The 57,671-nt window shown below is 36.3% G+C and carries 54 protein-coding genes, 1 tRNA gene and 1 other RNA gene (1 of these 56 running past the window's edge); 35 read left to right on the top strand and 21 right to left on the bottom strand.

The features are described 5' to 3' along the window. Together K4422_RS02945 and K4422_RS02940 are read left to right on the top strand one after the other, a co-directional pair. A protein-coding gene (locus K4422_RS02945; protein WP_230709081.1) for a PTS sugar transporter subunit IIA crosses the window boundary here: on the top strand, nucleotides 1-113 show its 3' end. It extends 283 nt beyond the left edge of the window; only the last 113 of its 396 coding nucleotides appear in the window; its start codon lies beyond the left edge, outside the window; it ends in the stop codon at nucleotides 111-113. Between the two features lie 7 nt (nucleotides 114-120). Beyond that, nucleotides 121-1,242 carry a glycoside hydrolase family 172 protein gene (locus K4422_RS02940; RefSeq protein WP_230709506.1) on the top strand — a complete coding sequence of 374 codons (1,122 nt, stop codon included), beginning with the start codon at nucleotides 121-123 and terminating at the stop codon, nucleotides 1,240-1,242. Nucleotides 1,243-1,598: 356 nt separating this feature from the next. Here the strand turns inward: K4422_RS02940 and K4422_RS02935 are convergent, their stop codons facing one another. Then, a complete protein-coding gene (locus K4422_RS02935) occupies nucleotides 1,599-2,144 on the bottom strand; it encodes a TetR/AcrR family transcriptional regulator (protein WP_230709078.1) in 546 nt (181 codons plus the stop codon). Between the two features lie 129 nt (nucleotides 2,145-2,273). On the opposite strand from K4422_RS02935, the gene K4422_RS02930 reads away from it, so the two are divergent. Beyond that, a complete protein-coding gene (locus K4422_RS02930) occupies nucleotides 2,274-3,122 on the top strand; it encodes a hypothetical protein (RefSeq protein WP_230709075.1) in 849 nt (282 codons plus the stop codon). Nucleotides 3,123-3,333: 211 nt separating this feature from the next. Here K4422_RS02930 and K4422_RS02925 read toward each other — a convergent pair whose 3' ends face one another. Then, a complete protein-coding gene (locus K4422_RS02925) occupies nucleotides 3,334-3,939 on the bottom strand; it encodes a TetR/AcrR family transcriptional regulator (RefSeq protein WP_230709073.1) in 606 nt (201 codons plus the stop codon). A gap of 146 nt (nucleotides 3,940-4,085) precedes the next feature. Here K4422_RS02925 and K4422_RS02920 point away from each other — a divergent pair, with 146 nt between their 5' ends. The 5 genes from K4422_RS02920 to K4422_RS02900 all read left to right on the top strand — a co-directional run bounded on the left by K4422_RS02920 (nucleotide 4,086) and on the right by K4422_RS02900 (nucleotide 8,903). Further along, the gene (locus K4422_RS02920; RefSeq protein ID WP_230709070.1) at nucleotides 4,086-4,994 is read left to right on the top strand and encodes an ABC transporter ATP-binding protein; all 909 of its coding nucleotides are present in this window, start codon (nucleotides 4,086-4,088) and stop codon (nucleotides 4,992-4,994) included. A gap of 15 nt (nucleotides 4,995-5,009) precedes the next feature. Further along, nucleotides 5,010-5,891 (top strand): ABC transporter ATP-binding protein, encoded by an 882-nt coding sequence (locus K4422_RS02915; protein ID WP_230709067.1) that lies wholly within the window; start codon nucleotides 5,010-5,012, stop codon nucleotides 5,889-5,891. 12 nt (nucleotides 5,892-5,903) lie between these two features. Further along, the gene (locus tag K4422_RS02910; protein WP_230709064.1) at nucleotides 5,904-7,289 is read left to right on the top strand and encodes an ABC-2 transporter permease; all 1,386 of its coding nucleotides are present in this window, start codon (nucleotides 5,904-5,906) and stop codon (nucleotides 7,287-7,289) included. A 181-nt stretch (nucleotides 7,290-7,470) separates the two neighbouring features. Beyond that, on the top strand, nucleotides 7,471-8,223 hold the full coding sequence (locus K4422_RS02905) for a hypothetical protein (RefSeq protein WP_230709061.1): 753 nt from the start codon (nucleotides 7,471-7,473) through the stop codon (nucleotides 8,221-8,223). Nucleotides 8,224-8,240: 17 nt separating this feature from the next. Then, on the top strand, nucleotides 8,241-8,903 hold the full coding sequence (locus K4422_RS02900; RefSeq protein ID WP_230709060.1) for a transmembrane-type terpene cyclase: 663 nt from the start codon (nucleotides 8,241-8,243) through the stop codon (nucleotides 8,901-8,903). Nucleotides 8,904-9,013: 110 nt separating this feature from the next. On the opposite strand, the gene ssrA is transcribed toward K4422_RS02900, so the two are convergent. Both ssrA and K4422_RS02890 read right to left on the bottom strand, forming a co-directional pair. Beyond that, nucleotides 9,014-9,377: a transfer-messenger RNA gene (ssrA, locus tag K4422_RS02895) on the bottom strand. A gap of 71 nt (nucleotides 9,378-9,448) precedes the next feature. Further along, nucleotides 9,449-10,228: a Cof-type HAD-IIB family hydrolase gene (locus K4422_RS02890; RefSeq protein ID WP_268990977.1), complete on the bottom strand. Its 780-nt coding sequence runs from the start codon at nucleotides 10,226-10,228 to the stop codon at nucleotides 9,449-9,451. A 380-nt stretch (nucleotides 10,229-10,608) separates the two neighbouring features. Here K4422_RS02890 and K4422_RS02885 point away from each other — a divergent pair, with 380 nt between their 5' ends. The 3 genes from K4422_RS02885 to K4422_RS02875 are packed head-to-tail and all read left to right on the top strand — an operon-like array spanning nucleotide 10,609 to nucleotide 13,139. After that, on the top strand, nucleotides 10,609-10,950 hold the full coding sequence (locus K4422_RS02885; protein WP_230709058.1) for an SdpI family protein: 342 nt from the start codon (nucleotides 10,609-10,611) through the stop codon (nucleotides 10,948-10,950). A gap of 9 nt (nucleotides 10,951-10,959) precedes the next feature. Then, the gene (locus K4422_RS02880) at nucleotides 10,960-11,676 is read left to right on the top strand and encodes a response regulator transcription factor (protein WP_206904686.1); all 717 of its coding nucleotides are present in this window, start codon (nucleotides 10,960-10,962) and stop codon (nucleotides 11,674-11,676) included. Next, complete coding sequence (locus tag K4422_RS02875) at nucleotides 11,676-13,139, top strand: sensor histidine kinase (RefSeq protein ID WP_230709057.1); 1,464 nt, start codon at nucleotides 11,676-11,678, stop codon at nucleotides 13,137-13,139. The genes K4422_RS02880 and K4422_RS02875 overlap by 1 nt, the downstream gene beginning before the upstream one ends. 191 nt (nucleotides 13,140-13,330) lie before the next feature. On the opposite strand, the gene K4422_RS02870 is transcribed toward K4422_RS02875, so the two are convergent. The 3 genes from K4422_RS02870 to K4422_RS02860 form a co-directional block, all read right to left on the bottom strand. Then, a complete protein-coding gene (locus K4422_RS02870; protein ID WP_230709056.1) occupies nucleotides 13,331-13,816 on the bottom strand; it encodes a hypothetical protein in 486 nt (161 codons plus the stop codon). A 95-nt stretch (nucleotides 13,817-13,911) separates the two neighbouring features. Beyond that, nucleotides 13,912-14,643: a hypothetical protein gene (locus K4422_RS02865; RefSeq protein WP_206904680.1), complete on the bottom strand. Its 732-nt coding sequence runs from the start codon at nucleotides 14,641-14,643 to the stop codon at nucleotides 13,912-13,914. A 106-nt stretch (nucleotides 14,644-14,749) separates the two neighbouring features. Continuing rightward, nucleotides 14,750-16,861: an LTA synthase family protein gene (locus K4422_RS02860; RefSeq protein WP_230709055.1), complete on the bottom strand. Its 2,112-nt coding sequence runs from the start codon at nucleotides 16,859-16,861 to the stop codon at nucleotides 14,750-14,752. Between the two features lie 209 nt (nucleotides 16,862-17,070). On the opposite strand from K4422_RS02860, the gene K4422_RS02855 reads away from it, so the two are divergent. Genes K4422_RS02855 through ybaK form a run of 3 tightly spaced genes read left to right on the top strand, consistent with a single transcriptional unit; the run spans nucleotide 17,071 to nucleotide 19,541 of the window. Beyond that, a complete protein-coding gene (locus tag K4422_RS02855) occupies nucleotides 17,071-18,240 on the top strand; it encodes a class I SAM-dependent rRNA methyltransferase (RefSeq protein WP_230709054.1) in 1,170 nt (389 codons plus the stop codon). Nucleotides 18,241-18,293: 53 nt separating this feature from the next. Further along, entirely contained in the window at nucleotides 18,294-19,049 is a 756-nt protein-coding gene (gene aroD, locus K4422_RS02850; protein WP_206904673.1) for a type I 3-dehydroquinate dehydratase, read from the top strand. A gap of 6 nt (nucleotides 19,050-19,055) precedes the next feature. Further along, nucleotides 19,056-19,541 (top strand): Cys-tRNA(Pro) deacylase, encoded by a 486-nt coding sequence (ybaK, locus tag K4422_RS02845; protein ID WP_230709052.1) that lies wholly within the window; start codon nucleotides 19,056-19,058, stop codon nucleotides 19,539-19,541. Nucleotides 19,542-19,802: 261 nt separating this feature from the next. Here the strand turns inward: ybaK and K4422_RS02840 are convergent, their stop codons facing one another. Then, nucleotides 19,803-21,065, bottom strand: coding sequence for an NAD(P)/FAD-dependent oxidoreductase (locus tag K4422_RS02840; protein ID WP_230709049.1), 1,263 nt, complete (start codon nucleotides 21,063-21,065; stop codon nucleotides 19,803-19,805). Between the two features lie 124 nt (nucleotides 21,066-21,189). Between K4422_RS02840 and gdhA the strand changes: the two genes are divergently transcribed. Beyond that, nucleotides 21,190-22,539, top strand: coding sequence for an NADP-specific glutamate dehydrogenase (gdhA, locus tag K4422_RS02835; RefSeq protein ID WP_230709048.1), 1,350 nt, complete (start codon nucleotides 21,190-21,192; stop codon nucleotides 22,537-22,539). Nucleotides 22,540-22,656: 117 nt separating this feature from the next. After that, complete coding sequence (locus K4422_RS02830; protein WP_230709045.1) at nucleotides 22,657-24,003, top strand: glucose-6-phosphate isomerase; 1,347 nt, start codon at nucleotides 22,657-22,659, stop codon at nucleotides 24,001-24,003. 81 nt (nucleotides 24,004-24,084) lie between these two features. Here the strand turns inward: K4422_RS02830 and K4422_RS02825 are convergent, their stop codons facing one another. Continuing rightward, nucleotides 24,085-24,342 (bottom strand): heavy metal-binding domain-containing protein, encoded by a 258-nt coding sequence (locus K4422_RS02825; RefSeq protein WP_206904649.1) that lies wholly within the window; start codon nucleotides 24,340-24,342, stop codon nucleotides 24,085-24,087. Nucleotides 24,343-24,811: 469 nt separating this feature from the next. Between K4422_RS02825 and K4422_RS02820 the strand changes: the two genes are divergently transcribed. Then, nucleotides 24,812-25,189: a YxeA family protein gene (locus K4422_RS02820; protein ID WP_230709043.1), complete on the top strand. Its 378-nt coding sequence runs from the start codon at nucleotides 24,812-24,814 to the stop codon at nucleotides 25,187-25,189. A 146-nt stretch (nucleotides 25,190-25,335) separates the two neighbouring features. On the opposite strand, the gene K4422_RS02815 is transcribed toward K4422_RS02820, so the two are convergent. Both K4422_RS02815 and K4422_RS02810 read right to left on the bottom strand, forming a co-directional pair. Beyond that, a complete protein-coding gene (locus tag K4422_RS02815) occupies nucleotides 25,336-25,605 on the bottom strand; it encodes a hypothetical protein (RefSeq protein WP_016171648.1) in 270 nt (89 codons plus the stop codon). Between the two features lie 295 nt (nucleotides 25,606-25,900). Then, complete coding sequence (locus K4422_RS02810) at nucleotides 25,901-26,572, bottom strand: MIP/aquaporin family protein (protein ID WP_206904644.1); 672 nt, start codon at nucleotides 26,570-26,572, stop codon at nucleotides 25,901-25,903. A 503-nt stretch (nucleotides 26,573-27,075) separates the two neighbouring features. Between K4422_RS02810 and K4422_RS02805 the strand changes: the two genes are divergently transcribed. Beyond that, a complete protein-coding gene (locus tag K4422_RS02805; RefSeq protein WP_206904641.1) occupies nucleotides 27,076-27,282 on the top strand; it encodes a hypothetical protein in 207 nt (68 codons plus the stop codon). A gap of 204 nt (nucleotides 27,283-27,486) precedes the next feature. Here K4422_RS02805 and K4422_RS02800 read toward each other — a convergent pair whose 3' ends face one another. After that, entirely contained in the window at nucleotides 27,487-29,289 is a 1,803-nt protein-coding gene (locus tag K4422_RS02800) for a glycerophosphoryl diester phosphodiesterase membrane domain-containing protein (protein ID WP_230709505.1), read from the bottom strand. 124 nt (nucleotides 29,290-29,413) lie between these two features. Then, nucleotides 29,414-30,010: a TVP38/TMEM64 family protein gene (locus tag K4422_RS02795; protein ID WP_206904635.1), complete on the bottom strand. Its 597-nt coding sequence runs from the start codon at nucleotides 30,008-30,010 to the stop codon at nucleotides 29,414-29,416. A gap of 305 nt (nucleotides 30,011-30,315) precedes the next feature. Between K4422_RS02795 and K4422_RS02790 the strand changes: the two genes are divergently transcribed. Both K4422_RS02790 and K4422_RS02785 read left to right on the top strand, forming a co-directional pair. Then, the gene (locus K4422_RS02790; protein ID WP_230709041.1) at nucleotides 30,316-31,674 is read left to right on the top strand and encodes an Nramp family divalent metal transporter; all 1,359 of its coding nucleotides are present in this window, start codon (nucleotides 30,316-30,318) and stop codon (nucleotides 31,672-31,674) included. A gap of 14 nt (nucleotides 31,675-31,688) precedes the next feature. Next, nucleotides 31,689-32,120: a universal stress protein gene (locus tag K4422_RS02785; protein ID WP_230709039.1), complete on the top strand. Its 432-nt coding sequence runs from the start codon at nucleotides 31,689-31,691 to the stop codon at nucleotides 32,118-32,120. A 116-nt stretch (nucleotides 32,121-32,236) separates the two neighbouring features. Here K4422_RS02785 and K4422_RS02780 read toward each other — a convergent pair whose 3' ends face one another. Continuing rightward, nucleotides 32,237-32,686, bottom strand: a complete 450-nt coding sequence (locus K4422_RS02780) for a threonine/serine exporter family protein (RefSeq protein WP_230709036.1) — start codon at nucleotides 32,684-32,686, stop codon at nucleotides 32,237-32,239. Continuing rightward, the gene (locus K4422_RS02775) at nucleotides 32,683-33,438 is read right to left on the bottom strand and encodes a threonine/serine exporter family protein (RefSeq protein ID WP_230709034.1); all 756 of its coding nucleotides are present in this window, start codon (nucleotides 33,436-33,438) and stop codon (nucleotides 32,683-32,685) included. Before K4422_RS02775 ends, K4422_RS02780 begins: the two co-directional genes overlap by 4 nt. 406 nt (nucleotides 33,439-33,844) lie before the next feature. Here K4422_RS02775 and K4422_RS02770 point away from each other — a divergent pair, with 406 nt between their 5' ends. The 5 genes from K4422_RS02770 (at nucleotide 33,845) to asnB (ending at nucleotide 38,379) form a co-directional block, all read left to right on the top strand. Beyond that, nucleotides 33,845-34,423: a TetR/AcrR family transcriptional regulator gene (locus K4422_RS02770; RefSeq protein WP_206904619.1), complete on the top strand. Its 579-nt coding sequence runs from the start codon at nucleotides 33,845-33,847 to the stop codon at nucleotides 34,421-34,423. 184 nt (nucleotides 34,424-34,607) lie between these two features. Then, nucleotides 34,608-34,695 (top strand) — tRNA-Ser (locus K4422_RS02765). Nucleotides 34,696-35,133: 438 nt separating this feature from the next. Then, on the top strand, nucleotides 35,134-35,622 hold the full coding sequence (locus K4422_RS02760) for a hypothetical protein (protein WP_230709031.1): 489 nt from the start codon (nucleotides 35,134-35,136) through the stop codon (nucleotides 35,620-35,622). A gap of 180 nt (nucleotides 35,623-35,802) precedes the next feature. Continuing rightward, nucleotides 35,803-36,279, top strand: a complete 477-nt coding sequence (locus K4422_RS02755; RefSeq protein WP_230709029.1) for a pyridoxamine 5'-phosphate oxidase family protein — start codon at nucleotides 35,803-35,805, stop codon at nucleotides 36,277-36,279. Between the two features lie 204 nt (nucleotides 36,280-36,483). Continuing rightward, nucleotides 36,484-38,379 carry an asparagine synthase (glutamine-hydrolyzing) gene (gene asnB, locus K4422_RS02750; RefSeq protein WP_230709502.1) on the top strand — a complete coding sequence of 632 codons (1,896 nt, stop codon included), beginning with the start codon at nucleotides 36,484-36,486 and terminating at the stop codon, nucleotides 38,377-38,379. Between the two features lie 190 nt (nucleotides 38,380-38,569). Here the strand turns inward: asnB and K4422_RS02745 are convergent, their stop codons facing one another. The 5 genes from K4422_RS02745 to K4422_RS02725 all read right to left on the bottom strand — a co-directional run bounded on the left by K4422_RS02745 (nucleotide 38,570) and on the right by K4422_RS02725 (nucleotide 42,096). After that, entirely contained in the window at nucleotides 38,570-39,208 is a 639-nt protein-coding gene (locus K4422_RS02745; protein WP_230709027.1) for an NAD(P)H-hydrate epimerase, read from the bottom strand. Nucleotides 39,209-39,279: 71 nt separating this feature from the next. Next, nucleotides 39,280-40,044 (bottom strand): ABC transporter permease, encoded by a 765-nt coding sequence (locus K4422_RS02740; RefSeq protein WP_206904605.1) that lies wholly within the window; start codon nucleotides 40,042-40,044, stop codon nucleotides 39,280-39,282. After that, nucleotides 40,041-40,946, bottom strand: a complete 906-nt coding sequence (locus K4422_RS02735) for an ABC transporter ATP-binding protein (RefSeq protein ID WP_230709025.1) — start codon at nucleotides 40,944-40,946, stop codon at nucleotides 40,041-40,043. Before K4422_RS02735 ends, K4422_RS02740 begins: the two co-directional genes overlap by 4 nt. Continuing rightward, complete coding sequence (locus tag K4422_RS02730) at nucleotides 40,947-41,150, bottom strand: PLD nuclease N-terminal domain-containing protein (protein WP_206904599.1); 204 nt, start codon at nucleotides 41,148-41,150, stop codon at nucleotides 40,947-40,949. It abuts the gene before it with no gap. Nucleotides 41,151-41,292: 142 nt separating this feature from the next. Continuing rightward, entirely contained in the window at nucleotides 41,293-42,096 is an 804-nt protein-coding gene (locus K4422_RS02725; protein ID WP_206904596.1) for a Cof-type HAD-IIB family hydrolase, read from the bottom strand. A 284-nt stretch (nucleotides 42,097-42,380) separates the two neighbouring features. Here K4422_RS02725 and K4422_RS02720 point away from each other — a divergent pair, with 284 nt between their 5' ends. Then, nucleotides 42,381-43,820: an NCS2 family permease gene (locus K4422_RS02720; protein WP_206904595.1), complete on the top strand. Its 1,440-nt coding sequence runs from the start codon at nucleotides 42,381-42,383 to the stop codon at nucleotides 43,818-43,820. Nucleotides 43,821-44,034: 214 nt separating this feature from the next. Next, nucleotides 44,035-45,231, top strand: a complete 1,197-nt coding sequence (locus K4422_RS02715) for a multidrug efflux MFS transporter (protein ID WP_206904593.1) — start codon at nucleotides 44,035-44,037, stop codon at nucleotides 45,229-45,231. Nucleotides 45,232-45,453: 222 nt separating this feature from the next. On the opposite strand, the gene K4422_RS02710 is transcribed toward K4422_RS02715, so the two are convergent. Further along, nucleotides 45,454-45,633, bottom strand: a complete 180-nt coding sequence (locus tag K4422_RS02710) for a YjzD family protein (protein ID WP_206904591.1) — start codon at nucleotides 45,631-45,633, stop codon at nucleotides 45,454-45,456. A gap of 97 nt (nucleotides 45,634-45,730) precedes the next feature. On the opposite strand from K4422_RS02710, the gene dnaE reads away from it, so the two are divergent. From dnaE to K4422_RS02670, 8 genes are all read left to right on the top strand, one after another. Beyond that, a complete protein-coding gene (dnaE, locus tag K4422_RS02705) occupies nucleotides 45,731-49,039 on the top strand; it encodes a DNA polymerase III subunit alpha (protein ID WP_230709022.1) in 3,309 nt (1,102 codons plus the stop codon). 158 nt (nucleotides 49,040-49,197) lie between these two features. Next, on the top strand, nucleotides 49,198-50,160 hold the full coding sequence (gene pfkA, locus K4422_RS02700) for a 6-phosphofructokinase (RefSeq protein WP_173103274.1): 963 nt from the start codon (nucleotides 49,198-49,200) through the stop codon (nucleotides 50,158-50,160). A 69-nt stretch (nucleotides 50,161-50,229) separates the two neighbouring features. Then, nucleotides 50,230-52,014, top strand: a complete 1,785-nt coding sequence (gene pyk, locus K4422_RS02695; RefSeq protein ID WP_206904587.1) for a pyruvate kinase — start codon at nucleotides 50,230-50,232, stop codon at nucleotides 52,012-52,014. 140 nt (nucleotides 52,015-52,154) lie between these two features. After that, nucleotides 52,155-52,715, top strand: coding sequence for a YceD family protein (locus K4422_RS02690; RefSeq protein ID WP_206904580.1), 561 nt, complete (start codon nucleotides 52,155-52,157; stop codon nucleotides 52,713-52,715). A gap of 60 nt (nucleotides 52,716-52,775) precedes the next feature. Beyond that, nucleotides 52,776-52,955: a 50S ribosomal protein L32 gene (gene rpmF / locus K4422_RS02685; protein WP_010753256.1), complete on the top strand. Its 180-nt coding sequence runs from the start codon at nucleotides 52,776-52,778 to the stop codon at nucleotides 52,953-52,955. A 234-nt stretch (nucleotides 52,956-53,189) separates the two neighbouring features. Then, complete coding sequence (gndA, locus tag K4422_RS02680; protein WP_206904577.1) at nucleotides 53,190-54,611, top strand: NADP-dependent phosphogluconate dehydrogenase; 1,422 nt, start codon at nucleotides 53,190-53,192, stop codon at nucleotides 54,609-54,611. 266 nt (nucleotides 54,612-54,877) lie between these two features. Beyond that, complete coding sequence (locus K4422_RS02675; protein WP_016171674.1) at nucleotides 54,878-55,564, top strand: response regulator transcription factor; 687 nt, start codon at nucleotides 54,878-54,880, stop codon at nucleotides 55,562-55,564. Beyond that, nucleotides 55,561-57,048, top strand: a complete 1,488-nt coding sequence (locus tag K4422_RS02670; RefSeq protein ID WP_206904574.1) for a HAMP domain-containing sensor histidine kinase — start codon at nucleotides 55,561-55,563, stop codon at nucleotides 57,046-57,048. Before K4422_RS02675 ends, K4422_RS02670 begins: the two co-directional genes overlap by 4 nt. Nucleotides 57,049-57,671 lie beyond the last annotated feature (623 nt).

Raw genomic sequence — 57,671 nt, 5'->3', positions numbered from 1 at the left:
TACTACAATTAGATGCGCCTGAATTAGATTTGCCAGCTTTAGTCGAAGAATCAAAACAGCAAATTCAATATATGAATAAAACGTATACTCAAATTGATGATGAGGATGAGTGAAAAAATGATGGAACAGTTAAAACCAATTTGGATGCATCAAGGGGAAGAAAGTCGAACGATTACTCCAGAAAATAAAAGCGGAGAAAAGGGAAAAGCTGCTATGACGGCTAGTCATTTAGGTATAGGGCGTAAAGGTACACCGTCTGTTCCGATTAATCCAGGCGAGACGATTGTTTTGGCAGAATTAGATGGACCGGGAATTTTACGTCATTTTTGGATGACGGTAACCGATAAAACTACTGCGGGGAGTTTTGTTTTACGTGATTTAATTTTACGAATGTATTGGGATGATGAAACAGAACCTTCTGTAGAGTGCCCATTGGGAGATTTTTTTTGTAATGGTTTTGGGACTCGCTGTGACGTGAACTCACTACCGATTGTTGTTAATCCGACGTCAGGAATGAATTGTTACTTTGAAATGCCTTTTCGAAAAAAAGCTAAAATCACACTAACAAGTGAACATCCTGAATTTATTAAACATATTTTTTATACGTTTAATTTTGCTTTGATGGCTATCCCAGAAGAAGCTATGTACTTTCACGCTAAATGGAATAGGGAGCGTATTACCCAAAAAGGTGTTGATTATACGCTAATTGATAACGTAAAGGGCAAGGGCTATTATATTGGTACCTATCTTGCACTTTGTGCTTTGGAACGTTATTGGTGGGGAGAAGGTGAATTCAAATTTTATATTGACGGGGATAAAGAGTTTCCAACTATCACGTCAACTGGAGCGGAAGATTATTTTGGTGGTGCATGGGCCTTTCACAAAAAAGACTTTGGTGAATTACCACATGCACAATGCTTTAATACGATGTATATGGGCTATCCGTTCCAATCAAAAAGAGATCACACACGAGATTTTTTTAGTGCCGGTAAACCTAACCCGAATCCTGTTCACGGTTTTGGTGATGATGCATTGCCGATGCATGGTTTGTATCGTTGGCATTTGCCAGATCCAATTGCGTTTCATAAAGATTTACGGGTAACTTTTCAAGATTTAGGAAATGACGATATTAAATTATATGAACGTGAAGATGATATTTCAACAGTCGCTTATTGGTATCAAACTGAGCCGCATCAGGTTTTTGCACCTTTATTAGTACGAGAAGAACGATTACCAAGATAGTATTTTTGCTACGAAAAAAACTATCGGATAAAAAAGTTAATACCTCCAATTTATCTCTCCACTACTTTATATTAGTGGGGATTTTTTTATTAAACTAAAAGTTTAAAGTTAATTACTATTATTAGAAAAGCTAATTTGTTGCCACTTTATTTATAGCCCCTTTTGACGATGCCGTTTGTAACTTTATTAAAGAATATTTATGTTTGATTAGAATAATAAAGATGTGACAATTTTGTTAACTTCTTATATTGGAGTTGCAATCATCTATACAAACCATGCTTAAAAGGAGTTGATCTTCTTTTGAGCATGGTTTTTTTTGAAGGGCTTATACATATCTTTTATCTTTACCTGTGATATCAGGAGAAGTATGTGATTATTTTTGCTAAGCCGTCTCTGATTTCTTTTTTTGAGGGGACGCGCTGTTTCTCCAAGATAAAATCAAAGTTACTTAAGGCTAGATTTGTAATGATATACTGACCAAAATCTTCTGTTTTAAAGTGTAAAATTTTTGAATAAGTTTGATTAAATAAGTTGCGGAGCTTTGCATCAAAGCTATTCATACCAAAATTTAATTGACGCAAATGTTGAATTTCAACTTGATTTTCCATAAGGTAATCTACCAGTGCATCGTTGAAATAGGCGTAGCTATCAAAATATGTTGCATTAAGCTGTTGTGGCATGCTTTTTTGGATCACGTTTTTTATAAAAGCAAGATGCTGATTAATTATTTTTTCTGCAAGTTGATAGGTATTTTCATAATGGGCATAAAAAGTTGTACGATCAATTTTACTTGATTTAGCAAGTTTAGAGACAGAGATTTGCTCAAAAGGGATTTGAGTTAAAAGTTTTATAAATTGTATTTGTAACATTTCGTCTGTTCGTTCAAAACGTAAATCAGCCATGTTCCTCCACCTTTCTTATTTTATTCTACAGGGTGTTGTATTAATCTACAATTGAAAGATCTTAGTTGTAGATATCTTATTACCAACGGATTAGTATGAACTCATCAAATGAAAGTTGAGGTTTAGAAGATGAGTGATTATAAAATTACCTTTACGGTGGATGGTCGAGTTGTTCCTGAAAAAGAAATATTAGAAATGGAACTGAGTCGATATCACCATGTATTTCGAATTTTTGATAAAAAGAATATCCCGGTATATTTGGACAACAAAGAATTAATTCTTGCTGAGCTACTTCAATTACCATTAGAACGTGCAAAAATTGCTTTAGCTCAAACCCGTGAAGCGTTAGGTAAGGAGAGAACATTGGAACTTTTTGCACCCGAAATTGAACAAGGGGACAATATGTGGCATGAAATTGGTAATACTTCTAGAGCGGGAGGCAATTTCCAAGAAGCTTATGTTGAGGTGGAAACAGAAAATATTACATTAGAGCAATTTATGTTATTTAATCAATCTTTGATGAAAAAAAATAATCTTTATTTGCCTTCCACGATTCATCCAGAACATTATTATTTTGATGCAAATCATAAAGGTGAACAAATTATTATCGAAACATTTGGAATGTACAAAGAACCTTCTTATTTGGACTTAAAGCCAGGTAGTAAAGCAGATTATCCTATAACGCCTGATCCACAAGTAGACGTGGTAATGGCGGGCAAAACCTATTTAGCCAATGACCATAGTGATACAAAAATGTTGGGGATGCATCAGCTGTCCAAAACAAAAAACGGTATGAAGGTTAAATTAGGCGTTTTTTTACCAGAAAATGCGCCTAAAGAAATCGCTGAAGGGCACAAATGGCACTTAATGGTAGAATTTAATAATGGGTTGCATATTGCCGCACAACAACATCCTAATTTTTTACAAAAGAAAATAATGGATGCTGCATTAAATAAAATGAAAAAACAGCAAGACTAGTAAAAGGGTTCACTTTATTAATTTTATAGTGGATTTAGTTAAAAATAAATACGATAAAAAAGACCAAGTGTTTTATTTTAACTGAAAAAAGTTCGAGGGCTTACACTTCCTGTAGAAACCTTGAACTTTTTTCTTGTATAAAAGGTAGTGTCAATATTTACTTTACTAAATCACGTTTTATAAAGTTAATTTTCCAGCGTTATAACACTAGTCATTCTGATTTTTTAATTGCGTTATCTTTAAGCGACTGAATCATATTTTGTCCTGATTTGGAATCTAGTCCAGTTAAAAAAGACTGGGAGATTAGCGTAATTAGTTCGCTTGAAGTAAGGTATTCGCTATATTTTACCCAACTTCTAAAACTCGCAATGACACCCGAATAAAAGGCCTCGTAAATGAAATATACCTCAGCAGATGCTTTGTCAAATGGTTCTGGAAGAGCAGCAAATCCTGGAAGTTCGGCTTTGAGGCGATCAGTAAAACGATTACTGCCATAATTACCTAGTAGAGCTGCTAGGTAATTTTTTTTTGTTTCAAAAACTAAAACCATTTTATTTAACCATTCTGTATCGTGTATGTCAGTGGGGAAATCTGTTCCACGAGTTATGATGATAAAGTCTACAACATCCTCTTCAATGTAGTCGAGTAAGTCATAGATATCTTTGAAGTATTGATAAAAAGTACTGCGGTTATAACCGGTTTCTCTAATTAGTTCCTGTACTGTTATTTTTTCGATAGGTTTTTCTTGATATAGTCTACAAAAAGTATCAATGAACTTTTGTCGGGTTTTATCGGTAATTTGCGTTCTCTTTTTCATGGTAACTAGATCCTTTTCGTGTAAATCCAACAATCTGAAAAAAATTGTTGGTTGTTTCAAAAAATAATTGGTGTAAAATCCTTATGTGTTAAACAATACAACACATTGTTGTATTAGTAAATATATACGAAGGAAAGGGATTAGATATGTCTGTTCTTGAAATAGAAAATGTAACCAAAGATTATGGACATGGTCGCGGTATTTTTGATGTGACGTTCCATGTTGAAGAAGGCGAAGTTTTTGGCTTCTTAGGTCCAAATGGCGCGGGAAAAACAACCACGATTCGCCACATTATGGGATTTTCAAAGCCACAAAAAGGGCACACATACGTGAACGGCCGCGATAGTTGGACGGAGTATTATATCAATCAAAAAGATATCGGCTATTTACCTGGTGAGATTGCTTTACCCGAATCATTGACAGGAAAACAATTTATTAAAATGATGGCAGAATTACGAGGTATTACTGATTTAACGCATACGGACTATCTCATTAAGAAATTTGAGTTAGAACAAAATGGTGGCATTAAACGGATGTCTTTAGGAATGAAGCGAAAACTAGCCGTTGTCACAGCTTTTATGCATGATCCTAAAGTTTTAGTTTTAGATGAACCAACATCCGGACTTGATCCCATGATGCAAGATGTCTTTATTGAGTTTATTAAGGAAGAAAAACAACGTGGGAAAACAATTTTGTTATCAAGTCATATTTTTTCTGAAATTGATGCGACTTGTGACCGAATTGCGATTATAAAAGATGGTCGCATCGTCTCTAACTTTGTGGCGGACGAATTGCGACATAAAGAAACGAAAACATTCAAACTAGAATTCGTGCAAAAAAAAGATTATGACCGCTTTATCAAAGCTACGGGTTCTTCAGATGTCATAGATATTGTTCTAGAAAAACCACAGCATCAACAAGTCAAAGTGGAAGTCACTGATGCAAAAATCAATCAATTCTTTTCTATCATTGCTGATTATGAATTGAAATTTATGTCTGAAGTACCTTTTACGTTAGAAGACTATTTCATGGACTTCTATGATCGAAATAAATAGGAAGGACTGTTTACTATGTCGCTAATTAATTTAAACCATATTACCAAAGATTATGGTAATGGACGCGGAATTTTTGATGTCAACATTGCGATTGAAGAAGGCGAAGTTTTTGGCTATGTTGGAACAAACGGTGCTGGGAAAACGACTACGCTCCGACATCTCATGGGCTTTTTGAAACCCTCTAAAGGTTTTGCTACTATTAATGGTCTGGACTGCTGGGGACAATCTGCCGAAGTCAAAAGAATGGTTGGTTATGTCCCAGGAGAAATTGCCTTTCCAGATGCACCAACTGGGAATGCTTTTTTAAAACGCCGAGCAGAGCTGTTAAACTTAAAAGACATGCGTTACGCAGAAGAAATTATCAAAAAACTGCAACTAGACCCTTCCGCTAATTTGAAACGGATGTCTAAAGGAATGAAGCAAAAAACCGCCATTGTGGCAGCTTTTATGACGGATTCACCAATATTAATTTTGGACGAACCGACAACTGGGCTTGATCCGTTAATGCGTGCAGAGTTTGTTGATTTAATTAAAGCTGAAAAGAAAAAAGGAAAGACAATTATTATGTCTTCTCATATGTTTGAAGAATTAGAAGATACTTGTGACAAGGTCGCTATGATCAAAGATGGACACATTATTGATGTAAAAGAAACTAAAGAAATTAAACATAACCAAGATAAGGTTTTCAAAATCGAGTTTAAGACAAGTGCTGATTATCAACACTTTTTGACAGAATCCTTCAAATTTACCGAAAAACGGCCAAATCAAAACCAAGTAATCATTGAAATCAACGATCAAGAGATTAATCAATTTAATCGAAGGATTCGTAAATATGAAATTAAATTTATTTCTGAAAAGAAATATACCCTCGAAAAATATTTCAAATCTTTATACTAGGAGGCTTCATTAATGTTTAACAAAACTATCTTTAAACAGACTTTCAAATCAAATTATCCACTCTGGATAATTTTTACGGTCGTTATGACCGCTGTAAGTTGTCTATTTATTATTGTGTATGATCCTAAGACGATGTCAGGTATGTCTGAAATGCTTTCAAATTCTGGCATGGGAGATATTGTTGGTGATCGTTTAGCAACGATGACCTCTATATTAGGATTATTAAGTAACAGCTTCTATGCGATGGTGGGTATCGTTTTACCATTGATCTATATTATTATCACCGCAAATTCGTTAATTGCCTCTCAAGTGGATCGTGGCTCAATGGCCTATACACTTTCAACACCAATCAAAAGAACAACTGTTGTTGCTACACAAGCAATCTATTTGATTTTAGCCATTTTCTCAATGGTTACAGTAGTAACAGGTGTAGGGATGGTTACGGCGGAAGTTGCTCATGGTGGCGTGTTCAGCGAAGCCCGTACAGCAGATATTAAAGAGAATGCGGTATATCTAGATGTTAGTGAAGACAAATTGGAAAATCAATTATACCGAATTTTAGATAATGAAGCAGCTGTTAAAAAAGGCGCTGAGGCTCGAGATATTGATCAAGAAACTTATAAAGCCTATTTAAACGTCAAAATGATGGATGAAGCTTTCAGCGCTTCTGCTGATAAATTGAATAAAAAGAAAACAACAGTCAAGAAAAATCCAGCTTTGATTTTGAAAAGCGAAGGTGCATTAACCGCTGGGGCTAAAGTAATGGATATCACAAATGAGCAGTATCATACGATACTTCAGCAGAACGTTGCAGCAAATGCCAGCGAAGAACAAACACAAGCCCTGCAAGAAAAAATGATGAAAGGTATGGCTGCCGCTGCCAAAGCCATGAACATCGACACTGAAAAAATTCAAGAAAATATGGACAAGTTAAAAGATGACGAAGATGCCTTAACTGCAGCTGAAAAAGCCTCGGGTGTTCCTAAAGCACAATTTAAACAAGCTATTTTACAACAATTGGCCCAGCAAGAATTGAATATGGATGATGGCTTTGATTTTAATGTTAAACAATATGTGTTGATTAATCTTGGATTATTCTTACTGCTATTTGCTTTAAGTAGTATTTCGTTTGCAGCATCTAGTATTTTTAATCTGACAAAATATTCGATGATGTTTGGTGCGGGAATTCCAATTACTTTCTTTCTATTAAAAATGATTTCTGAAACAAGTACGGATTTAGAAAGTTTAAAATACTTCTCACTAAACAGTTTATTTGATGCAGAGGCAATCATCTCTAATGGTGATTATGTCCTAAATTTTGTGATTTTAGCTGGGATAGGGATTGTTTTATATGTAACCGGAAGTGAATGGTTTAAGAGAAAAGATTTACCGTTGTAAATAATAAGCAAGTACATTAGCAATAATAGCTACTGTACTTGCTTTATTTGCTTATAAATATTTTCCAATCATATTGATTGATGCTAACTATTCAGTCAATGATGATAAAAACTTATATTGTAGGGAAACATTGCAGTTTCTGATGTAAAAATATAGCCAAGGAGATTATAAGAAAAGCATTATGAAGAAAACAAAAATTAAGGTAATTATTGACGGTAAAGAATATACGCAACAAAGTCTTGAAAAGATATATATTGACCGTTGTTACGATACACTGCATGAATTAAAAAAACTTGGGGCAAAACTTTTTGATATACAGGGGAAAGAAATAGCAGCTAGTGAGATAGATATTTTATCACCTGAAAATGTGCGCAGTATTTTACTTTCAAACAAGCTGCGTATCGGAAAAGATGAGTTGAATAGACTTTATGATGAACAGTATCGACAAGCGGATAAAATGTGGACGGAGATTATAGCCAAATCTGATGGTGATTACAGCAAGAAAGCCGCTCGTGCCCACATAATTGTTACAGGACTAACCTTCAGTAAATACTTGAAAATTATTGCTTCTGCGATTAAAGTAAGAAAGTTTTTACTTGCCATGCATCCTGATCATATTGATGCGACGATGACTAGCGTAACAGAAATTATGGGTATGTATGGTAAGCCAACTCAGATGATTGGCAAATTAAAAGAACCTGCTCCAGCTCCGACAGACAAGGAGCATAATTTAAGGTTAATTGGTGCCTCGTTTTTGACAAGCTCCCCAAGTAAGAAGAATGCGGTTGCTATGCACCAGGTAAAAAAGATTAAGGGTGGAATTGATATGCTTGCAGGTGCTTATTTCCCCAGTGCAACGCCACAAGAACTGGTAGATGGTCACTCAATTCACATGGCACTTGAAATATCCAATATATTTAAGAATGTTATGTAGTAAAAGGAGGATTTGATATGCAGGAAATGGTAAAAGCAATTTTTATGATTATTAGTGGACTTTGTTGGTCGATTGTCTATATAGAACTTATCAGAGGTAGATTTAAGGATAAAACCTATGCTATGCCTCTGTTTGCTCTTGGCTTGAATTTTGCATGGGAAACACTTTATTCTGTTGACCAACTTTTTCTTGGCTCAGAACCGCTTCAAGGTGTGGTAAATCTTATTTGGGCTATGCTGGACGCAGTAATTATTATCACATATTTCAAATATGGACGTGAATATTTCCCCAAAAAAGCGCAGAAATATTTTATTCCATTTAGCATCTTGGCGTTTGTATCCTGTTTTATCATGCAGTTTGCTTTTTACTTCCAATTTGATAAAGTGCCTGCTTCTCAATATTCAGCCTTTGCACAAAATGCCGCCATGTCTATCATGTTTCTGGCCATGTTGTTTAATCGTGGAAATACACGAGGGCAGAGCAAGCTTATGGCGATAGCCAAATGCATTGGTACACTTGCCCCCACAATTCTTGGAGGGGTGATCGAGTCCTTTAACATCTATATACTTTTGATGGGTAGTATCTGTTTTATATTTGATGCGCTTTATATTATTGCGCTTTACGATATGGAAAAAGAAGAAGTAACGCTAAAATCAACCCTCGATTATTTAAAGTTTTGAAGAGCCTCGACTTTATAATCATGTTTCATTGATATGACAAGCGCCAAATAAAAATGACTGGCAGATTAAAAAAAGAAGTGCAAAACCACTTTTGTGATTTTGCACTTCTTTTATGGAGACGGCGGGAGTCGAACCCGCGTCCAAACACATCGCCACCCAAAAGACTACGCTCATAGTCCGCTCTTTTGAAATTCGCTTAGTAAAACGCCGAGAGACAGGCTTTTTACGTTGCTAGTCTGATAATCTCTGCTAAGTTTTACAGACGGAAAAACTTAGTGTATCCCACTAAATTTGAGACCCTTACCCGAGCACATGGGCGATGCCGGGAGGATCTACGCTAACTGTTTTTAGGCAGCTAAAGCGTAAGAGTTTTCGTTTTTAGCAGTTATATTTAACTGTAACGTTTTAACGTAGCCGTAACCTACGAAGCGCCATTCGAGCTCGAACTATGCCTGTCGAATCCGTAACGTCCCCAAAATAAAGGGCATTACAGCAAAAGTAATTATAACATGAAAGCCAGACTGTGAAAAGTCTAGCAACCTTTTTTACGAAATTAATTCAAAATGTTTTAAGGCATGGACAATGCCGCCTTCGGTATTTTTTTTCGTAATAAAATCAGCTTTTTCTTTTAATACGTCAACTGCATTACCCATGGCAATTTTAATATCACAAGCCTCAAAAAGAGCTAAGTCGTTGGGGCCATCACCAAAAGCGTAAGAAGGAACGTCAGTCAATTGTAGTTTTTCTTGCAGAATTTTTACAGCGTTACCTTTTGAAACAGTTTTTTTAACAGTATCAAGAGAAAAAGGGGTATTGCGATAAAAATTCAGTTGTGGAAATTGGCTCGTGTAATAGGTGTCATTGTCTTGGCCTAAGACAAGGAGCATGTTAACTGGTTTGGTTAAATAACCTTCTGGATCAATAGGCGGAACAGGGGTATGGATAAAGTCATAGGCACCTAGCAAAAATTCATTGTGCGCATTACACCAGATTTCCTTTTCATTGTAAAAAGAAATAACATCGTTGTTTTCTTTAACGGCATCGTAAACTTCTTTAATTAGTTCTTTATCATATACATCTGAAAAAATTATATCACCAGCGACGCGAATAAAGGCGCCATTCATAATAATATCGCTATCGATATTGGCTTCTTTCATAATCGCTGCAACTTCAACTTCAGTTCGTCCGGTTGCGATTACCGGTAAGATGTTGTTTTCTTTTAATTGTGTCATGGCGTCTTTAATTTCAGGACGGACTTGCGATTTATCATCTAGTAAAGTACCGTCTAAATCAAAAAAAGCAGTGGCTTTATAAGTCATTTGCATTTCTCCTTTTTTGCGAGTTGAATAAAGCTGAGGTAGATAACAAGGCATAGGTCATATGTTTTAGTCAAACTACCAAAAAGTAAATTAATCTTCCTTATCACTTTAGCAAAATAATCACAGGCTTACTAGTAATTTTACTGGAAAAGTAAGCGAAATAAAAAATTGGAGTGGTTTTTAGAAAGCCGATTTATAAATGGATTTGATAGTGCTATTTAACAGTTATTGGCGCATATAAAAGGCAACAGTCAAATCTAAAGTGTGTTCTTTGTATTTTTCTTAGCAAAGGGTGAAAAAATCGGCAAGCTTGCTTGAAGAAAATGTGAAGTTGTTGGTCTTGCTTATAAATTTCAGTTATACTATGGGCAAGGAGTGAAGCAGTTGTGATTTTTTTATACGTTGGCGTCATTATGCTGGTTATTGGCTTTTGTTTCTTTTTATTTCCAGCGAAAAAGCCAAATCCAATTTACGGCTATCCCTCAATCTTAGCAAAGAAAAATGTTGGAAATTGGCGGTATGCTCAGAAAATAAATGGCCTTTTTTTATTAGGGATTGGCTTGTTTTGTACATTGATTGGATATTTACTAAAAGAAACGGGGAATACCAATTATTTTATTGCGGAAATGCTTTTAATTCCATTACCGATTATTGGTGTTTTTGCTGGAACAGAGGAACTGTTACAGCGTTTTGATCGTCGCCATACAGCAAAAGACAAGGAAAGGTAGGGGACAAAAATGAATATTTTAATGATTGAAGACAATGAAGCTGTTTCAGAAATGATGCAGATGTTTTTTCTAAATGAAGGTTGGGAAGCAACTTTTAAATACGATGGGCAAGAAGGTTTAGACGCTTTTTTGGCACAACCTGGACACTGGGACATGATTACCTTGGATTTAAATTTACCCGGTTTAGACGGAATGGCAGTGGCGCGGGAAATTCGTAAAATTTCCAAGACTGTACCGATTATCATGTTGACGGCTAGAGACTCAGAAAGTGATCAAGTGATTGGCTTAGAGATGGGGGCAGATGATTATGTGACCAAACCCTTTAGTCCATTGACTCTGATTGCGCGTATGAAGGCTTTACATCGCCGTAGTGAGTTGGCGGAAAAAGTAGCTACAGAAAAAGATGATGATGAGACTTTTGATATTGTCACAAAACACTTCAAAATGAACACGAAAACCAGAGAAGCTTATTTAGATGATACGCTGATTGACGGATTGACACCAAAAGAGTTTGACTTACTTTATACTTTAGCGAAAAAACCGCGTCAAGTTTTTTCACGGGAACAGTTACTGGAATTAGTTTGGGATTACCAATACTTTGGGGATGAGCGCACAGTAGACGCTCATATTAAAAAATTGCGTCAAAAAATTGAAAAAGTAGGACCACAAGTGATTCAAACGGTCTGGGGTGTTGGCTATAAATTTGATGATTCTGGGGTGGCATAATGCGCTACCTTTATCAGCAGTTAATGGCTTTTTGGGTCGTAATTGCCGTAATTTTATTAATTGTTGGTATTTCTTTTACCCAATTGACCAAACAGACCATGGAAGATAATAATTATCGGCAATTATTCGGTTACGCGGAATCGGTGGCTAAAACTGCGCAAAACTATGCGGAGTTGCCCAATGCTGGGGCTACAACGCCAGATGAAAGTCTTCATAATTCTTTGATGTTTACAGAACTTGCGTTAAATCAACAAGACGTTAATTTTGTTTTTGTGGATAAAAGTGGCAAGTCTACCTACCCCACGAATGCTAACGTTCATTTTTCGATTACCAAAACGCAGTGGACGGCGTTAAAAGCTGGCGAGCGACAGAAAAAAACTTCAGATACCAATGTATTTGGTGAACATGAAGTTACCTCCTATGCTATGGTCCCTTTTAATTTGGAAGGGGAATTTTACGGTGCGCTAATTGTGACGCAGCCGGCAAAAAACATTTCAGATAGCGTGAACGCAGTTACCTTGAACTTGTTTAAGGGTTTTATTATTTCGAGTGTGATTGCATTAATCATCAGCTATTTTTACGCGAGTATGCAGGTGCGGCGGATTAATCGTATGAAAAAAGCGACAAAAGAAATTGCTAGTGGCAATTTTGATGTACAGCTACCTGTCCACGACAAAGATGAATTTGATGAACTAGCAGATGATTTTAATAAAATGACGGTCTCTTTAAAGGAATCGCAAGAAGAAATCGAACGACAAGAAGAGCGGCGTAAACAGTTTATGGCAGACGCCTCTCATGAAATGCGTACACCGTTAACTACCATCAACGGGTTACTAGAGGGGCTAGAGTACAACGCCATTCCTGAAAATCAAAAGGGAAATGCAGTCCGTTTGATGAAAAATGAAACAGAACGCTTAATACGTCTCGTCAATGAAAATTTGGACTATGAAAAAATCCGGACCAATCAAATCTCAATTGTAGTCAAAAAATTTAATGGTACCGAAGCTTTAAAAAATATTTTAACCCAATTAGAGGCTAAAGCTGAAGCGGCAGGAGATAAGCTGCACTTTGAGGTTAAAGAACCCATCGAAGTGTATGCTGATTATGATCGTTTCGTTCAAGTGGTGGTCAACATCATTCAAAATGCTATTCAGTTCACGCAAGATGGCGATATTTATGTGAATTTGAAAAAAGGCTACTTAGAAACGATCGTAGAGATTCAAGATACTGGCATCGGCATGACCGAAGAACAACAACGTAACATTTGGGATCGTTATTACAAAGCAGATCCTTCTCGAAAAAATCGTAAATTTGGTGAATCGGGTTTAGGTTTACCAATTGTCCAACAGCTGGTGCGTCTTCATAAAGGGACCATCAAAGTTGAAAGTAAATTAAATGAGGGAACGAAATTTACCATTACTTTCCCAGATGTTGAAATTGTTGACGATACGAAAGAAAAATAAAATAGGAGTAAATCCCCCTTGAAGCTTTTGCGGGATTTACGCCTATTTTTATAACTATAATTATTTAACTTTATTGATCATAAGCCGAAAATTCAAAAATTTAAGTAGCAATTTTAATTTCCTTTCCTTATGATTAAAAGCTGCGGATATTATTAAAGCCTTATTTAATTTAAAACAAGTAGAACCGTAACTTACAGTTCTACTTGTTTTAAATTATCGACTAATGCCTCATCGGTGGTTAAAAGATAGATTACCAAGTCATCTTTTTCAATCAAATCGCGAAAAAGGTTGAAGAGTTGTTGACGTTGCGGGATATTTAAGGCGGTGGTGATATCTTCAAAACAGATAAATTTATTATTTGCTAATAAAGCACGAAAAAGCTGTAACTGAATGATTTCTACCATAGTTAAGCTTGCGACTTCTTTATTTAAAAGTCCAGCGGTGATTTGAAGTTCTTTGGCTAAGGGCAGCTCGGTAATTTTTTGTTTATAAAACTTATTGGGAAAGCCCATTAATAGATTTTCAGTTATCGAAAGGTAAGGAATAAAATCAGGAGTTAAGCTGATTTTGCCAACATCTGCTGTGAGACGTTGTAATTCTCGCTGAAAATTTTGCTGGGCTTCTGATAACGTCCTACCATAAAAAACTTTAAAATTTTGTTGGCTAATTTTTTCCATAAAAACACTTCCTTTACTTTACATGAATAGCCTTTGCGCAAACTAAATAACAATTATTGACTTCAATAGCTTCTTAATGATGGAATCATGACGAATCAATTTATGCTCTTTTTTAATAAGCGTATTTTGGCTAATAAAGCCCCAAGGGGTAACCCAATACCAAAGTTAATTAGCAATAAAAGTAACGTTTGCCAAGCTGTTTTAGTAAAGATCTGTAGCCAATCACGATTGCTAATGAAAACTGTCTGAATTAAAAGCGGGTAGTCCTTTGGTAAGCGGACGCCAAATTTTATATTATTATTTAGATTTGCTAAATCATTGGATCGAATGATTTGTGCAGTATGGGTATGAATCAATTCGCAAAGGCGTTGTACTAGTGGCTGGAAAATCAAAACAAGGCAAATTAGACAGCCAACAATGAAAAGCGCGGGTAAAACAAACTCGTAAGCAATTTGCAACGCAACTCGTAAATGAGAGCGACCTGAAGTAAAAAAGGTCTGTAGTTCTCGTTTGCGGCGAGTAAAAGCATGACCAGAAAACAAGAAGGTAAACAGCGTTAGCAAACTGACTGTTCCTAACACCACCAACCAGTAAATATTTTTCATTTGTGTAAAGAAAAATTGGAGTGGGGCGCTCCATTGTTTATTTTCATTAATTGGGTTGTTGGCAAGTAAATCTTGGAGACCATAGTAAATGGCCTGAGCTGAATTGACTAAACACAGTGCAAAAAATAGTGCGACAGTCAAAAGAACTAGTACGATAAAATAAGGAAGATAGATTTTTTTATGGTAACGTAAACTGGCAACTGCATAATGAACTGTCCGCATTTTTTTCACCTCATAAAAATTATACGAGGTGAGTTTGAATAAAGTATGAAGTTGTTTTTGCAAAAAAAAGAAGTTCCGGTTAAAAACCGAAACTTCTTTTTATAAATTATTTATGACCTTCTGCTTCGTATTGTTTGTAGGTCTTAGTTTGGTATAAATCTTGAGTTGATTTATTCCCATGTTCGGAATAGACACTAGTTGATTTATTCCCTAATTTGCTTTCTTGTTTGCCTAATTGATCCAAAGCATTTTTATAGTTGAATTTTTCAGGATCTAATTCTTTTAAGTTACTACCGGTATAAAAACGTAGCAGATCACCATTATTGATCTGATCAGAAGTTGCTAATTGTTTCCCAACTTCATCTTTCCATTTTGTAACTTGTGTTTTCAACTGTTCATCTGGAGCAGTAATCGCTTGAGCAGTTGCGTTATCGTATAGCGTTCCACCGTAATAAGTGTATTTGTCAGTAACAAAATCACCATCGCGGAAAGCTACAAGTTGTTCGTGTTGTTTTGAAAGTAAGTCTTGACCTAGTTGAATGTAATCTTTGGTATCCACACCCAATAAGTGTAACAAGGTTGGTAAGGCATCAACTTGACCACCATAAGTATGGTTAATGCCACCTTTTGATTGACCAGGGATATGAATCATATAAGGAACCCGTTGCATTTGAGCATCGTCATAACCTGTCCATGTTTCTTTATCTTTACCTAATAGTTCAGCTAAGTTTTTATTCCGTGAAGTTGAAATACCATAGTGATCACCGTATAAAACAATTACAGAGTTATCATATAAGCCACTAGCTTTCAAGTAATGGAAGAATTCTTCCACTGCGCGATCTAAATAGTTAGCTGTAGCGAAGTAGCCGTTAATTGTTTCATCGTTTGTATCCGCCATTGGGAAACCTGCTTCATCATTTGTAAATTGTGAGTAAGGGAAGTGGTTTGAAACGGCAATAAATTTTGAATAAAACGGTTGTTGCAATTGTTCCAAGTATTTAACAGATTGTTCAAAGAATGGCTTATCATGTAAACCGTATTGGAATGAGTTACTGTCATTTACATCGTAGTAAGAAGCATCAAAGAAGTTTTGATAGCCCCAACGTTTATACGTTTCATTTCGATTCCAGAAAGTTCCGGCATTACCATGAAAGACGGCACTGGAGTATCCAAGTGTTTGATTTAGAATGTTTGGCGCAGATTGGAAAGTATTTTTTCCACCTAATTGGGTCATCAAAGCACCTTGATTTAAACCAAATAATGAGTTGTCCATTAATGTTTCAGCGTCCGAAGTTTTTCCGGCCTTCACTTGATGGAAGAAATTATCAAAGCTAAAAGTACTCTTGCTATGATATAAACTGTTGATAAATGGCATTACTTCATGTTCTTTACCTTCAGCATCTTTTAATTTGTAGTCAATTAAAAATTGTTGCGTACTTTCTAAATGAATGTAAATAACGTTTTTGCCTTTGGCCATCCCAAAGTATTCACTATTTGGTGCTGCATAATGACTTTTGACATAGCTTTGGGCTTCTTTCATGTCATTGGCACTTGCTTGGGCCCGAACTTGAGAAGCTTGATAGGTTTGAACACCGTCATAAACGGTAAAAGCGTTAATCCCTAAATATTTGACCAAATAATCACGAGAGAATGTTCGCGTTAATAATTCTGGGCGATCAACTTCAGCTAAGAATAAGTTACCAGAGAAGATCATCACAGATAACGTGGAGATAGCAAATGCCATCCGCGCGCGAACGGGACGATCATCCATCTTAATCTTTTTAGCAAATAACATGGCAACAAGTACCAAGATATCAACGAAGTAAAGTAAATCATAAGGGCGGAACAAGCGAATGGCACTTTCACCTAAACCGCTAGCAACTTTACCAGCTCCAAGCATGGTGTTAATTGTGATAAAGTCGGTGAATTCACGGTAATATGAAACGTTAGCAAAAAGCAATAACGACATCAAAAAGTAAATCACCATCATAGTTATATAAGAAGCTTTTGTGCGTCTGACATATAATGCAATGGACAACAAGAATAAAGTTGTCGCGATTGGATTAATGAATAAGATGAAGTATTGACGCATACTTTCAATGCCTAAGTTAAAATCAACAAAATAGGCAAAAATGTTTTTGGCCCAAAAAAGAACGGCTAATAAGGTAAAGAAGCCCAGCCGTTTATTTAAGAAAGCGGGAGTTTTAATATTTTTCACTGTTTTATCCTTCCTTTTCCAAGTCTGCTTTTGCAAGCTGTAATGAAAAAATGAAAATATACACTGTTTACATTTTACTAATCTGATTTTTTTCTGTCAATTGAAATTGTGATAAGGCCAATTAATTAAGTAATTCTTTAACTTCATAAAGCACAGACAAATGCTGTTATTTTTGCTATACTTTTTTTGAAAGAAGAGCAGGTGAAAGTATGAAAATTCAAATTAATAAATTCGGCGTTAAAAAATTACGTCAACACTATCCATTAATTCAAGCAGATGATATTGCCACAGATCTAAAAACGAAATCCGGCTGGGTGGACTTTATGGATCAAAAAGGCAATTTTTTGGCCAAGGGGTATCTTGGTAAACAAAATAAAGGTATCGGTTGGGCGCTAACTTGGCAAGAAGAAGCCATTGATCACAGGTTTTATACTCAGGTATTTGCTAAAGCCAAGGCAATTCGCCAAGCATTTTTTAATGACGAAAAAACGACGGCATTTCGCATTTTTAATGGTGAAGGTGATGGGCTAGGAGGGATTACAATCGAGTGGTATGACCATTATGTTGTTTTTTCTTGGTACAACGATACTTTATATGAAGAAAAAAATAAAATTTTCGCTGCCTTTAAAGAAATTTATCCGGAAGTTTTAGGCGCCTATGAGAAGATTCGCTTTCACAGTGAGCTGCCAGAATCGCAACATGTATATGGCAAAAAAGCACCAGAACCGTTAATTGTAAAAGAAAACTCTGTCAATTTTGCGACCTATTTAAATGAAGGGTTAATGACAGGAATCTTTTTAGATCAGCGACAAGTACGGGGACTTTTAGTAGATGGTCTAGCAGCTGGAAAAACGGTTTTAAATATGTTTAGTTATACAGGAGCATTTTCAATCGCGGCAGCTATGGGGGGAGCGCTTCATACAACAAGCGTTGATTTGGCCAAGCGTAGTTTGCCAAAAACAAGGGAGCAATTTGAGGTAAATGGACTTGACTTAGCAGCACAAAAAATTCATGTGATGGACGTTTTCAATTATTTTTCCTATGCTTTAAAAAAAGGGTTGAAATACGATGTAATTGTCTTAGATCCGCCAAGTTTTGCCCGCAATAAAAAGCAGGTTTTTAAAGTAAAAAATAATTACGGTCAGTTAATTGCTGACAGTCTGCCAATTTTGACGGATGAAGGAATCATCATCGCCTCTGCCAATACGGCTAATGTTACCTTAGAGAAATTCCAACAGATGATTGAAAAAGAGTTTGTTACTGCCAAGGTTGACTACAAATTATTGGACATAAAACGTTTGCCAGCTGATTTTCATATAAGCCAAACATTTTTAGAGGGCAATTATTTGAAAGTTTTAATTTATCAAGTGAAACAATAACAGACCTCAGTTACGGCTGAGAATGAAAATGAATGTTAAAAGGGGCGAAAAAAATGCAAGTCACGTTAAAAAATGTAACCTTTGGTAAGGGCGTGCCGAAAATTTGTGTGCCACTTACCGGTAAAGATAGTCAAACACTCTTAGCACAAGCACAATTGGCAGCAACTTCAGTTTGTGAAGTAGTAGAATGGCGTGTGGATTATTTTACAGACTTTTCAAATCAAAGCGCTGTATTAGAAGTTTTATCTCATCTTAAAACAGCGTTACAAGATAAAATTCTCCTATTTACTTTCCGAACATTAAAAGAAGGCGGAAAAGCTGACTTATCGTTACGGGAATACCAAAATCTTTATGTTGCGGTAGCCGAAAGCGGCTTGGTTGATATTGTTGATGTGGAATTGGAGCGAGCTGAGTTTTTAGGCCGAGGCTTTTTAAATCAGTTAAAAAAACAAAAAACAGCACTGCTTTTGAGTAGCCATAATTTTGACAAAACGCCAGCTGATGGAGAATTAGTCATGAAATTAGGCGTAATGCGCCAGTTTGATGCTGATTTTGGAAAAATTGCGGTAATGCCCCATTCTTTAAAAGATGTATTGCAAATTATGGGCCTTTCTCAAAAAATGCAGGGCTTAGCTAGTGTACCGCTTATTTTAATTGCCATGGGGGATTTAGGTAAAATTACGCGGGTTGCAGGTGAGTTGATGGGGTCAGTCATGACATTTGCCGCATTAGAAGAAAGTTCTGCACCAGGGCAAATCGATATTACAGAAATGTCCCGAATTTTAGCGGCCTTGTCACTAGAGGAGTGAGTTGTTGTGGCAAAAAAGAAAGTAGTTAAAACGAATGCTATTCGCTTGGTGGAGCAAAAAAAAATTGCCTATCATGAGTATTCTTATGAGTGGAGTGAAAATCATTTAGGCGCAGCAGAGGTAGCGACAAAATTAGGTCAAAACCCCGCTCAAGTTTTTAAGACGTTGGTAGCTATCGGCAATAAGACCGGTGTAATTGTCGCAGTAATTCCAGGTAATCATGAGCTGGATTTAAAAAAACTGGCTAAAGCCAGTGGCAATAAAAAAGTTGACATGATACATTTAAAAGACTTGGAACAAACAACGGGTTATATTCGAGGTGGTTGTTCGCCAATTGGCATGAAAAAGTTGTTTCCAACTTTTATTGATCAAACTGCAAAAACATTTCCTACTATAATAATTTCTGCAGGCAAGCGTGGCTTGCAACTAGAAATTGCTGTGGGTGATTTAGAAGGGTTAGTACAAGGAGAACTTGTTGATTTAATCGAATAGATAAATAACACGATATCAGACTTATCCCGAGTTCAAAAAGTTAGAGCAAAAATCTAACAGCTTGAGTTTGAGATTTTTACACACCTGACATCGTGTTTTTTTGTAAGCCATCAGAAAAGTATGAAGTTTTCACATGAATAAATCACCTGATGACAACAGGTTGTTTATGTCTAGTTTTGCAAACGACCTCTTTTTTTTTCTTAACTCTCCAAAAATTTCGCGCTTATGTTAGCGTTAGGGGAAGTTTACGCACTTTTCTGATTAATATTTTTGCCAGCTGGCAACTTCTGCTGCATTTTTGCCAGCTACATGGCCTGTACATAAAGCAGTTGTAATATTATAGCCGCCCGTATAACCATTGACGTCCAATACTTCACCGGCAAAAAATAGTCCTTGGCAAAGTTTACTTGCTAAAGTTTTTGGAATCACTTCTTTTAAATTTACGCCACCACCAGTAACAAAAGCACGTTCCAGTGCAAAAGTACGAATAATGGGAACTTCAAAATTTTTGGCAAGTAAGACTAATTTTTCCAATTGGTCTACAGTCACTTTGTCAGCAGTCATATCATTTAAATCTAATTGATTAAGAAAAAATTGCAATAGGCGTTCTGGTAACCACTGTGATAAGGCATTCTTTAAGCTCTTTTTCGTTTCCAATCGTAAGGATAAGTCCGCTAACAGCTCTGCATTGGTTTGTTTAGGAAAACAATCCAAGCAGACTGGAACATGTGGGGCACCGTTACGCAGTTCTTGATTTATTGCATAGGAACAGCGAAGAGCAGCTGGACCAGAGAGACCAAAATGCGTAAAAAGTAAATCCATTGTATGACTCGTTACAATTTTTTTGCCCGCTAAAACACTTAATTTAACGTCTTGTAAGGATAGACCCTGCAAAGTTTTGCTTTGAATAAATGCAGCATCTGAAATTAATGGAGCCTCAGTTGGAAAAAGAGGGGTAACCGTATGTCCGCAGGATTTGGCCATTTTATAACCATCCCCGGTAGAACCAGTTCCAGGATAGGTTTTACCGCCAGTTGTAATAATGATACAAGGTGCGTTAAATTCTTCTTTATCACAACGAATCCCATAAACTTGTGTGTCATCATGAACCAACTTGGTAACGCTAGTATTAGTTAAAACGGTAACGTGAAGGCGTTTTAACTCTTCATATAAGGCATCGACGATTGTTTTAGCGCGGTCGGTAACAGGAAATACCCGTCCGTGATCTTCTTCTTTTAGCGCTACATTGCGACTGCTAAAAAATTCCATAATATCAGTATTGTTCCATTGTGCAAAGGTACTATATAAAAATTTTCCGTTACCCGGAATGTGGGTAATTAAATCATCAACGGGGCGATTATTCGTCACATTACAGCGACCGCCGCCGGTTAAGAGCATTTTTTTACCCAGGCGTTTGTTTTTTTCTACTAATAAAACTTCTGCATCATTTTCAGCTGCACTAATGGCTGCCATCATGCCAGCCGGCCCTGCTCCGATCACAATTACATCGTAATTTTTTTCCATGATTTCACCTCTGGCAAAAGTGTAGCATAGTTTTTAAGTTTGTTCTATTATCAAATAATTCTGACGATAAGGACGTTTTTTGGTAAAATAAAAACGTGACAAATATTTTACTTGGAGGGAAATTATGACAAACGCAAAAGAGTATATTCAACAAGTCCAACAAAGTCTTCACGAAAAAGATCGTGATCAAACAGAATTTTTACAAGCTGTAGATGAATTTTTCTCAACCATTGAGCCTTTTTTAGCAGAACATGATGAGTATCAAAAAAATAATTTGCTACAACTGATTACGTTGCCAGAACGCGTAATCCAATTTCGTGTACCGTGGCAAGACGACAACGGAAATTGGCAAGTAAACCGTGGTTACCGGATTCAATTCAACTCGGCGTTGGGACCATATAAAGGTGGCTTGCGTTTTCATCCAAGTGTGAATTTAAGTATTTTAAAATTTTTAGCTTTCGAACAAATTTTTAAAAATAGTTTGACAGATTTGCCAATCGGTGGTGGTAAAGGCGGTGCTGATTTTGACCCTAAAGGTAAATCTGATAATGAGATCATGCGTTTTTGTCAAAGTTTCATGACGGAACTTGCCAAACACGTTGGCCCAGATACAGATGTTCCAGCTGGAGATATTGGTGTTGGCGCTAGAGAAATTGGTTACTTGTTTGGCCAATATAAACGCTTAAAGCAATACGATGCTGGGGTTTTAACTGGAAAACCCTTGGAATTTTGGGGAAGTAAGGGGCGGACTGAAGCAACCGGTTATGGTGTCGTTTATTATGTCAAACATTTATTAGAAGATAAAAAAGACAGCTTTAAAGATAAAACAGTTATTGTTTCAGGGAGCGGAAATGTAGCGATTTATGCGATTGAAAAGCTAATGGAACTTGGTGCAAAAGCCGTGACTGTCTCTGATTCTAGTGGCTATGTTTATGATCCAGAAGGCATTGACTTAGACTTATTAAAAGAGGTCAAAGAAGTTCAGCGGGAACGTTTAACAGCTTATGTTAAAAATCGCTCGAATGCGCAATATTTTGACGGAGAATCAGTCTGGGATAGTGAAGTTAAAGCAGATATTGCCCTACCATGTGCTACGCAAAATGAAATTGATATTAAAAAAGCAAAATTAATGGCTGATAATGGCGTGAAGGTAGTCGCAGAAGGTGCCAATATGCCATGTACGATGGAAGCTGCGGAATATTTTATTGAACAAAATATTTTCTATTGCCCAGGCAAAGCAGCTAACGCTGGCGGGGTAGCCGTTTCAGCGTTAGAAATGGCGCAAAATTCACAACGGCAACAATGGAGTAAAGAAGAAGTTGATCGCCAGTTGGATGCAATTATGTTAAATATCTATCAAAATTGTCGGGATACGGCGGAACGTTACGGTAAGAAAGATAATTTAATGATGGGAGCCAATATTGCCGGTTTTGCTAAAGTAGCAAAAGCAATGTTAGCACAAGGACTTGTCTAAAGCTGGCAAACAGGTTGGTTTGTTGCGCTTTTCTTACAGTAAGTTACTTGAAAAAAAAGCATAAAAAACGTAAAGTAATACATGTATTAAATTTATCCATTTCAAGGAGGAGCTTAAATGTCACATATTAAATTTGACTATTCAAAAGTAGCACCATTTGTGAATGAACATGAATTAGGCTACATGCAAAGTCAAGTCACTGCAGCCCATGAAGCGTTGCGTAACGGCACTGGTGCTGGAAGTGATTTCATCGGTTGGGTTAACTTGCCAACAGAATATGACAAAGAAGAATTTGCTCGCATTAAAAAAGCGGCAGAAAAAATCAAATCTGATTCAGAAGTATTAGTCGTTATTGGGATTGGTGGTTCATACTTAGGTGCTCGTGCTGCCATTGATTTTCTAAATCACTCATTTTACAACTACATGAATGCAAATGACAAGTCAGCTCCACAAATTTTCTTTGCCGGCAATTCAATTTCTTCAACTTACTTGGCTGATTTAATTGAAGTTATTGGCGATCGTGATTTCTCAGTTAACGTTATCTCAAAATCTGGGACGACAACAGAACCAGCTATTGCATTTCGTGTTTTCAAAGAATTATTAATTAATAAATACGGTCAAGACGAAGCAAACAAACGTATTTACGCTACAACAGATAAAGAAAAAGGTGCGGTTAAAGTTGAAGCTGATGCGGAAGGCTGGGAATCTTTTGTAATTCCAGATGATGTTGGCGGACGTTTTTCTGTTTTAACTGCGGTTGGCTTATTACCAATTGCTGCTAGTGGCGCCGACATCGACGCTTTAATGCAAGGTGCAGTAGATGCGTCTAACGATTATGCTTCGGATAAATTAGAAGAAAACGAAGCTTATCAATATGCCGCTATGCGTAATATTTTGTACCGTAAAGGTAAAGTCACTGAATTACTAATTAACTACGAACCAGGTATGCAATATTTCTCTGAATGGTGGAAACAGTTATTCGGCGAATCTGAAGGGAAAGACCAAAAAGGTATTTATCCTTCTAGTGCTAACTTCTCAACTGATCTACACTCATTAGGGCAATACATTCAAGAAGGACGCCGCAATATTTTTGAAACGGTAGTTAAAGTTGAAAAACCACGTAAATCAGTGAAAATCCCCGTAACAAAAGAAGATTTAGACGGATTAGGCTACTTGCAAGGTAAAGAAGTTGACTTTGTGAATACAAAAGCCTTTGAAGGTGTTTTATTAGCCCATACAGATGGTGATGTGCCAAACTTATTAGTAAAAATTCCAGAAATGGATGCATACACATTAGGCTATTTAATGTACTTCTTTGAAATCGCTGTTGGTATTTCAGGTTACTTAAATGGTGTTAACCCATTTGACCAACCAGGAGTAGAAGCCTACAAGAAAAACATGTTCGCACTCCTTGGAAAACCTGGCTTTGAAGAATTATCAAAAGAATTGAACGAACGTCTATAATCAGAAGACAAAAAAGACGGCTGCAAAAATGCAGTCGTCTTTTTTTGTCTGGTTACGAGCTTTTGAGCAATTAACGAGTAACTACGCATCTTCTAAAACAACTGCTGTACCCATTACGGTTGGTAATGCTTTATCGGTTAGCGCAAAGCTTATTCCTAAAACAGCATTTGCTCCCAGTATCTCAGCACTTTTTTCAATATCTTTTAGCGCTTGATCTAGATATGTTGAGACAGCGGCAACAGCTCGAACTGGACGTAGTTTATCGTCAAAACCGTATACAATGCCCAAATCTTTAACTACTTTTTTACCGGGATAATACGAAAGGGTAGATGTAATCATTCTAAATCGCTCCAAACATAAGTTTTTAATTAGTGTAACAGATTGAAGAAAAAGTATCAGTAGCTAAAATAGAGGAAAAAAATATCATTTGATTTACAAACCGTGTTTTATATTTTATCGATCAGATCTTTAGGTTGTCATCTTGAATGCATTTGATTCTAGCGGCAGCTTTTGATGTTAATAAATCGTGATGCCAAAAGCAAATAACGTGGACGACAGGAATAAAACCTGCCTCTCAAAAAAAGACAACTTATCGTCGCAAGTTACCTTTGAATAAAACACCAAAACTCGCCCACTAAAAGAATAAACTAAAGATCGCTAAAAAACTTAATTCCTCCTTAAATCTTACAAAGTTATCCCAGAGGTGACAATTGTGTTAGGAAAACTAAGTCTAAAGTACGATACTTCTCTACTTGCAACCCGTTATGATAAATACATCAAGAAAAACAATTTAAGGAGTTGTAAATATATGTTAAAACGATTAATCAAAGGTGTAGTAGGCGTATCCGTAATTTTAGGTGTGTTAATTGGGGGCGCGGTAGTATTTTCAGATGATGCTTCTGGGGAGTTTGCTCAAATAGTTGATCGTGTGAATCCTTTTGTTAAAGAGGGGAATGTCTATGTGAAGACTACGCAGCCTGAAGAAGTAAATGGATACGGAACGGCTCGTTATCGTCAAGTGGCTGCTGATGAAAAAGGTAATAAACGCACAATTGAATTTTCAGGAATCTCAGAATTAAAAAAGGGTCACTATTTGAAATTGGAAAATAAAGGGGCTTTTGTCAAAACCTATGAAGAAGTCAAAAAAAACGATATTCCGCAAGCAGCCTTGGCTGTGATTGAGTGATGCTGAGTAAAGTAGCCAATATCAAGTAGATACTAACTAACAGGATACTTTAATTCTTGTGAAGTTTTAAATCATACGAATAAAAAAAGCTCCCAAAGCCGCAATGTTAGGCTTGGGAGCTTTACGTTTATAAAGACCGTTTCAAATTATTCTGGCGTGCCAATAACTTTAATGTAGTCATCGACATTTTTTATTTGCATATGTTTAATAACCAGTTGATTGCGTTGGTTGCGTTTGCCAGTGACTTTTAGTGTGTATTTATTATTAGGTAATCGAAAAATATAGTTAGAAAGATAGCGATCTTTAATAATTCCTTCGGTAATTTCACCATCTTTAGCCAATTTGATTAAGGATAGGCGCATAGGTTGTTCTTGTAAAAGGACAGTTTTTACTAGCAGCCCTTCGAATTCTTCCATTTTTTTCACCTCATCTAAAATGTTCTTTCATCATTATAAAGGTTTTTGCACAATCCTGCATGAAAGAAGTTCAAAGAAAAAATTCAAGTAAAAAAATATCTTACATGTATCATGTAAAATTAATAATGAACAAACTAAAATCAAACTAAAATTAGCAGCTAAAAACTAATTCTGAACCTTCATTTCGGCTAAAAAGTGTTAAATTTTTTGTTGTAGTTTTAAAAAAGATAGCGATAATACTATTAAAAAAACAGCTCCCAATGGGAACTGTTTAGTATTTTATTTAGCAGGAAGATTAAGCTTCTTCTTCGCTACCTAAAAATTGTGTGACTAATGCCGCTAATACGCCACCGACAACCGGTGCACATAAGTATACCCAGTAGTGACTTAAAGCAGTACCACCAGCAAAAATTGCCGGACCAAAACTACGAGCAGGATTTAGAGATCCGCCCGTTAAGTTTAAGGCAACAATAATTAACAGTGCCAAGACAAGACCGATGGCAAAAGATGCTAACGCACCACTACCATATTTTTTACTAGTAGCCATAATAATAACAAAAATAAATAAGAAGGTAATTAGTGTTTCGACACCAAATGCCATACCTGCGCTAATTTCACTAAAGTCTGTTTGACCGTAAGAACCAGCAGGAACCTTCAACGCTTTGCCAAAGATACCGACAAAGAATGAAGCGACGATAGCACCAACAAATTGACTAATGATAAAAAAGATTGAATCTTTCCAAGAAACCCGTTTGTTAATTGCCATTGCAATGGTAACAGCAGGATTAAACAAGCCATTTGACAACGCACCGTGACCGACTGCTAAATCCATAATAGTAATCGTCAACCCGAATGCTAAACCAATTGCAAGTGGATCTGTTTTACCAACAACAACAGTGGCGGTTCCGACAAAAACCAACATGAAAGTGCCCATAAATTCACCAAAGCATTTTCTGAATAAAGCCATATTTTTTCATCTCCTTTCTATAAAGTTAATTATAGTAATAAAGTGGGCGGCTGTAAAAAGATAGGCCCTATATACAAAAAAAGAGAAGATGTGTTCAAATTAAAAGAAATAAATTTCGTGTTGTTTTTATTTATAGCGATAGTTATTTTTTAAAAAGTGTTTTCTAATTTAATTTTTGAAAAAAACATTCTTCTTTTACCATAATCTCTATTAATATTGTTTCATTTATAAATTGGTATTGGTTTTGATTGAAAGTGAGAAATGAAGTTGGAAGACAGCTTGAGAAAAAATTAATATCTGGATAAGTAGCTTTATTTTGAGCTTTTTATTATGAAGTGAAAAAGAGAATAAATTATATTAGAAGTAAAATTGATAAAAAAATAATTTTGGTCTATATCGAAAGTAAAAGAGTGGGAAAAATTAAAAAAATAAACAAAAAGCGTTTTCAAATTTAATTTTTTCTGTTATGATATACCTGAAATTAAGTGAGGGAGGTGTTATTAATGGAAGTAGAAGTTGGGAAAACATACTTATGCAAACCAGTCGGATTAACGAGCGAAGTCGCTGGCTTTGTCGAACATACATATACGAATACAGTCTTGATTTCAGTTACAGAATGTGAGCGTTGTGATCGACCTAAAGTGATTGAAGCGCAAAATCGTTTGTTGGTACGTTATGAAGATATCCGAGATATTGCGGTTGTAGCCTAATAAATGACAACTTTCTAGTCACGACTAGGAAAACAGGAATTGTCATTTTAAAAATTGAGTACAGTATGATTGCTGTATTTCATAATTAAAAAGGCAGCTGCGCCAAAGTTAGTTTGACTTTTGGCGCAGCTGCCTTTTTTTGCTTTAAAAGCAATCTGTACGGTTAAGATAGAACTTTTCAAAACGGCTTTTGAGCTTATTTACTTAACCAACTCCGATAACAAAGTTTAATAGCTTATCAGAATAAGTGACTTTAGTTTGTGCATCTTTAATAGTTTGATTTAACGTAGCCATTTGATCAGTAATAATGCCATCTACTTCGTAAAAAATCATCCGACTCATATCCTCACTACTATTTGGCGTCCAGACAAAAACCTTCTTGCCATCTTCTTTAGCAGAGGAAATGAAATTATGATTAATCGTCGAATATTCCATCGTTAGGAAATCTGCTTTTGTAATTGGTGGTCCTACCACGTTAAAAGGTAAAATATAGCCAACAGTAAGTTGAGGTACCTGTGTTTTCAAGGATTCAACAATTGAAAAAGATAGACTTTGCAGCATATGATGGTTTGAAACAATTTCATTTTGATATTTTTTCAAAAAAACTTGAACGATTGGCGCAGTATCTTTTTGTTGCGTCTTAATTTCGACTAATAATTTTTGGTTCAGGCGTTTTGCTTCCGCCAGATAAGAATCAAAAGTAGGGATTTGCGCAGTTTGACCATTTTCTTTTAAAGTCACTTTTTGAATTTCAGCAAGGGTCATTTTTTCCGGTGCTTGATTGACACCCCCTAAATTTTTCAAATTAAAGTCATGGATAACAACAAATTGATGGTCACTTGTCATTTGGACGTCCATCTCGACATAATCAGGATGTTGGCTTTGACTGGTTTTTTGTAAAGAAGCCAAGCTATTTTGAACACCATTGCCATCATCTACGCCACGATGGGAAATTGTAAGTGGAATTTTCGTAATTTCTTGATTGAGATAATCCATGTTGTACAAGCTAACACCAACTCCAAAAAAGACTGCAATTAAAATGAGTAAGGCATTTTTAATTCCTTCAAGGTGCGGATTAGGTAACGATTCTTGATAAAACCATTTAGGGATTTCTGGCAAGAAGCCTTCGTCGTTCATAAAATCGATAATAATATAAAAAATTCCAACCGTTGATAAAACCAAATTGACAAGTAAAAAAAATTGGAGCAACGTCATTGCAAAAACTGCACTAATTAACGCATAGTCGGGGGAAAATTCTTCAATCAAGGCTTGTGCTCCTACCACAATGGTAAAGCTAAGCCCGGTTATTAGTAAAATTGCACCACCAATAAATAAAAAACGACCAATAATGGCAAAAAAGCGCCGTTTTGTAATCAAAAAACTTTCCTTAAAGGCATCTCTAAAGGGACGATCACGTAAAATCATCTCTGGTAAAGCAAAGATTAAACGAATACCGATATAAATAAGAACAAGATAGCCCAAAACAAAACCTGAGATAATTAACAAACGGTTGGTAAAAATAAAATCCATAATAAAAGCAGGAATTTTAATGCGTGCTAATAAATCAGAATTAAAGCTCAAACCACCGATGGGTAAAATTAGTAAAAAGTAAAAAAGAAAAAAGATAAAAACGCTAGGCCGCAATTTTTTTAACTGAATCATCGTCATCCGTAACAGCTGTTTCAACGAAACGGGTTGCTTTTTCTCAATGAAGTACACACTTAAAAGTAAAAAGGTAAACTCAAAGAAAACCAACAATAAAATCAGCAGCAAGATGACCACTAATAAAAAAGTAACTGCTGGGTGTTGTGTCGCAATTTCACCTAAATTATCATAGGATAAATAATGAATCGCACCGCGTTTTAAAATAAATTTGGTTGAGCTGCTTAAAAGGGGAATGACAACAAATAAAATGAAGCCATGCATTAATAAGACATCACGAAAGTAAACATTTGTTTTGACTAAAAAATCCCAGGTATTTTTTACTGACTCTTTTAAATACTTCATCTTCATCACCTATCTCTATTGTAGCGGAAAAACAACTTTCAACAAAGAAAATAGAGCGGGTAAAAGTTAAATTGCAGATAAAAATGCCCCACTCAGATTTAATCTAAGCGGGGCATTTCTATTTCTAGCCAAGCAGTCCAGTCAAAAATGAACCGCCATAAATTAAAGCCATGCTGTATAAGAAAATAGATAGTGGTTTTGCTAATAAAATAATCCAAACGTATTTTTTAACTGAGATATTGGTAAGACCAGCCATTAAACAAAGGGCATCATCAGGCGCAACAGGTAAGAAAATGGCTAGGGCAAACAATTTTTCAAAGCGGCTTTGATTATCTAACCAGCCAATATATTTATTATAAGTTTTGTCACTGATCATGCTTAAAATAAATGGTTTCCCGTAACGGCGTCCTAAAAGGAAAATAATGATTGAACCGATACAAATGCCCACATAATTGTAAACAAAACCAGCAAAAGGTCCAAAGATCAACACGCCTGCGGCACTAGAAATACCGCCGGGGATAATCGGAATGACAACTTGTAAAATTTGTAAGAGAATGAAGATGATCGGACCTAAAATAATCGAGTCACCGACTAATCCTCTTAGAGCGTTGATATCTTTAAAGACACCTAAATTGATAAAATATATCGTTAAGGCAATTGAAACTAAAATGCCTATAACAGAAATCGTATTAATAATTTTGCGAGAAAGAGCGATACTCATGGTCTCATCTCCTTTGTTTGATATACTAATATTATACAAGGAATTTTTTTATTTGCCCTGTGTTTTGACTGACAAAGAACAAACAAATTTGTAAGTTGGCTAATAAGTTTGAACCAACTGTATTATAAGAGCTTTTAATAAGAAAAGCTATCCTACTGAAGGCTGATTTATAAAAATTAAAGATTATTTGTTGCTTTTTAAATGTGTTTCTAGTTTACAGCTAAAAAAAATAGGTGTACACTCAGTTTGTCAAAAGTTTCGGTTAACCTAAAAAATAATTGAGTTGCATAGAAAAGAGTGATGAAATGAGTCATAAAAAAGAAAAATTAATTGAATACGCAAATGGACCAAGCTTAGAGGAAATCAATAATACAGTTGAGGTTCCTAAAAACGCTAGTTTCTTTCGCACACTGCTCGCTTATAGTGGCCCGGGTGCTTTAGTAGCTGTAGGCTACATGGATCCTGGTAATTGGATTACTTCAATTGCTGGTGGTGCAGAATACAAATATGCTTTGTTAAGTGTCATTTTATTATCGAGTTTGATTGCAATGCTGTTACAAAGTATGGCAGCAAAATTAGGAATTGTTACCGGACGCGACTTAGCCCAAGCAACACGGGAACACACATCGAAAAAGACCGGGTTTGTTTTATGGATTATTACTGAATTAGCGATTATGGCAACGGATATCGCCGAAGTAATTGGTGGTGCGGTGGCATTACAGTTATTATTTGGTCTACCTTTAATCGTAGGGGTTTTAATTACTACATTGGATGTTTTATTATTGCTATTATTGACGAAACTAGGTTTTCGAAAGATTGAAGCGATTGTTGCAGTTTTAATCGCAGTTATTTTCATGGTTTTTGCCTATGAAGTTGCGTTAGCACAACCGCAGCTTGGTGAAGTGTTACGTGGTTTTATTCCAGATCCCAAAATTGCCACCGATAAATCGATGCTTTTATTGGCATTGGGGATTGTCGGCGCAACTGTTATGCCCCACAACTTATATTTGCACTCCTCTATTTCACAAGCCCGTAAATTTGACCGCAACGATGAGGAAGAAAAAGCCAGAGCAATTAAATTTACCACTTGGGATTCCAACATTCAGCTGACTGTAGCTTTTGTAGTCAACTGCTTATTATTAGTATTAGGTGGAGCATTATTTTATGGGACAAACAGTGATTTAGGAAAATTTGTTGATTTATATGATGCTTTAAAAGATCCAAGTATCGTAGGAAATATCGCAAGTCCACTTTTAAGTACGCTCTTTGCTGTTGCGTTACTTGCTTCTGGTCAAAATTCTACTATTACCGGAACACTTTCAGGGCAAATTGTGATGGAAGGTTTCATTAATTTGAAGATGCCATTGTGGATGCGTCGAGTAGTAACACGTTTGTTAGCAATTGTGCCCGTTATTATTTGTGTCATTTTATATGGTGGTAGAGAATCTGCAGTTGAAGATTTGCTACTTTATACGCAAGTCTTTTTGAGTATTGCCTTACCGATTTCAATTATTCCATTAACAATTTATACGAGTGATAAAAAAATCATGGGTCGATTTGCTAACCCAACATGGATGAAAATTTTAGCTTGGGTGATCGCTATTGTTTTGACCGTTTTAAATCTGTTTTTAATCTACAGCACATTAACAGGTGCAAATGGGTAGAAAGGTGAGGAGTAATGAATACTTTTAAGTGTATTTTAGTAGCAGTAGATGATTCGAATGATTCAAAAAAAGCTTTTGAATATGCGTTAACATACGCAATGGAGCATCAAGCCTCTTTGACGATTACAACTATTTTCGAAATTAATCGCTTGAATGTGTACGAGTATCTAACGCCTGAAACAATTGCGCTGCATAAGCAAGATACAATTGCAATAGCGGAAAACTATCGTAAACAAGCATTAACCAAAGGAGTAAAAGAGGCAACGGTTGTGGTCGATGAAGGAACACCGGCAACAGTTATTTTAGATAAAGTTTTACCCGCGGTAAAACCAGACTTACTAATTTGCGGTTCCAAAAGTAAACCAAGTCATGCCCCACTAGTTTTAGGAAGTCAAGCTGCTTTACTCGCAAAAGGAGCAAGTTGTTCAGTTTTAATTATTCGCTAAAATAAAGTTGTGATAAAAACCACGATTTAAACGCCATTTATTTGTAATAAAATGGCCCACGTCTGCTGGTATAGCCGTAATAAAAAAGGTGAGACAAAAGTAAACTAACTTTTGTCTCATCTTTTTTTGATAGGAGGATTAAATTTAAACACCAGTGTCTCAACGAGTGATGTTATCATAAAGCCTGCGGCAATCGCACCGGCAGTCATAATGACAATTTTTAGATTATCTAACGATTTGGCAGAATCACCTAACACCAATTCACGAATGGCTTGATAAGCAGGACCGCCTGGAACTAGCGGCACCAAACTGGGGATGTTGAAAATAATCATCGGCATTTTAAGACGCCGTGAAAAAAAGATGCTGAAACAGCCAATCGCAATGGCAGCGACAAAGTTAGAAAAGCCTAATCCCTGCGCGTTTTGTCGTAATAACCAATACACCATCCAGCCGATGGCACCGGTTAAGCCTGTTGCTAATAAGGAACGTTTGGGGATATTAGTGATAATACCAAAAGCTACAGTACTGATAAAACTAAAGAAAAAATGAATGCCATATAAGATCATGCGATACCACCTCCAAATAAAAGCAGCGTGGTCGCAATTCCAACACCAATAGCAGCCGCAATAAATAAAGCTTCAATCCCCCGAGCAACCCCGCTTAGCAGATCCCCTGATAAAATGTCACGAAATGAGTTCGTGATGGCTACACCAGGGACTAAAGGCATTACCGCTCCGATTATAATGTGGTCAACATTGCTGGCTAATCCCAGCTTTACACATGAAATAGCCAACGCACCAATAACAAAAGCTGCAACAAACATATCTAAAAAACGCATTTGTAACCATTTTTTTACATAAATTCCTGCGATAAATCCAAGACAGCCAATAAAAAACGTGGAGATAAAATCTTGCCATGTCCCGCCAAAGATATACATTAAAGTACAACTAACAAAACCTGCTGCCAGCACTTGCCAAAGTAAAGAAAAACTCGGTGTGTCACAGTTCACACGTTTTAGTCGTGCATTTAACTCGTTTAAAGTAATTTTTTTAGCTGCAAATTCGCGGGAAAGATGATTGACGGCGACAATTTTTTCTAAGTTGATGGAACGTTCATGTACCTCTTCTAATTGAGAAAAAGAAGAATTACGTATACTCATAAATAGGCCAGTTGCCGTAACATAACTAACAGTGTTAGAAATCCCAGCATTTTCTGCGATTCGATTCATCGTATCTTCTACACGATATACTTCTGAACCATTCTCCATCATAATTTTACCCGCCATAAGACAGGTACTTAAAACAAGCTCTTCTTTCATTTGTTTACCTCATTTGTAAAGTTGCTTCTATTCTATCATTTCGTTGTTTGAATTGCTTTTAATTTTTATTAGGTGAAAAGTTTTTTTGCCGTTTTATTCAAAAACACTGATAAAGAAATATCAGAAAATTGAGAAATTTTTGTTTTAGCTTAAAATAAATTAATATAGATTTAATAAAAATAACGGTTGTAATAGTTTGTGAAATGTCTTATTATCTTTTTAAGATATTTTATGTCATAAATTTATTGTGAACTGTTGGTTAATTTGGTATCTCTCGTTATCGTACGAATTTTTTTCTTTAAGATAGATAACTATTTTTGAGGTATATCATTTCCCAAAAATTCTATTTTTGTTTACAATAAACTTATGAATGATAAATGTTATTATAAAGGAGAGGTGACTTTCTATGCGTCGTAAGGTTTATACAAAAGATCAAATATTGAAAGCCGCTTATGAAGTTATTTCAAAAGATGGCTTCAGTAAGTTTACAGCCCGTAACATTGCTAAAAAAATGGGGATTTCAACCCAGCCGATTTATTTAGAGTTTAAAAATATGCAAGATCTTAAAAACACTTTGGTTGAAACAGTTATGCGGGATTTACAAGAAAATGTCTTTCCAATTAAGCATACAGGAAATCAAATTGTTGACTTGGGTTTGAATTACATTAATTTTGCCCAAGAAAATCGTAATTTGTATGTTGCCTTATTTGTTGATGAATATGGCGGTGGCAAAATGATGCACGAGTTTTCATATGAATACTTCAAAAATATGGTGGCAAATTGCCCAGAATATGCTGACTTGTCTGACGAGTACATCAAAGCACTTCATGATGGGACTTGGATCACAGTGACAGGAATTGCTTCTTTGATGTCTTCTGGTATTATTCACCCTTCTCAAGAACAAATTGGTGAATTAATTCAATCTGCTGTTGATGGTATTTTGAAAATGGAGGCCCCAGAAAAAATTTTTAATGGGGAAGGCTAGTTTACTAGTGAAAAATCACGCTTATAAAAGAAAGATGCGTCTTAGCTGTTCATAATACTTTTTCTTTCAAAGGCAGGCTGTTTTTAAAAGGAGTAGTCCATGACAGTTAATTCGCGTTTTTTTTATGAGGTACATCTTAATTGACTTTTTTTCAATTTTGACGAAAATAAAAGAAGTAGCCCATGGAGAGTTGGCAGAGTGGTAATGCACTGGACTCGAAATCCAGCGAGCCGGTTTACACCGGTGCACGGGTTCAAATCCCGTACTCTCCTTAAAGATTGCGCTAGGCAAAAGTTATTTTGACTTTTGCCTAGCGTTTTTTGTCGTAAGATATGTTTATATAGTTTTTTTACTGACTATAATCTTTTGCAACCTTTTATTTGAACGTGTTAGGGTGGTTTATTAAAACAAATGCTTTGCCAAAAGTGTTTGTGATATGCTTGCTTTTTAGTACCGTTTTTCAAAATAACAAATCAGATGGAAATTATAGTTTTAATGTAGCAGCTTGTTTTTTATTTAATTATTTGTGATGAGGAATTAGAGCGCTATTTGCTCCTTTTTTTTCGTTGCTTTATGTAAAATTTTTTTACGATTTTTTTTATTTTTACTTTTTTTGAAATAAGGTTGTTGGTAATTTATTTGCGAATGATTAAAAAAGTGTTAAAATAAAAATAGAAAAAGTGGCATAAAATAATTAAGGAGGGATTAAAATGAATCACAAAGAAAATCAGATAGAAACGGATTTGACGAAAGATGATTTGCGATATTTCAATGCTTTTGCCAATGTTCCGCTATCGCAAGCAGAGTATTCAGATTTTAAACAGCTTAAAGACGCCATTACAGGAAATGAAGAGAGAATTGTGGTGAAAGGAAAACTTGCATTTATGTTGTTAATTAGTGTTGTGCCATTATTTCCATTTATTAAAGCATCTAAAATGATTACTTCTGTGTTGCAATCTGGAGATGACTGCAATAGTGCCGAGCTGTTGATGAAGTTAGCCAAACGTAACAATGATGCTCACGGCATAGCTAAAGAGATGTACACCAGTTTGGCTTTGGTGGGAAATGCAGTGATTCGTTTGGGTGGGCAGACGGTTAACGTCTTAGCCCACGAATACGATTTGACATACAGTGGTGATATACAACAACGAGATTTCAAATTTATTTTTGAATTAAAACCTGTTGCTGCAGAGATTTGAAGTGGTAAATGAAGTGAATTTGAAATGAAAGACTTAAATGAGAAGTGATAGTTTTTATACCGCACACATTTTTTCGTGCATGGCGGGAAAATAAAACTTTAACCAAACTCATTTTGGTCTTTTTTTATTTCACTAAAAGTGTTAGATATCTATATAATAGAAAGAAAACAGGAGGCAATTATGCGTAGAAAAGATCGCGAAGTTACAGAAGTAGCAACAATAAAGCAAATAGTGGCCCAATGTTTGGTTTTACGTTTGGCAATGACGCAAGCAGACTACCCTTATATTGTGCCCGTTAATTTTGGTTATGAATGGTCAGGAGAAAATGATTTGACGCTTTTTATTCATGGTGCAAAGACAGGGCTAAAATTGGCGTTGCTGGCTAAAAATAATAAGATTGGTTTTGAAATGGACTGTGGGCAGCAACTGCTCATAGATGAAAAAAGACAATCCTATTCTTATGCCTACCAAAGCATAATTGGGACCGGGGAGGTATTGGTTTTAACCGATGAAGAGAAAAAGAGAGCGGCGTTACAAAAAATTGTCACGCATTATGACCCGAAAAAAGAAGTGGTAATCCCTAACAAAGCGCTAAATGCCACAGCGGTGATTGCAATTAAAGTCAATAGCTTGACTGCAAAAGTCCACACGCCATAAGTGTGAAAAAAAGCAATAAAGTTAGTAGAAAATACATGCTGCTTTTAAGACGGCGGGCTAATTTTTTATAAAATATTAAGAGAAAGTAAAAAACTTTTTTGGATAAAAGGGCATTTGGTAAATTCAGTCGTAGGATTATTAATTTTATGTTATGATAAGTCCTGGTTTGTAGAAAATGAAATTTTAATAATAGGACGTGAAAATATGTGTGGCATTGTCGGCTTTGTGAATAGCAAGGATCAAAAACAAGAAATTATTGAAGATATGATGGATCGCATCGTCCACCGTGGTCCTAATAGTTCTGGTAAATATACAGATAAAAATGTAGCGTTGGGATTTCGTCGGTTGTCAATTATTGACTTAGAGGGCGGCTCACAGCCTATTTATAATGAAGATCGTAGCAAGGTTATTATCTTTAATGGTGAAATTTACAATTTTCAACCTTTGAGAGAACAATTAATTGCCGCTGGACACGTTTTTTCCACGCATGCAGATACAGAAGTATTATTGCATGGTTACGAAGAATGGGGTGCTGAACTTTTACAAAAAGTACGGGGAATGTTCGCTTTTGCCATTTGGGATATTGAAAAACAAGAATTATTTGGTGCCCGCGATCATTTTGGTATTAAACCGTATTATTATGCTGAAATGAATGGTACGTTTATGTTTGGTTCAGAAATCAAGAGCTTTTTACCTCATCCAGATTTCAACAAAGAACTAAATACAGCCGCTTTAAAACCTTATATGACTTTCCAATATTCACCATTAAACGGTGAAACATTCTTTAAAAATGTTTACCGTTTACCAGAAGGACATTATTATACGTATAAAGACGGTAAACTAACAATTAAAGAATATTGGGATGCTGACTTTACGAAAAAAGATGACCATTCAAAAGAAGAATGGGTAGAAGAAATTGATAAGACAGTTGAAGCTTCAATTGCTGCTCACCGGATTGCCGATGTTGAAGTGGGAGCCTTTTTATCGAGTGGGGTTGACTCAAGTTATGTGACTTCGGTTTTACGTCCGGATCATTCCTTTTCAATTGGGTTTGATGACAAGACCTACAACGAAGCGATTGAAGCACGCAAGTTAACCAAAATGTTGGACTTAAACAATACAGCAGCTGTTATTGATGGCGATATGTCCTTTAAGGCATTTCCATTAATTCAATATCATCTAGATGAACCAGATTCCAACCCATCTTGTGTACCCCTTTATTTCTTGGCGAACCTAGCTTCACAATCTGTTCGGGTAGTACAATCAGGGGAAGGAGCAGATGAATTATTTGCCGGTTACCAAACATATGGTTTCCATACCAACTCTAAAATGGTACGCGTTTTTGCCCAAGGATTAAAAAAATTACCAAAAGGGATGCGCTATTCTATTGGTCGCAAGTTTGGGAAAATGAGTAATTTCCATGGTCGTATTCATTTGTATGAAGCAACCGCACCAGCACGCGATTTCTTTATTGGCCATGCTAAAGTTTTTGAAGAACAAGAAGCGGCTAGCTACTTGCAGCCAGAATTTCAAAATGCGCCTTCTGTCAAAGAAATTATGAATCCTCACTTTGATCAAACAAAAGGAATTGAAAGTGAAGTTAATAAAATGCAATACGTGGATGTCCACCAATGGATGCCAAAAGATATTTTATTAAAAGCAGACAAACTTTCTATGGCCAGCTCCCTTGAATTACGAGTGCCACTGTTGGATATCGAAGTGATGAAATTAGCACAACGCATTCCTGCAAAATATGTAATGAATCAAAACAATACTAAGGATGCTTTCCGCCAAGCAGCTAATCGTCACTTGCCAGAAGAATGGGCAAATCGGGAAAAATTAGGTTTTCCTGTGCCAATTAAAGCTTGGTTAAAAGAAGATCATGGTTATGAAGAAGTTAAAGCGTTGTTTACGGCTGATTTTGCTAAACAATTCTTTGATCAAACAAAAATCATGAAATTATTAAACGATCATCACGAAGGTAAAGCCGAAGTACAACGTAAAATTTGGACAATCTTTACTTTCCTAACTTGGTATAAAGTTTACTTTATCGATGAAGAAATTCCTACCGCAAAAGCAATTACTTACGAAACACTATAATGAAAAAACCAAACGTAAAACTTTTCAAAAGGCGCGTCTGAAAGACTAACTTTTAGGCGTTGCTACTTGAAAGGTCAAGCGTTTGGTTTTTTTATCTGACAGATTTGCAAATTTTTGCTTATGACTTATGGCTAGGGAGTCCATTAACTTTTCTAATTGTGATAAAGCTTAAGAGCGGTCGCAAAGTTTTTTATTTTAAAGGCGCATCACTTATACCGATATCGACAACGTGCAAATTACCACAGGCGTTACTTCCTGGTGAGACGGTGAAGCCAGTTTTCTTAAATTGAAAGGTGATTGTTGTGTCCGCACGAATAAATGCACCTAGGGAGCTACCAGTTGAAGCATCAATGCCAGAAGGGACATCAATGGCTACGATGGGTAATTTGCTGTTGTTTATTTGCACGATAACATTTTTTGCCTTTGTGCTTAGCTCGCCTGTAGCGCCAATTCCTAAGAAACTATCGATGATGATTGTAAAACCTAAGAAAGTTTCTAAGTGGTGTAAAATAGGAATTTGATAATATTGGCAAATATTATATTGTTGTCGGCATTCTTTTGTTTGATGATCTAAATTTCCGGCAAAATAAATCGTAACATTTTTGCCGGCAAGGTGAAGTAAACGCGCAAGTGCAAAACCGTCGCCGCCATTATTGCCACTGCCACAGAGTATGAGAATTTGCGAAAGATCATTCTTTTTTTCATTTGTTAGTTTTGCAAAGACTGCTAATGCGGCTTTTTCCATGAGGACCATGCTAGAAATACCGATCGTGTCAATGGTGTATTGCTCACAGGTCTTCATTTGTTGTACGTTCACTAATTGGGTCATATTAATTCCTCCTACTTTTTATCCTTTAGCTAGATTGTAACGAAAACGTGGCTTTTTTACCAAAGAAGTCCTTATAAGCGCCGCTTTCTAAAAATAGCTAAACTTAAGCCAATAAATAAAAGAATAAGGAGAATAGCCAGCATAACACCAGGCCAATAGGGGGTAAAATCACTTTTACCGGTTAACCAATTAAGAGAATTAGTACCCAAGATAAAAGGATTGTAATGGTCTATTTTCTTAAAGATACCACTCAAACTACTAATTAAATAAAAGACTGCGACGATCAAAAGACTTTGGCCCATATTTTTGGCCAAGCTAGAGGCGAAAATAGTAGCGGCTAAAATGATGCTGCCATATAGCCAAAAACCAAAAAGTGGTAACAAAAGATGCGGGCTTTTGCCATCATTAAAATAATATGCAGTGTAGCCCAGATTGGTCACAAACGACAGAAAAAGCGTAAAAGTCCAAATAAAAAAGAGATATAGTGCTTTACTTATTACCAAAACAGAACGGGATAATCCTTTTGTGATAAAAGGAATAAGCGTGCCTTTTTCAACTTCAGTACTGATTATACCCGTTGATAATAAGACGATTGCCAATAAAAGAAATTGTGGCAAATTTTTATAATACTGTGTCCAACTATCAATAGAAGTAGATGCAGGTAAGGTGATAGTCATTTTTTCTGGCAGTAATGAAGCCATCATATCTGGCATAATTTTGGCTAAAAAAGGCGATAAAATACCAACAGCAAGAGCAATGATAAATAAAATCGGAATTTTTTTAGTCCGCCAATTAGCAAAAAATTCTTTAGCCAGGAAAAGTTGGAGTTGTTTCATTTTGTCACCACCTTTAAAAATATAGCTTCTAATGTTGGCTCGACTAGTTTAAATTCCAACGGCACTAGGTTTAATGTAGCGACTCTTTTGATAATTTGTAAGCCTAAATCTTCTTGCGGTAAACTTGGTAAGACGAGTTTTTGCGCGACTTGCTGCCAGTCTTGTGGATTTTGCTTTAAAAAAAGAGCCGTATCAGCGGGACTTTCAAAGCGTAATTCATAGTGATTAGGCTGAGCTGTTTTAATTTCTGCTAGTGGGCCAGTTAATTGGATTTTTCCGTCATTTAAAATGGCCACATGATCACATATGGCTTCTACATCAGCTAAAATATGAGAAGAAAATAAAACTGTGGTTTCATTTTTTAAACTTGCTAGAATGTCTAATACTTCTTTGCGTCCTAATGGATCGAGGGCGGAAGTTGGTTCATCACAGATTAATAACTGCGGTTCATTTAAGAGAGCTTGGGCTAAACCTAAGCGCTGTTTCATTCCCCGTGAGAAGCCACTAATTTTTTGATTTGTTGTTTGTAAACCAACTTTTGTTAGTAAGGAGGGGATTTTCAGCTGCAGTTCACTTTTTGACATACCGCTCGTACGACCACATAAACTTAAATATTCTGTAGCCGTGAGGTAATCATAAAATGCGGGCACATCGGGAAGGTAGCCGATTTTTTGATTGGTTGTGGTATCGCCGTATTTTACTGTCTGTCCGGCAATAGTAACAGAACCACTATCAGCAGCTAAAAGTCCTAAAATAATCTTCATCGTGGTTGTTTTTCCGGCTCCGTTTTCACCAACAAAGCCAAAAATACTGCCTTTGGGGATGGTTAAGCTTAAATTATCAAGAATAAGGTTACTACCAAATTGTTTTTTTACATTTTGCAGGGTTAACATGGAAGTCATTTAATCTTCTCCTTTACCAAAAGCAAAATAGACAATCGGTCCGATAAAAGAAAATACAGCACAAATAATAATCCAAACAATTCGATTACCAAATTTGTAGTGGGGATGTTTTAATACGTCGATAATAGCGTAAATTGCCAGGCCAAGTTGTAAAATAATCAGTGGTATTAAAATAGGTAAATATTCGTGGACATTTAATTGCATGTAAATCACTCCTTATTTAGTTAAATTATTTTAATTGTATAGTTTGTATTAATAATTATAATACAAACTATACAAAGCTGCAAAGAAAAAAGGTTGGGAATTCTCATTCTGAAAATTCCCAACCTTTTTTTCTCTAGAAGTCTTAAATAGCAAGGTATTTTTCCAAATAATCTGCTAAACCATCTTCATCATTACTTTTAGTTGTAATATCATTGCTAATTGCTTTTGCTTCAGGACTCGCATTTTTCATTGCGACGCCCCAACCTGCGTAATCAAGCATCTCCAAGTCATTATGCTCATCGCCAAACGCGATGATATCTTTTCGATCGATTGCCATAGAATCAGCGATAATTTCAACACCCCGCGCTTTTTGAATTCCTTTGGCTACGATTTCCAAAATTGCATTAGGACCACCCCAAGTTCTAACGTCAATGTAGTCAGAAAACTGCGCTTTTAAGGTATCTGAAACCGTTTGTGCCAATTCAGTTTTGGTTTGAATCAACATCGAAGTTGGATTTGATTTTAGATTTTCTAACAAATTATCAGGGGTTGGTTTCTGATTATCAAAGAGATATTCACTGCCAAAATCCAAACGATCGACATAGAATGTGTCGCGATTTTCAGCGGCAACAAAATCTAATTGAAGATCATTTTTTTGTTTTAAAATTTCAAAGACAATATCACGGCTAAAGAGTGTTTCAGATTCTGCAGCCCACTTTGTATAAGGCACGTGGACTAAAGCACCATTAAAATTAACCATTGGCGTATTTAAAGCCAATTGGTGATAAAACTTTTCACTAATGCGAAATGGGCGACCAGTCGCAATGCTGACGATGTGGCCAGTTGCCATCGCTTTTTTTAAAACAGCTTCAGTTTTAGGACTAATTTGGGATTTAGCATTTAAAGTTGTACCATCTAGGTCAATGGCAATTAGTTTTTTATTCATATATATTCTCCCCTCGTATAAAAGATACGCTGTTTTAGTTTAACATATTTTATATTTTTCACAAGCGGACTGGTTCATAACAAAGATACCTTTAAAAAAAATTAGCGAAGTGAAATAAAGGGGGAATAATTTATTTTCGCAGCAAAACACGAACATTATCAAGGCGGTGATCAAAAAACATCGAGAAAAAGATTGTTTTATTTTTACTGAGAAATTATAATCAGTCTTTGTTGGATGATAAATCCGAAATATGCCCTTATTCTTTTGTAGGAGTGAACATTTTAATGGAAAAGTTTTTTAAATTGAAGGAAAGTAACACAAATGTTTCAACGGAATTTGTCGCAGGTTTAACGACTTTCTTTGCGATGAGTTATATTTTATTCGTAAATCCGACGATTCTATCAGCTTCTGGTATGCCGTTTCAAGCGGTGTTCCTTGCGACAATTATTGCGTCAGTAATTGGAACTTTAGTAATGGGACTTTTTGCCAATGTGCCATATGCACAAGCACCTGGGATGGGGCTTAACGCCTTTTTCACTTTCACGGTTGTTTTTGGCCTTGGTTACACGTGGCAACAAGCCTTGGCGATGGTCTTTATTTGCGGCTTGATTAATATTTTTATTACGATTACCAAAATTCGTAAAATGATTATCCACGCAATTCCAGAAAGTATGCAGCATGCTATTGGTGGCGGAATCGGGATTTTCGTTGCCTATGTTGGGTTGAAAAACGCGAACCTTTTGAGCTTTAGTGCGGATTCTGCAACCATTACAAGTAGTGTTGTGGAAGGGGATAAAGCCGTTAACGTTACGATGAATGGTGGGATTGTCCCAGCTTTAGCTAACTTTAATAATGCTCCGGTCTTATTAGCTGTTATTGGGTTAGTGTTAACGACGATTTTAGTCGTACGTAATGTTCGTGGTGCTATTTTAATTGGGATTGTGGCAACGACAATTTTAGGTATTTTCATGGGTGTTGTTGATCTTAGTGCAATCGATTGGAAAGCTAATTCTTTAGGCAGTTCCATTAACGAGTTAAAAACCACATTTGGTGCAGCTTTTGGTAGTGAAGGTATGCAATCACTGTTTCGTGATGCTGGTAAAATTCCACAAGTTTTAATGACGATTATTGCCTTTAGTTTATCCGATACTTTTGATACGATTGGGACATTTATCGGTACTGGTCGCAGAACCGGAATTTTCTCTAAAGAAGACGAAGATGCTTTAGAAGACAGTCGTGGTTTTAACACCAAAATGGACAAAGCCTTATTTGCAGATGCGATTGCAACTTCAATTGGTGCGATTTTTGGTACGTCAAACACGACTACTTATGTTGAGTCTGCAGCCGGGATTGGTGCTGGCGGACGGACTGGTTTAACATCTGTTGTTGTGGCTGGTTTATTTGCAATTAGCAGTTTCTTTTCACCTTTAATTTCTATTGTACCTGCGCAAGCGACAGCACCGGCTTTAATCTTAGTTGGGGTCATGATGATGGCTTCTTTCAAAGATATTGAGTGGACTGATTTAGAAGAGGCAGTACCAGCTTTCTTTGCTGCAATTTTTATGGGCTTTTGTTACAGTATTTCTTACGGTATCGCAGCTGGCTTCATTTTCTATACAATTGTGAAAGTAATTAAAGGCAAATTTAATGAAATTTCTCCAATTCTTTGGGTTGTAGACATTTTATTTATCTTAAACTTTATTATTTTAGCTGTAATTGCTTAATTAAAAATTACTATCTCATTTATAAGATAAAAATCTAGGGAAAAAGTCGTTTTGGCTTTTACTCTAGATTTTTTTGTCGATTAATTCTTTAAAAATATTTCATGGAAGATAAGCGAATTCATTAAAAAATTGCTGTCTTTTTGCCACATATCTTGGCTTTCCAATTCACCTCTTGTGGAAAATAGGCTATAGTAGTAATGAAAGAGGGTTGACTATGAAGTTAGATTGGAAACGAAATTTATTTATCTCGTGGATTGGGTGTTTTTTTACCGGTGCTAGTTTTAGTTTGGTGATGCCCTTTATTCCTATTTATATTGAGCAGTTGGGAACACCCAAAAATCAAGTAGAATTGTTTGCTGGTTTGGCAATTTCCGTTACAGCCTTTGCCTCGGCCATTGTTGCACCTATTTGGGGGAATTTGGCAGATCGCAAGGGTCGCCGCTTAATGATGATTCGTGCTGCAATTGGGATGACGTTTACGATGGGCTCGTTGGCTTTTGTACCTAATGTATACTGGCTTTTGATTATGCGGTTTATGACGGGGATTTTATCAGGTTATATTCCGAATGCAACGGCATTAATTGCCTCCCAAGCACCAAGAGAAAAAAGTGGATGGGCACTTGGAACATTGTCTACTGGTGCAGTTGCGGGGAATTTAATCGGTCCATCAATGGGAGGAGCATTGGCTCAGTGGTTTGGTATGGAAAATGTATTCATTATTACCGGGACGGTTTTAGCAATTACGACTATTTTAACGATTTTCTTTGTTAAAGAAGACTTTGTACCAATTGAAAAAACCGACTTATTGACTGTTAAGCAGATATTCAACCGAGTCTCTAACCTTCAAGTATTGATTGGTTTATTTATCACTTCGTTAATTTTACAAGTTGGGGTAACGAGTATTAGTCCCATCTTGACGCTTTATATTCGCCAATTAAGTGGCGATAGTAGTAACATCTTATTTGTCAGTGGCTTAATTGTTTCAGTCGCTGGTGTTTCTGCTATTATTTCGTCGCCAACATTGGGAAAATTAGGGGATAAAATTGGAAATCAAAAAATTCTACTCTTTGGCTTAGTACTGTCCTTTATTTGTTTTATTCCAATGGGATTTGTTAAAACACCGTTTCAGTTAGGTGTTCTACGTTTTATTCTCGGTTTTTCAACCGGAGCTTTAATGCCTTCTATTAATACGTTGATTTCAAAAATCACACCACCAGAAGGCGTTAGTCGAATTTATAGTTACAATCAAATGTTTACAAACTTTGGTCAAGTACTAGGCCCAATGGTGGGTTCAACAGTGGCACACGGGATGGGGTATCGTGCTGTTTTTTGGGTAACCAGTGGTTTTGTGTTCTTAAACATTTGTTTGTCGACTTTTAATTTTCGCAAAGTTTTAAACAAAAGACTTTAGTCTGATTAATTCAGCTGAAAAAAGCTATTTATAAAAAAAGTTATTCATAATAAAAGGCTGTGATACGGCTTTTATCACAGCCTTTTAATTGTTTGTTGCAACGAAAGCCAGGATTAAACTTGAACAAAAGTAAATTTGTTTAATGAAGCAAAAGAAACAAAAAAAGATTGCAACAAACTGCAATCTTTTTGAGTCAAGTTGTGTAAAAGACACAACTGTTTGTTATGCGTGTTTCTTTTTGGGCGTAGCCACTTCGGCAATTAGGATAATGATAACTCCTAAAATTAGGGAAATGATTGAGCTAAGTTTAAAATCATAAGTGCCGCTGTTTAAAGCACTACCCAGGTAGCCAACGACTTGACCTAAGATATACGTCCAAAACAAAGTAACCAAATATTTCATAGCAGACACCTCTTCTCTTGCTCATTTCTCGATTACAGTTTACCATATTTTTCTTGAATGTAAAGTTTTCAAGTGTTTTCAAAAAGGAGGACATACAGTGCTGCCACAATTATATACCGTGACTGCTTATTCTTTGTTGCAAAGTACAATTGAGATAAATCGGCTCGTGCAAACGGCTAAACAAAGAGGCTACGATACATTAGGAATATGTGATCGCAATGTCTTGGTTGGAGCAGTCACTTTTTATAACGCATGTCAGCGTGCGGGTCTAAAATCAGTGATTGGTTTGCACTTAGATTACTATTCACCTGTTCAAGCAGGTGAAAATGAGATCTTATTATTTGCTAAAAATTTTGTTGGTTATCAACAGCTGATGGCTTTAAGTAGTCAAAAAGAGATCAATGGTCAAGTTGATTTGGCTGATTTTGCTCCACTGGATAATTTATATGGTGTTTTACCACTAAGAAATGAAGTCGATTACTTTTTTTCAAAAGATGTTGCTAAAGCAGAAAACCGTCTTAATTTTTTTCAGGAACTATTTCCTAAAGAACAATTTTTTTATGGTGTTTCTCCTCAAAAACAATTAGCGGAAGAATTGGTGCATTTTTATCTTCAACAAGGCGTAGCACCTTTTGCTATTAATGAAGTAAATACAATTGATCCAGCGGAAAAAGCAGCAATTGCAGTAATGCAGCACCTAAAAGGCGGCACGCAAATGCAAGATATTGCCGAATTGGAGCAAGGAAGTGGCGAATACTTAGTTAACGCAAGTCAACTAACGGAGTATTTTCGCCAGAACCAACCGCAAGCATTGGAAAATGCGCAAAAAACTGCAGCGGTTTGTAGTCAGTTTGAGCTACCCTTACACCAAAAACTATTGCCCCACTATCCTGTTCCTCAAAATAGACCTGCTGCTGAATTTTTGCGACAGTTGTGTGAAACGAAGCTGAAACAGCGGGTTGAAAATATCACGGCTGAATACAAACAGCGCCTTGACTATGAATTGCAAATTATAAACCAAATGGGTTTTGATGACTATTTTTTAATTGTTTGGGATGTAATGGATTTTGCTCACTGTAGTAATATTGTGACAGGTGCAGGCCGGGGTTCTGCGGCAGGATCCCTCGTTGCTTTTGTATTAGCAATTACAGATGTTGATCCGATTGAATACGACCTGTTGTTTGAGCGCTTCTTAAATCCAGAGCGCTACACAATGCCAGATATTGATCTGGATATTCCCGATAATCGCCGAGATGAAGTGCTACATTATGTGAAAGAAAAATATGGCACTTTTCAAGTAGCCCAAATTGCTACATTTGGTACAATGGCTGCCAAGATGGTCCTTCGAGACGTTGCTCGGGTTTTTGGTTTATCACAAAGTGAGGCCAATCGATGGAGCAAGGCGATTCCAAATACCTTGAAAATTACGCTAAAAAAAGCACTGGAAGAGTCCAGTAGTCTGCGGGATCTGATTGCATTAAGTGAGCGAAATCGGCAATTGTTTGAAGTTGCTTTAACATTGGAAGGACTACCGCGCCATGTTTCCACCCATGCTGCCGGGGTAGTGATTAGTGATAAAAATTTACTGCAATTAATTCCTTTACAAGCTGGAGCCAATGATATTTTATTAACGCAGTTTACCATGAATGATGTGGAAGCTGTCGGCTTATTAAAAATGGATTTTTTAGGCTTACGTAATCTTTCCATTATTGACGATACGCTAAAGGGAATCAAAAAAGTTACAGGGGATAAACTTTCGCAAAAAGATATTCCCCTAACTGATGAGAAGACGTTGAAGCTTTTTCAAGCAGGCAATACATCTGGCGTCTTTCAATTTGAATCCGCTGGGATAAAAAATGTCTTACGTCGTTTAGGTCCAGAAAATATTGAAGAAATTGCTGCAGTCAACGCCTTATATCGACCAGGTCCTATGCAAAATATCGATCACTTTATTAAGCGGAAAAAAGGACAAGAAAAAGTAACTTATTTGGATGATAGTTTGATACCAATATTAAAAAATACCTATGGCATTATGGTTTACCAAGAACAAGTTATGCAAGTTGCAGCTAAAATGGCAGGGTTCACCTTGGGACAAGCCGATATTTTGCGCCGCGCCATCAGTAAAAAGAAAAAAGATGTTTTAGATGAAGAACGGCGCCATTTCGTTAAGGGCGCTGTAAAAATGGGACATAGTAAAACAAAAGCCAATGAGGTCTACGATTATATTGAACGATTTGCTGATTATGGCTTTAATCGTTCTCACGCTTTTGCTTATTCTTTTGTTGGTTTTCAAATGGGCTTTTTAAAAGTGCATTATCCGGCGCCTTTTTTTGCCGCCTTACTTCACTCGGTTCGCAATAATACTGCTAAAGTCAAAGAATATTTAACAGAGGCGAAAAAACAAGGAATTAGAATTTTGCCGCCTAGCATTAATGCCAGTGGTTTTAGTTTTTATTTGGTGAACAATCATGAAATTCGTTTTGGGTTAAGCAGTATTAAAGGTACTCGTCGTGACTTTATTGCCGCAATTATCGCGGAACGAAAGGAGAATGGTCCTTTTCAATCACTGGATAATTTCTTGTATCGCTTGCCAGCAAAGTGGCTTAAATTGGATTTAATTCAGCCTTTGGTGGAGATTGGTGCTTTCGATGAGGTTGAAAAAAATCGACGACAACTTGTAACAGGCTTAGACAGTAAAATTCAAAATATTGAATATAGTGGCGGCAGTATGGATTTATTAGATATTATGGCACTAAAACCAACTGAAATTAGTGATTATTCGTTGACTGAGCGCTTGAATTTAGAAGAACAATATTTAGGTGTTTATGTTTCCGGACATCCGACTGAAAGTTATCCTGTATTAAAAGCTGCGCGTCAAGTACAGCTGATTAGTGAACTACTACCTAAACAAAACGTGCATCTTCTTTTATACATTCGAGGAATCCGCGAGATTCGCACGAAAAAAGGTGAGCAGATGGCCTTTGTGGAGGCTAATGATCCGACTGGCGAAGTTTCTTTAACTATTTTTCCAAATAGTTATCGTCATGTGCGCCAAACTTTTGCAGTCGATGACGTCGTCTACGTTGAAGGAAAAACTGAAATCAGCACCTATAATCAAGAGATGCAAGTAATTGCAGATCAAATTGTGTTAGCCAAAAAAATTAGCGACATAAAAAGTGCACCAACTTGCTATATTCGTCTAACTGGTATAGCTGATACAGACAAGCAACTATCAGCCTTGTACGCTTTAATTAAACAAGCGCCAGGAGCAAGTAAAATAATTCTTTTTTATGAAAGTACTGGAACAAAAAAAATACTAGCAGAAAAATATCAAATTGCGGAAAATCCTGTTGTAACGCAAGACTTGAAGAATATTTTTGGTGAAAATAACGTAGTTTTCAAGTGACTTTCAGTAAATTTTACTTTTCGCTTTCAATTTTTTCAATTTTCTGCTCGTATCTCAAGACATTTCCATATTTTAATGGTAAAATGGACAACGTGGTTAATGCCAAAATGGTATTATTTAGGGAAACCTAAAAATATTTTAATGAGGTGAAATTGTAGATGAAACGCATCGGAATCTTAACCAGTGGCGGTGACGCACCTGGTATGAACGCAGCAGTCCGTGCGGTGGTCCGTAAAGCAATCTTCGATGGTATCGAAGTATACGGAATCAATTATGGATATGCCGGTTTAGTTGCTGGTGATATTCGCCGTTTAGACGTTGCTGATGTTGGGGATAAAATCCAACGTGGCGGGACTTTTCTTTATTCAGCCCGCTATCCAGAATTTGCTACTAAAGAAGGACAATTAAAAGGTATTGAACAGTTAAAAAAATTCGGCATCGAAGGCTTAGTGGTTATCGGTGGGGATGGTTCTTACCATGGAGCAATGGCCTTAACACGTCATGGCTTTCCTGCTGTAGGAATTCCTGGAACAATCGATAACGATATTCCAGGTACAGATTTTACAATTGGTTTTGATACAGCAATCAATACCGTCTTAGAATCGATTGACCGCATTCGTGATACAGCGACTTCTCACGTTCGTACTTTTGTTATTGAAGTAATGGGCCGTGGCGCTGGCGATATTGCATTATGGTCTGGTGTTGCTGGTGGTGCAGATGAAATCATCATCCCAGAACACGAATTTGATATGGCTGCCGTTGCAAAACGCATTCAAGATGGCCGCGACCGTGGTAAAAAACATTGTTTAATCGTTTTAGCAGAAGGTGTTATGGGCGGCAATGAATTCGCTGATAAACTTTCTGAATATGGTGATTTCCATACGCGTGTTTCTATTTTGGGCCACGTTGTACGCGGGGGTTCTCCAAGTGCTCGTGATCGTGTCTTGGCAAGTAAATTTGGCGCTTATGCAGTAGAATTGCTTGAACAAGGAAAAGGCGGTTTATGTATCGGCATCGAAGACAATAAAGTTGTTGCCGCTGATATTATCGACACACTTGAAAACAATAAACACAAACCTGATTTGAGTCTATATGACTTAAACAAACAATTATCATTCTAATTGACAGCTACTAAAAGTTAATAAAGCAGCAATGTCTGTTTTAAATAAAGGAATAGGAGCGTTTACGTAATGAAGAAAACCAAAATCGTTAGTACGTTAGGACCAGCAAGTAATAGCGTGGAAATTATTTCACAATTAATCGAATCTGGAGCTAATGTTTTCCGTTTTAATTTCTCTCATGGTGACCATGAAGAACAATTAGGCCGGATGAATATGGTAAGAGAAGCAGTGAAGAAAACTGGTAAAGATGTCGCTATCTTATTAGATACAAAAGGGGCAGAAATCCGGACTACTGTTCAAGATACAACTGAAGCAGACTTCGGTCGTGCCGGTTATATCCAATTCAACGTTGGGGATACAACACGTATCGCGATGGATCCAGAATTAAAAGGAACTAAAGAAAAAATTGCTGTAACTTACCCAGGCTTGTTCGATGACGTTCACGTTGGTGGTCACATCTTATTCGATGATGGTTTAATCGACATGGAAATCACTGAAAAAGACGAAGCAAACCGCGAATTAATCGTCGTAGTGAAAAATGCTGGTATGTTAGGTTCAAGAAAAGGTGTTAACGCTCCTGGCGTTTCAATTAGCTTGCCTGGTATTACTGAAAAAGATGCAGATGATATTCGTTTTGGCCTAGATAACGATATTGACTTTATCGCGGCTTCATTTGTCCGTAAAGCACAAGACGTTCTTGAAATTCGTGAAATTTTAGAAGAAAAGAACATGACACATGTTCAAATCTTCCCTAAAATTGAATCACAAGAAGGTATTGATAATATCGATGAAATCATCAAAGTTTCAGATGGTATTATGGTCGCTCGTGGTGACATGGGTGTTGAAATTGCGCCAGAATTAGTACCAATGGTGCAAAAACGTATTATTCAAAAATGTAATGCTGCTGGTAAAGCTGTTATTACAGCAACTCAAATGTTAGAATCTATGCAACAAAATCCACGTCCAACACGGGCAGAAGCTTCTGACGTGGCGAATGCTGTCTTTGATGGTACAGATGCAACAATGCTTTCTGGCGAATCTGCAAATGGTGACTACCCAGTTCAAGCAGTAGCTACAATGGCTCGTATTGACGTTGAAGCTGAAAAAGCTTTATCAGAATTAGGTTCATTCCAAATCAATGAATTTGATAAAACTGATGTTACTGAAACAATTGGTTTATCTGTGGCTCGTGCAGCGAAAAACTTAGGTGTTAAAACAATCGTTGCTGCAACTGAATCAGGCTATACAGCTAAAATGATTTCTAAATACCGTCCAGATGCAGACATCTTGGCTGTTACATTTGACGAACGTACAAAACGCGGTTTAATGCTTAACTGGGGTGTATTCCCAACAGTTGCACAAAAACCAACAACAACAGATGAAATGTTTGATTTAGCTGCTAAAAAAGCTGTTGAATTAGGTTTTGCTAAAGAAGGCGAACTAATCTTAATTACAGCCGGCGTACCAGTTGGCGAACGTGGAACCACAAACGTTATGAAGATCCAATTAATCGGTTCTAAACTATTAGACGCACAAGGCGTTGGTGAAAGAACGGTTGTCGCAAATGCAGTTGTCGCTAAATCAGCTGAAGAAGCAAATTCTCGTGCTAAAGAAGGAATGGTCTTAGTTGTACCAACAACTGACAAAGATTACATGCCTGCATTTGAAAAAGCTGCTGCTGTTATCGTTGAAGAAGGCGGCCTAACTTCTCATGCTGCTGTTGTGGGGATCGCAAAAGATATTCCAGTTATCGTTGGTGCTGCTGATGCAACAACAACAATTCAAGATGGTGAATTAGTCACTGTTGACCCTCGTCGTGGTATTGTATACCGTGGTGAAACAACAGCTATCTAAGAAGCTATTTAGCTTTTTATTACTAGAACGAAGTAGTCTAGGCTACTTCGTTTTATTTTTTGAAAAGGTGTCAAGAAAATTTCATTGACAAGCTAAAATACTCCCTGTATAATAGCTTTTGTTGCTTAGAGGTGATAAAAATGAAGTGGTCTTTATTGGAATTAAACAAATACCATGAAACGCCGTTAACTTTTTCAGAGACATTGGATTTGAAAAAAGAATTAATGAAACGGGACAATCAAATACTAGATATCACTCCCATTGAAGTAAGTGGGCTTGTTACTGTATCAAAAAGTGATTATCTTATTCATTACACATTGAAGGCGACGTTGACGCTTCCTTCATCAAGAAGTTTAGACCCAGTTGATTTACCACTGGATTTAGTTGTTGACGAAGTTTTTATGACGCCTGAGCAGTTGCAAATGCGGACTGAACTGATTTCAGAAGAAGAGGTCTTGCTTATTGAAGGTCAGACAATCGATTTGGATGAATCAGTGGCTGACAATATTTTGTTAGCAATTCCGTTGCAGGTTTTAACAAAAGAAGAAGAACTCTCCAACCAAATGCCTGCTGGGCAAGATTGGGAAGTCATCTCTGAAGAAGACTATCTGCAACAAAAAGAAACAGCCGCACCCAAAATTGATCCTCGTCTTGCGAAATTATCAGAACTGTTTAATACAACAGAAGATGATGATAAGTAAGATTGGAATAAATAGCAATCTATTTATAGTTTGCTTTTCATAAACAAGGAGGTGTAACAAATGGCAGTACCAGCTCGTAAAACATCTAAAGCTAAGAAAAACAAACGTCGTACTCATTACAAATTGACTATCAACGGTTTGAACGAATGTCCAAACTGTGGTGAATTGAAAAAAAGCCACCACGTATGTGCCAACTGCGGTTACTACGATGGCAAGGACGTAACGACTAAAGAAGCATAATTCATTTTTTTGAGAAAATGAATGAAGAAAACCCGCAAAGCTAACCATGGAGCTTTGCGGGTTTTTATTTTGTATTTTTTAAAACACGAGCAAAGACAAAGCAAGAAACAATAGTCGATTTTTGGCTATGTTGTATTTTATTTACCCCATTGTAATTTATAGCCTCCTTTAGTTTGAAAGCAAGGCTTTTTACGTTATAATAGAAAAGATTAAAGCTACTAGGAGGAACTCAAAATGACAAAACAGCAAATTGGTGTTGTCGGCATGGCCGTCATGGGGAAAAACTTAGCCCTAAATATTGAAAGCCGTGGCTATTCAGTAGCGTTGTTCAACCGAACAGCTGCGAAGACAGAAGCGGTAGTAAAAGAACATCCAGATAAGAAATTTAAAGCGACGTATACAATTGCAGATTTTGTCGAAGCAATTGAAAAACCACGCCGGATTTTGCTAATGGTTAAAGCAGGCGCGGCAACAGATGCGACAATTAAAGAATTATTACCTCATTTGGATAAAGGTGATATTTTAATCGACGGTGGCAACACTTTCTTCAAAGATACGATCCGTCGAAATGAAGAATTGGCTAACTCTGGTATCAACTTTATAGGTACGGGTGTTTCTGGTGGAGAAGAAGGCGCCTTAAAGGGTCCTTCTATTATGCCTGGCGGACAAAAAGAAGCGTATGACTTAGTAGCACCTATTCTAGAACAAATCTCTGCCAAAGCAGAAGATGGTGCGCCATGTGTAACCTATATCGGACCAAATGGTGCAGGTCATTACGTGAAGATGGTTCATAATGGAATTGAATATGGCGATATGCAATTAATTGCCGAATCTTATGATTTAATGAAAAATGTGTTGGGACTTTCTGTTGCTGAGATGGCTGACATTTTTAAAGAATGGAATGAAGGGGAACTTGATAGTTATCTAATTGAGATCACCGCGGACATTTTAACAAGAAAAGATGATCTTGGTACAGGCAAACCAATTGTCGATGTTATTTTAGATGCTGCTGGTAATAAAGGTACCGGTAAATGGACAAGCCAAAGTGCATTAGACTTAGGGGTGCCACTACCACTCATTACGGAGTCTGTTTTTGCGCGCTATATCTCTGCTTACAAAGAAGAACGGGTAGCTGCAAGCAAAGTCCTACCTGCCCCAGCGAAATTTAACTATCAAGGCGATAAAAAAGAATTGATCGAAAAAATTCGTGAAGCTTTATACTTCAGTAAAATTATGAGTTATGCACAAGGTTTTGCGCAATTACGTACCGCATCAAAAGAATACGATTGGGACTTGCCTTTTGGTGAAATTGCTAAAATTTGGCGAGCGGGTTGTATTATCCGTGCCCGTTTCTTGCAAAAAATCACCGATGCTTATGACCATAAACCAGACTTAGAAAACTTATTACTAGATGATTACTTCTTGGAAATTACCAAAAAATATCAGCAAGCCGTACGCGAAGTAGTTGCTTTAGCAGTCCAAGCAGGTGTTCCTGTGCCTACATTTTCTTCGGCAATTGCTTACTTTGACTCTTATCGTTCGGAACGTTTGCCAGCAAATATTATCCAAGCACAACGGGATTATTTTGGGGCACATACTTATGAACGGACAGATAAAGAAGGAATTTACCACTACAGCTGGTATCATGAAGAATAAGTAAAAAACAATGAAAATTTGAATAATTCTAATTTGTTTATGGGAAAGACTGTTGGTGTTTTTGAAAATATCAACAGTCTTTTTTTATCTTTAGCGAATAAAAGTGGTATCTCGTGTGACTTTTGACGATTATTAACCTACTAATAAGATTTTCAGATACCTCTTTTTTCTTTCATAGTTTCATGGTAAAATGACTATAGTATTTTAATAAAAAAACAACTATTTTTTATTACAAAAAAATATAAAGAAAAGGGATCTAAAACCAAATGAGTAATATTTTAATTATTGAAGATGAAAAGAACTTAGCTCGTTTTGTTGAACTAGAGTTGACGCACGAAGGGTATCATACTGAAGTTCATTACAACGGACGGACTGGTTTAGATGCAGCACTAAATAATGACTGGGATGCAATTTTGTTAGACTTAATGCTACCAGAATTAAACGGTTTAGAAGTTTGTCGCCGTGTGCGCCAAGTTAAAAACACACCAATCATCATGATGACAGCGAGAGATTCTGTTATTGATCGCGTATCTGGTCTTGATCATGGCGCAGATGATTATATTGTAAAACCTTTTGCAATTGAGGAATTACTAGCTCGTTTACGTGCATTACTTCGCCGAATTGATATTGAAGGAGATAAAAATGTCGCAAAACAAACGACTATTACTTATCGTGACTTAGTCATCGAAAAGGAAAACCGTGTCGTTCGTCGTGGCAATGAAGTAATTGAATTAACCAAACGAGAATATGAATTACTATTAACCTTAATGGAAAATGTGAATGTTGTTTTAGCCCGCGATGTTTTATTAAATAAAGTTTGGGGATATGAAACAGAAGTCGAAACAAATGTAGTCGACGTGTATATTCGTTATTTGCGTAATAAAATTGATGTTCCTGGGGAAGAAAGCTACATCCAAACTGTCCGGGGAACTGGTTATGTGATGCGCTCGTGAGCAAAAAAAATAGAACTTTTAACAAAGAACTGAAAGGCCCATCCTTAACAATTAAGTGGGCCTTTGCAAGTTCTTTCTTTATATTTATCGTCTTTACGATTTTTGCGGTTATTACCTATAAGTCGTCGATTAACTTAATCGTAGCTAAAGAACGACACAATGTAGAAGAAGTCATTTCAGAGGTCACTTCCCGCTTGGCTAATGGACAAGAAGAATTGACAACGCAAAGTGCCTATTTTGCGATTGCAAAAATTTCCAATGAAGATCGTACGCCTGATGCTATTTCCCATTTAGATGGCGATATTTTACAACTTGATCAGTTTGTCTCAGAATTAGGGCAACCCGAATTAAACTTGTATGTCTACAACTTGAAAAAAGAGCCCATTTTAAAAACTCATGAAAATGATTTCGAATTAGTGCAGACAAAACGTAAAGAGCCAACTATTATTACGATGAAAGGTTCAACTGGCTTTTTATCCATTCATCCAATCTTTTCCAAGGTGACAAGAGAAAAAATTGGTTATGCACAAACTTTTTATGAGTTGTCTTCTTTTTACGAAATTCGCAGTAAGCTATTATTAACTTTAATTATTTTAGAAGTAGTTTCATTAATTTTATCTAGTTTCTTAGGCTTCTTTTTGTCGACGTATTTCTTGAAACCATTAAAAGTTTTGCGCGATACAATGGATACTATCCGTAAAGATCCAGAATCTGATGCATATATGCCTAAAATTGACACCGATGATGAATTAGCAGATTTGGCGGATATTTTTAATGATATGTTAGAGAGGATGCGGATGTACATTGAACAACAAAAGCAATTTGTTGAAGATGTTTCCCATGAGTTGCGAACGCCAGTAGCGGTTATAGAAGGACATTTAAGTATGTTGCAGCGCTGGGGAAAAAATGAACCTGAAATATTAGATGAAGCCTTGAATGCAAGTCAACAAGAAATTAGTCGCATGAAAAGCTTAGTTCAAGAGATGCTTGATTTATCTCGTGCTGAACAGGTGGAGCTTCATTATGCAAATGAAGTAACGCAAGCAAAAGAAGTGACGTATCAGGTCTTTAATAACTTTAAAATGCTGTATCCAGAATTTACCTTTACGTTGGATGATGATTTAACAAAAGAAGAGACGTTAGCAATTTATCGCAACCATTTCGAACAAATTATTATTATTATTTTGGATAATGCCGTGAAATATTCAACTGAACGAAAAGAAGTACACTTGAAAATTGGAAAAAGTAACCAATTTTTTGAAATTGATATTCAAGACTTTGGCGAAGGCATCTCGGAAACAGACTTAGAAAAAGTTTTCCATCGGTTTTATCGTGTTGATAAAGCCCGTGCGCGCACAAAAGGAGGCAACGGCTTAGGTCTTTCTATAGCCAAGCAGTTAATTGACAGTTACAAAGGTGAAATTGTGGTTGATAGTGTTGTAGGACAAGGAACGGTGTTCAAAATATATATTCCAATTAAATAGTTTATTTCATGTGATAATTTTTCTATGGAATACCTGACTAGATATAGCTTTTTGCGGTTATGCAATAAAAGTTATATCTAGTCGGGTATTTTTTTGTCGTGAGATCTATTTGTTAGATTACGCCTTTAAAAAAATAGAAATCATTCCATAATTTTATGCGAATGATTTGTGAATTAAGAGAATTATTGTACGTCATTTGTTAGATGGAAATGCTTTATACGTCTGGGTTATGATAATAAAATTCGGTCGTGAAAAAAATCAAAATTTATTAGTGTTTTTTGTTGCTTTTTGGATTTAGAATTGCTATATTATTATTTGTTCCGAACAAATGCTATGTCTTAAAAAAAGTTAAAACTTTTACTTGACGTGCTAAATCGGGCATGATATTCTAATAAAGCTGTTGCGAATGAGTTGTTATTTACAACTAACAAAACAGTTCGAAAAAGTTGTTGACATCTGATTTTTAAGATGTTAAACTAACAAAGTCGCTGTTATTAAAAAGCGGGTTGCTGAAATATCATTTCAAAAAGTTTTTAAAACTTTTTGAAAAAACAGTTGACAGAAATTAAGTCAGCTGATAAGATATAAGAGTTGCTGAAACATTTCAAAAAGCAACCAACTGC

It is taken from the genome of Enterococcus sp. SMC-9 (genome assembly GCF_021011285.1).
In the GTDB taxonomy this organism is placed as follows: domain Bacteria; phylum Bacillota; class Bacilli; order Lactobacillales; family Enterococcaceae; genus Enterococcus_C; species Enterococcus_C montenegrensis.
This window is presented reverse-complemented; position numbering and strand designations above follow the sequence as displayed.

What these genes read in the sequence shown, in the direction of transcription:
- K4422_RS02940 (WP_230709506.1), top strand. Translation starts at nt 121, where the DNA reads ATGGAACAGTTAAAACCAATTTGGATGCATCAAGGGGAAGAAAGTCGA.
- K4422_RS02935 (WP_230709078.1), bottom strand. Translation starts at nt 2,144, where the DNA reads ATGGCTGATTTACGTTTTGAACGAACAGACGAAATGTTACAAATACAA.
- K4422_RS02930 (WP_230709075.1), top strand. Translation starts at nt 2,274, where the DNA reads ATGAGTGATTATAAAATTACCTTTACGGTGGATGGTCGAGTTGTTCCT.
- K4422_RS02925 (WP_230709073.1), bottom strand. Translation starts at nt 3,939, where the DNA reads ATGAAAAAGAGAACGCAAATTACCGATAAAACCCGACAAAAGTTCATT.
- K4422_RS02920 (WP_230709070.1), top strand. Translation starts at nt 4,086, where the DNA reads ATGTCTGTTCTTGAAATAGAAAATGTAACCAAAGATTATGGACATGGT.
- K4422_RS02915 (WP_230709067.1), top strand. Translation starts at nt 5,010, where the DNA reads ATGTCGCTAATTAATTTAAACCATATTACCAAAGATTATGGTAATGGA.
- K4422_RS02910 (WP_230709064.1), top strand. Translation starts at nt 5,904, where the DNA reads ATGTTTAACAAAACTATCTTTAAACAGACTTTCAAATCAAATTATCCA.
- K4422_RS02905 (WP_230709061.1), top strand. Translation starts at nt 7,471, where the DNA reads ATGAAGAAAACAAAAATTAAGGTAATTATTGACGGTAAAGAATATACG.
- K4422_RS02900 (WP_230709060.1), top strand. Translation starts at nt 8,241, where the DNA reads ATGCAGGAAATGGTAAAAGCAATTTTTATGATTATTAGTGGACTTTGT.
- K4422_RS02890 (WP_268990977.1), bottom strand. Translation starts at nt 10,228, where the DNA reads ATGCAAATGACTTATAAAGCCACTGCTTTTTTTGATTTAGACGGTACT.
- K4422_RS02880 (WP_206904686.1), top strand. Translation starts at nt 10,960, where the DNA reads ATGAATATTTTAATGATTGAAGACAATGAAGCTGTTTCAGAAATGATG.
- K4422_RS02875 (WP_230709057.1), top strand. Translation starts at nt 11,676, where the DNA reads ATGCGCTACCTTTATCAGCAGTTAATGGCTTTTTGGGTCGTAATTGCC.
- K4422_RS02870 (WP_230709056.1), bottom strand. Translation starts at nt 13,816, where the DNA reads ATGGAAAAAATTAGCCAACAAAATTTTAAAGTTTTTTATGGTAGGACG.
- K4422_RS02865 (WP_206904680.1), bottom strand. Translation starts at nt 14,643, where the DNA reads ATGCGGACAGTTCATTATGCAGTTGCCAGTTTACGTTACCATAAAAAA.
- K4422_RS02855 (WP_230709054.1), top strand. Translation starts at nt 17,071, where the DNA reads ATGAAAATTCAAATTAATAAATTCGGCGTTAAAAAATTACGTCAACAC.
- aroD (WP_206904673.1), top strand. Translation starts at nt 18,294, where the DNA reads ATGCAAGTCACGTTAAAAAATGTAACCTTTGGTAAGGGCGTGCCGAAA.
- K4422_RS02840 (WP_230709049.1), bottom strand. Translation starts at nt 21,065, where the DNA reads ATGGAAAAAAATTACGATGTAATTGTGATCGGAGCAGGGCCGGCTGGC.
- gdhA (WP_230709048.1), top strand. Translation starts at nt 21,190, where the DNA reads ATGACAAACGCAAAAGAGTATATTCAACAAGTCCAACAAAGTCTTCAC.
- K4422_RS02830 (WP_230709045.1), top strand. Translation starts at nt 22,657, where the DNA reads ATGTCACATATTAAATTTGACTATTCAAAAGTAGCACCATTTGTGAAT.
- K4422_RS02825 (WP_206904649.1), bottom strand. Translation starts at nt 24,342, where the DNA reads ATGATTACATCTACCCTTTCGTATTATCCCGGTAAAAAAGTAGTTAAA.
- K4422_RS02820 (WP_230709043.1), top strand. Translation starts at nt 24,812, where the DNA reads ATGTTAAAACGATTAATCAAAGGTGTAGTAGGCGTATCCGTAATTTTA.
- K4422_RS02815 (WP_016171648.1), bottom strand. Translation starts at nt 25,605, where the DNA reads ATGGAAGAATTCGAAGGGCTGCTAGTAAAAACTGTCCTTTTACAAGAA.
- K4422_RS02810 (WP_206904644.1), bottom strand. Translation starts at nt 26,572, where the DNA reads ATGGCTTTATTCAGAAAATGCTTTGGTGAATTTATGGGCACTTTCATG.
- K4422_RS02805 (WP_206904641.1), top strand. Translation starts at nt 27,076, where the DNA reads ATGGAAGTAGAAGTTGGGAAAACATACTTATGCAAACCAGTCGGATTA.
- K4422_RS02800 (WP_230709505.1), bottom strand. Translation starts at nt 29,289, where the DNA reads ATGAAGTATTTAAAAGAGTCAGTAAAAAATACCTGGGATTTTTTAGTC.
- K4422_RS02795 (WP_206904635.1), bottom strand. Translation starts at nt 30,010, where the DNA reads ATGAGTATCGCTCTTTCTCGCAAAATTATTAATACGATTTCTGTTATA.
- K4422_RS02790 (WP_230709041.1), top strand. Translation starts at nt 30,316, where the DNA reads ATGAGTCATAAAAAAGAAAAATTAATTGAATACGCAAATGGACCAAGC.
- K4422_RS02785 (WP_230709039.1), top strand. Translation starts at nt 31,689, where the DNA reads ATGAATACTTTTAAGTGTATTTTAGTAGCAGTAGATGATTCGAATGAT.
- K4422_RS02780 (WP_230709036.1), bottom strand. Translation starts at nt 32,686, where the DNA reads ATGATCTTATATGGCATTCATTTTTTCTTTAGTTTTATCAGTACTGTA.
- K4422_RS02775 (WP_230709034.1), bottom strand. Translation starts at nt 33,438, where the DNA reads ATGAAAGAAGAGCTTGTTTTAAGTACCTGTCTTATGGCGGGTAAAATT.
- K4422_RS02770 (WP_206904619.1), top strand. Translation starts at nt 33,845, where the DNA reads ATGCGTCGTAAGGTTTATACAAAAGATCAAATATTGAAAGCCGCTTAT.
- K4422_RS02760 (WP_230709031.1), top strand. Translation starts at nt 35,134, where the DNA reads ATGAATCACAAAGAAAATCAGATAGAAACGGATTTGACGAAAGATGAT.
- K4422_RS02755 (WP_230709029.1), top strand. Translation starts at nt 35,803, where the DNA reads ATGCGTAGAAAAGATCGCGAAGTTACAGAAGTAGCAACAATAAAGCAA.
- asnB (WP_230709502.1), top strand. Translation starts at nt 36,484, where the DNA reads ATGTGTGGCATTGTCGGCTTTGTGAATAGCAAGGATCAAAAACAAGAA.
- K4422_RS02745 (WP_230709027.1), bottom strand. Translation starts at nt 39,208, where the DNA reads ATGACCCAATTAGTGAACGTACAACAAATGAAGACCTGTGAGCAATAC.
- K4422_RS02740 (WP_206904605.1), bottom strand. Translation starts at nt 40,044, where the DNA reads ATGAAACAACTCCAACTTTTCCTGGCTAAAGAATTTTTTGCTAATTGG.
- K4422_RS02735 (WP_230709025.1), bottom strand. Translation starts at nt 40,946, where the DNA reads ATGACTTCCATGTTAACCCTGCAAAATGTAAAAAAACAATTTGGTAGT.
- K4422_RS02730 (WP_206904599.1), bottom strand. Translation starts at nt 41,150, where the DNA reads ATGCAATTAAATGTCCACGAATATTTACCTATTTTAATACCACTGATT.
- K4422_RS02725 (WP_206904596.1), bottom strand. Translation starts at nt 42,096, where the DNA reads ATGAATAAAAAACTAATTGCCATTGACCTAGATGGTACAACTTTAAAT.
- K4422_RS02720 (WP_206904595.1), top strand. Translation starts at nt 42,381, where the DNA reads ATGGAAAAGTTTTTTAAATTGAAGGAAAGTAACACAAATGTTTCAACG.
- K4422_RS02715 (WP_206904593.1), top strand. Translation starts at nt 44,035, where the DNA reads ATGAAGTTAGATTGGAAACGAAATTTATTTATCTCGTGGATTGGGTGT.
- K4422_RS02710 (WP_206904591.1), bottom strand. Translation starts at nt 45,633, where the DNA reads ATGAAATATTTGGTTACTTTGTTTTGGACGTATATCTTAGGTCAAGTC.
- pfkA (WP_173103274.1), top strand. Translation starts at nt 49,198, where the DNA reads ATGAAACGCATCGGAATCTTAACCAGTGGCGGTGACGCACCTGGTATG.
- pyk (WP_206904587.1), top strand. Translation starts at nt 50,230, where the DNA reads ATGAAGAAAACCAAAATCGTTAGTACGTTAGGACCAGCAAGTAATAGC.
- K4422_RS02690 (WP_206904580.1), top strand. Translation starts at nt 52,155, where the DNA reads ATGAAGTGGTCTTTATTGGAATTAAACAAATACCATGAAACGCCGTTA.
- rpmF (WP_010753256.1), top strand. Translation starts at nt 52,776, where the DNA reads ATGGCAGTACCAGCTCGTAAAACATCTAAAGCTAAGAAAAACAAACGT.
- gndA (WP_206904577.1), top strand. Translation starts at nt 53,190, where the DNA reads ATGACAAAACAGCAAATTGGTGTTGTCGGCATGGCCGTCATGGGGAAA.
- K4422_RS02675 (WP_016171674.1), top strand. Translation starts at nt 54,878, where the DNA reads ATGAGTAATATTTTAATTATTGAAGATGAAAAGAACTTAGCTCGTTTT.